Here is a 57,171-nt window from a genome sequence, read left to right as displayed (position 1 = left end):
CCAATAGTAGCTGTTTGATTAGGCCCCTCTGTCTTTAGGATCTACCAACGGCTTGCTTACTAAACGCCTGCCGCTTGCAGCGGGTCACCTCATTTTGTATTGCATACGCCCCCACCAGGCTCATCAAAAAGCAAATCGCCAAACCGTTGCATACGGCCTGCAACGACTCAGCGATGGATTGGGCTTGTGAGTCAAATGCTGTCAATCACCCGTACACGGCGCCTCACGGTCAAGCAGTCTGCCGGCGAGCAGTACGCCCAGTTCACTCAATTGGTGGATCGCCAGCGCGACGTCGCGGTGTTTGCCGTGGAGGTCTTCGGACAGGTCGAGCAGCAGGGTGCTGACGCTGGTGAAGGTTTCGTAGCTGTTGGTGATGAGGGTTTCGTTGCTGGCGTGGGGGGTGACGCTAAAGAGCGCGGTTGAATCGGTAACCATTGTTAAGTTCCTTGCTTGAGCCACGACCTCATCGCTACTAAACAATAAGGCGGTAGCTGTACGCAGGTTAGTAGACCGGTGAAACCTAACAAAACCGGCGCGCCCGAGGGCGCCCTACGCACAGCCACCATCAAGCACAGACGGGAAGTCTGATGGAGAGAGCGTGTGCACTTGTTAGGTTAAACCGTGGGCTACTAAACCCGATCGCCGAGAAATTCAGCGACCGAGCCACCTTAAATACGGCCACCCCAGCGCACAAGCCGGCGGATTCTGACGCAAGCGTAGGCAATGGAGCAAGTTGCGGCAGGGTAGCGGACGCTGTCCCCCTTCGAGCCAACAAAAATTCAGCGCCTCATCAAATCCTTCACTGCGCTGTTGTAGAGTCTCTGCACACCGAATTGACCACCCAGGGACCCCATGACATTGACCGTCGACACCTTGCTCAAACTGGCCATGGCCAACCCCGTCAACGCTGAAATCACCGCGCGCTTGCCGTCGCTCGGGGTGGAGCAGTGCATGCTCACGGCGGGCTGTCTGTTCCAGGCGGTGTGGAATCATCAGGCGAGTCGGCCGGTTGATGCGGGGGTGAAGGACTATGACGTTTTCTACTTCGACCAGGATGTGTCCTACGAGGCTGAGGATGCGGTGATCCGCAGGGCCGAGTCGTTGTTCCGGGACTTGGGGGTTAATGTGGAGGTGAAGAACCAGGCGCGGGTTCATCTCTGGTATGGGCAGCGCTTTGGCCGGCCGTATCCTCAGTTGCACTCGGCCAGGCAAGGGGTGGACCGTTATCTGGTGGCGGGTACGTGCATTGCCTTGGATATTGCCACGGGTGAGGTGTATGCGCCGTATGGCTTGGCGGATGTGGAACAGGGCGTGCTGCGCATCAACCCGCTGCATGCAGAGCCCGAGCTGTTTTTGCGCAAGGCCAGGAGTTATCAGGAACGCTGGCCTTGGCTCAGGATTGTGCCACCGGGGTCAGCCGAATAAACCGCCGAGCACGCTGCACCCGATCACTACCAGCCACGGCGGCAACTTCATCAGCATCAGTGCCGCCAAGGCGAGCACTGCCAGGGCCAGGTCGTAAACGCTGAAAATCGCGCTGGTCCACACCGGCCGGTACAACGCCGCCAGTAACAAACCCACCACCGCCGCGTTCACACCGGCCAGCGCGGCCTGGGTGCGCGGGCTGTGGCGCAGGCTGGCCCAGAAGGGCAGCGCACCGAAGATCAGCAAAAATGACGGCGCGAAGATCGCCAGCAGGCCGATCAGGCCGCCCAGCCAGCCGGTAGGGGCGTGGATCATCGAGGCGCCGAGAAAGGCCGCGAAGGTGAACAGCGGGCCGGGCACGGCTTGGGCGGCGCCGTAGCCGGCGAGGAAAATGTCGTTGCTCACCCATTGGCTGGGCACTACCTGGGCTTGCAGCAACGGCAGCACCACGTGGCCGCCTCCAAACACCAGTGAGCCGGTGCGGTAGAAGGCGTCCACCAGCGCCAGCGTGGGGTCGCTCGCCCAGTCGGCCAGCAGCGGCAAGCCCACCAGCAACAGCAGGAACAGCGCCAGCCACAGCGTTGCGGCACGGCGGCTGATGGCGATGGGCAATGCGTCGGGCTCGGCACGGGGCGAGGGCTTGAACAGCAGCAGGCCGACCACCCCAGCCACGACGATCACTGCCACCGGGCTCAAGGCAGACGATTGCAGCAGTACCCAACCGGCGGCGCTCAGCATCAATATTATCCGCACCCAGCCCCGACACAGGGTGCGCGCCATGCCCCACACGGCTTGGGCCACCACCGCCACGGCGACAACCTTGAGGCCATGCAGCGCGCCGGCGGGCAGGGCGCTGCCATAGTGAGACAGGCCCAGGGCAAACAGAATCAGCGCGATGGCCGACGGCAAGGTGAACCCGGCCCAGGCCGCCGCGGCACCCGCGTAACCTGCGCGTGACAGGCCCAACGCGATGCCGACCTGACTGCTGGCCGGGCCGGGCAGGAACTGGCACAGGGCGACCAGTTCGGCGTAGCTGTGTTCACTGAGCCAGCGCCTGCGGGTGACGAATTCCTCGCGGAAATAACCCAGGTGCGCAATCGGCCCGCCGAAGGAGGTCAGGCCCAGGCGCAGGAAGATCAGGAACACTGACCCAAGGCTGCTGCGGTGATCGGCAGGGGTAGCGGGCAAGGTGAGGCTCCCTCGTGGCGTGTGCAGAACCCGGCAAATCGATGTGGGCTGGTGGGGCACTTTATCGATTTTTCATGACGCGCAGAAGAGACGGCCTGCCTGTCATTTTTGCCGTGCACATTGAATTTATCGGCGCCGATTTGAGTCATTTAAGCTGAGTCACTTAAAGCATAGCCTTGCCTTCCAACCCTTTAACCTCAAGGACCGACCATGACCTTCTTCATCTTCCTGCTCGCCTGCGCCGCCGCCGCCAGTACCGGTGTGATTTTCAAACCCGGCGCCTGGTACGAATCCCTGGTCAAGCCCAGCTTCACCCCGCCCAACTGGTTGTTCCCGGTGGCGTGGACGATTATCTACCTGCTGCTGGCCTGGGCCGGTTACCGCTTGAGCCTGATCCCGGGCAGCGAGATGGTGTTGGCGCTGTGGGCGGCGCAGATTGCGTTGAATACGCTGTGGACGCCGGTGTTCTTCGGCGCGCATCGCTTGCTCGCCGGGATGGTGATCATTGTGCTGCTGTGGCTGACCGTGGCGGCGATGGTGGTGCTGGCAGTGCGTCTGGACCTGATTACCGGTCTGATCCTGTTTCCGTACCTGGCCTGGCTGTGCGTAGCGGCGGCGTTGAACTTCTCGATCCTGCGGAATAACCGTTGATGGCTTACCAACACTGGCCCGCCAGCGAGACCGAACTGGCCCAGATGCGCCGCTTCAATCGCACGCTTGCGTGGTTGCCGCGCTTCAAGATCCGCAACCGCGTCACGCCGCGTGTGATCCAGGCGCTGTTGCGCACCCGGCAAAGGTTCCAGAAACCGCCTGTGGTGGAAATCCGGCTCATCGGCGCCGTGCCGGTGCGTATCCTGCGGCCCGCCGGTGCACCCAAGGGCGTGGTGCTGGATATCCACGGCGGCGGCTGGGTGATCGGCAATGCGCAAATGAATGACGACCTCAACCTCGGCATGGTGCGCGCGTGCGACGTGGCGGTGGTGTCGGTGGACTATCGGCTGGCGGTCAACACGCCGGTGGAAGGGTTGCTGGAAGACTGCCTGGCCGCTGCGCGCTGGCTGTTGGCGGACTGCGCGGAGTTTGCCGGCCTGCCGGTGTTTTTTGTCGGCGAATCGGCCGGCGGGCACCTGGCGGCGGCGACGTTGCTGGCGTTGAAGCAATGGCCGCTGTTGCTCCAACGTGTCCATGGCGCGGTGTTGTACTACGGGGTGTATGACTTGACCGGCACGCCGAGTGTGCGCAACGCCGGGCCGCAAACGCTGTTGCTCGATGGGCCGGGAATGGTCACGGCGCTGCGCTTGCTCACGCCGGGGATCACCGATGACGAGCGTCGACAGCCGCCCTTGTCACCCTTGTACGGCGACTTCGCCGGCCTGCCGCCAGCGTTGATGTTCGTGGGCGAACTGGACCCGCTCAAGGACGACACGCTGCTGATCGCCGAGCGCTGGAGTCAGGTGGAGGCGCATCTGTTGCCGGAATCGGCCCATGGCTTCATTCATTTTCCGGTGGCGATGGCGGACAGGGTGTTGGTGTACAGCCGTGGCTGGATAACGGCGCGTCTGCACACCCCGCAACTCTCGACGCCATGCAACGCCGTCGACCCTGGCACTGAATGAGTTCAATGGGAGGTTTTTATTCGGCGGTGGTCACAGTGACAGATACATGCCTTTGCAATCGCCTAAATCTGTTGGTGGTCCAAACCCGTGATTATGCATTCCTTCTTGTCGGGCGGTGGCGAACTGGCCTCCCTGATCCAGTCCAAAGATTGGTCGGCAACCCCGTTGGGGCCGATCGAAGTCTGGCCACAGAGCCTGCGCACCACCGTCAGCCTGTGCCTGGCGTCCAATTTCCCGATCAATATCATCTGGGGCCCCGAGAACACCCAGATCTATAACGACGGCTACAAGGTGCTGTGCGGCGAGTCGCATCCACGCGCCTTGGGCGAGGGTTACCACGTGACCTGGGCCAGTGCGTGGCCGGCCATTGGCGGGCCCTTCACCGAGGCGCTGGAGGGGCAAACCAGTTTTCTGGAAAATCAGCGCATGTTCCTCACGCGCAATGGTTACCTGGAAGAGACTTTCTTCACCTTTTCCATTTCGCCCATTCGTGATGAAACCGGCGGCATCGGCGGGCTGTTTCACCCGGTGACGGAAACCACGGTGACCATCCTCGCCGAGCGGCGCACCCGTGCGTTGCGCGATCTGACCGGGCAGCTGGCGGTCGCCGATGACTTGCCCAAACTGATCGCGTTGACGGTGCAGACGCTGGCGGGGTTCAACTTCGATATTCCGTTCCTGCTGTTTTATGAGTGGGACGCCCAAGGCAAGGGTTACCGCCTGGCACAACACAGCGGTATCGCCGCCAACACCGCCGCATCACCGGCCTGGATCGATGCGGCCGACACCACGCCCTGGCCGTTGGGCGCCGCGTGCGAGCAAAAGCGCACGCTGCAGGTGGACGACATCGAGGCGCTGTTTGCCGGCGTGGCTTGCGGGCCCTACCCGGAGCCGTCCCAGACCGCCTTTGTGTTGCCGCTGGTGGTGCCGGACGACACGCAGGCCCCGTTGATTCTGGTGGCCGGCGCGTCACCACGCTTGCCGATGAACGACATTTACCGAGGACTCTACGAACTGCTGGTGGCCGCGCTCTCGGCGGCGCTGGCCACCGTGCGTGCGCGCGAGTATGAGCGCCAGCGTGCCGACGCCCTGGCGGCTATCGACCAGGCCAAGACCACCTTTTTCACCAACATCAGCCATGAATTTCGCACGCCCCTGACCTTGATGCTCGGGCCGCTGGAAGAGTCGCTGGCCCTGGGCGATACGCTGCCCGAGGATGAGCGTGAGCGGGTCAGGCTGGCTTATCGCAACGGCCAGCGCCTGCTCAAGCTGGTCAACTCGCTGCTGGAGTTTTCCCGCATCGAGGCCGGCCGCGCCCAGGCGACCTATGCGCCAGTGGACTTGCCGGCACTTACCGCTGACCTGGCCTCCAACTTCCGATCGGCCTGCGAGCGCGCCGGCCTGGCGTTGATCATCGACACCACACCCTTGCCCGAGGCGGCTTACGTCGACCGCGACATGTGGGAAAAGGTGGTGCTGAACCTGATCTCCAACGCCTTCAAATTCACCCTGGCCGGGCACATCCGCGTCAGCGTTGCGCCCACCGCCGATGGCAGCGCTGCCCAGGTGTGCGTGAGTGACACCGGCACCGGCATCGCGCCCCATGAGCTGCCGCGTTTGTTCGAGCGCTTCCACCAGATCGAAAACCCTGCGGGGCGCTCGTTTGAAGGCTCGGGTATCGGTCTGGCGCTGGTGGATGAACTGGTCAGGCTGCAAGGCGGCACGCTGGAAGTGACCAGTGAGCCAGGGGTAGGCACGACGTTCAGCATCCGGCTGCCGCTGGGCAATCGGCATGTCCCCAAGCCGCTGCACACCGAGGCATTGCAGTACGGTTCGACCACCAATGTGAGTGCCTACGTGGAGGAGGCGCTTGGCTGGTTGCCGGATGCGTCAGCGCTGGTTGACGTGGCCCAGACACACCCTGAGCCCGAGGCCGAGTCTTTCCAGGGCCACGTGTTGCTGGCGGACGATAACGCCGATATGCGCGCTTACGTCGCGCGCCTGCTGTACGCCGCCGGCCTGGACGTAGAAACCGTGACCGATGGGCAGGCCGCGTTGCAGGCGGCCCGCGAAAACCCGCCGCAACTGATCCTTACCGACGTGATGATGCCGGTCCTCGATGGCTTTGGCCTGTTGCGCGCCGTGCGTGAGGACCCGCGCTTGCAGGCGACGCCGGTGATTCTGCTGTCGGCCCGTGCGGGTGAAGAAGCCCGCGCCGAGGGCCTGGCCGCCGGCGCCGATGACTACCTGATCAAACCGTTTTCGGCGCGCGAGTTGGTCTCCCGTGTCACCTCCCATCTGGAGCGCGCCCGCAACCGCCGCGTGGCGACATTGCGCGAAAGCGAAGCGCGGCTGCGCCTGGCGATCGACGCCGGGCAGATCGGCGAGTGGGAATTGGATATCGGCACCGACAGTTCGGTGCGTGCCGAGCGGCATGACCAGATTTTCGGTTACCACGAGCGGGTGGCGCACTGGGGCATGCGGACCTTCCTGGAACATGTGCTGCCCGCAGACCGCCAAGCGGTCGAGGCGGCGTTCACGCGCGCGGTGGCCCAGGGCAGCAGTTGGGATTTCCAGTGCCGCATCCGCCGCGTCGATGACCAGCAGGTGCGCTGGATCCTGGTGCGCAGCATGCCGCAACTCGATGCCCACGGGCGCACCCTGAAAATGTTCGGTTTGGTGCAGGACATCACCGACCAGAAACGGGTCGAGCTGGGCATGCAGGCGCTCAATGAAACCCTCGAACAGCGCATCACCGAGGCCATGGAAGAGCGCAGCAAGGCCGAAGAACAACTGCGCCAGGCGCAAAAACTCGAAGCCCTGGGCCAACTCACCGGCGGCGTGGCCCACGACTTCAATAACCTGCTGACGGTGATTCGCTCTTCGCTCGACCTGCTGGAGCGTCCGGAACTGCCCGAAGCGCGGCGCAGCCGTTACCTGGCGGCGATTTCCGACACGGTCAACCGAGCGGCGCGCCTCACCGGGCAGTTACTCGCGTTCGCCCGTCGCCAGGCCTTGAAGCCGCAGGCGTTCGACGTCAGCCACAGCGTGACCTCGCTGGTGGAAATGATCGAATCGCTGTGTGGTGCCCATATCCGCGTCATCACTGAGCTTGCGCCCTACGATTGTTTCGTCTATGCCGACTCCAGCCAGTTCGATTCGGCGCTGGTCAACGTGGTGGTCAATGCCCGTGATGCGATGAAGGGCGTGGGTACCCTGACCGTCGCGGTAGCCTCCGTCGACACTCTCCCGGCCCTGCGCGGCCAGCCTGCGGTGCCGGGGGCGTTTGTGGCGATCGCGGTGAGCGACACCGGCAGCGGCATACGCCCTGAGCATCTGGAGCGCATATTCGAGCCGTTTTTCACCACCAAGAACGTCGGGCAGGGCACCGGGCTTGGCCTTAGCCAGGTGTTCGGCTTTGCCAAACAGTCGGGCGGCGAAGTGCGGGTCAGCACCGAATTCGGTCGAGGTTCGACGTTCACGTTGTACCTGCCCAAAGTCATTGCGCGACCGCGGGAACCCGAGGTGGAGCTTGAGGCGGCGCCGATGACCGAAGGCCGTGGCACCCACGTGCTGGTGGTGGAAGACAACGTCGAAGTGGGCACCTTTGCCACCCAGGCCCTGGAGGAACTGGGCTTTCAGGCGACGTGGGCGATGAATGCCGAGCAGGCCCTCAAATTGTTGTCCGATGAGGCCGACGCGTTCGACGTGGTGTTTTCCGATGTGATGATGCCCGGCATGAACGGGCTTGAGCTGGCCAAGGAAATCCAACGGCTGTGGCCCGCCTTGCCCATCGTGCTTACCAGTGGCTACAGCCATGTGCTGGCGCAACAAGGCACCCACGGTTTCGACCTGCTGCACAAGCCGTATTCCATTCATCAACTGTTGCTGATCCTGCGCAGGGCCTGTTCGACACCAGCGGGCTCAGGCTGAGCGCAAGCGTAGAATCTGCGCGCCGTCGAACGGGTCGGTCAGGTAATGCGCCTGCACACCGAAGGTGGCCTGCAGCCGTTGGGGAGTCAGTACCTCCAGCGGTTTACCCAGCGCCACCAGCCGCCCATGGTCGAGCACGGCCAGGCGATCACAGGTCAGCGCCTGGTTGAGGTCGTGCAGGGCAATCAAGGTGGTGACGGGAAGCGCCTGCACGCCTTTGAGAATCGTCAGTTGGTGCTGGATGTCCAAGTGGTTGGTCGGCTCGTCCAGCAGCAGAATCTGCGGGCGCTGCGCCAGTGCGCGGGCGATATGCACGCGTTGGCGTTCGCCGCCGGAGAGGCTGCGCCAGGCGCGATGGCTCAGGTGTGTGGCGTCGACGTCGTGCAAGGCCTGGCGCACGATGGCGGCATCCTCGCTCGACCAGGGGCTCAGTGCCGACAGCCATGGCGTGCGGCCCAGGGCGACCGCATCGAACACGCGGATGGCATCGTCGGTATCGGCCTGTTGTTCCACCACGGCCACGTGCTGCGCGATGGCGCGGCGCGACAAGTCGCCTAAACGCTTGTCGCCCAGGCGCACCTCACCGCTGGCCGGCGTACGCAACCCCGCGAGCAACTTGAGCAAGGTCGATTTGCCCGACCCGTTCGGCCCGACGATACCCAGGGTTTCACCCGCCGCAACTTCAAGGTGGATGTCGCACAGCAACTCGGCCTCGCGCACCTTGAAGCCGAGCCCACTGCAGCTCAACACACTCATCGCGCATTCCTCCGACCGATCAGGATCAGCGCAAACACCGGCGCGCCGACCAGTGCGGTGACCACCCCCACCGGAATCACCTGGCCTTTGATCAGGGTGCGCGACAGCACATCGGCGGCGATCAGGAACAACGCGCCGCCCAGGGCGCTGGCGGGCAGCAGGCGCGAGTGCCCGGTGCCCAGCATCAAGCGCATGGCATGGGGGATCACCAGCCCGACAAAACCGATGGAGCCGACAATCGACACCATCACCGCCGTCACCACCGCCGCGCAGCCCACCAGCGCGAATTGCACGCGCCGCACCGGGATGCCGAGGGCGGCCGCCGAATCTGTGCCGAAGGTAAACGCATCCAGGGCGCGACGGTGCCACAGGCACACCAGCAGCCCCACGACCGCCACCGGCACCGCCAGCCACACCGACGGCCAACGCACGCCGCTGAGGTTGCCGAGCAGCCAGAACATAATGCCCCGCGCCTGTTCGGAGCTGGCGGATTTGGTGATCAGGAACGCGGTGAGCGCATTGAACAGCTGGGAGCCTGCGATACCGGCGAGGATGATCTGCCCGGTGCCATTGGACGAGCCGCTGGCCCGCGCCAGCAGAATCACCAGGGCGAATGCGGCCATGGCGCCGACGAATGCGCCGGCCGGCAGCGAAATCAAACCGCCGCCCACCCCGATCAACGCGATCAGCACCGCACCGGTCGAGGCGCCGGCGCTGATGCCCAACAGATACGGATCGGCCAGCGGGTTGCGCAGCAACGATTGCAGGATCACCCCGCACGTTGCCAGGCCCGCACCGCAGGCGCCGGCCACCAGGGCACGGGTCAGGCGGTAGTTCCACACCACGCCTTCATCGATGGGGTCGAGTGCGTAGCCGGCCGCCCAGAGTTTGTTGGCGAGCACCTGGAGCACCACCTGCGGCGAGATGGCGGTTTCGCCGATGGCCACGCCGGCGAGCAGGGCGATCAGCAGCAGCGTGAGGGCGAGCAGGGTCCGTATCATTGCGCCAGGTCGTAGCCGTCGATGGCCGCAGCCAGTTGGTCAAGGCCGTCGAATGTGCGCAGGCTGGCCTGCAGCGCCAGGGCGTCGAGGATGATGATGCGGTTGTGTTTCACCGCGTCCATGTTGCGGGTCACGGGGTCGCTGCGCAGGAAGGCCAGCTTCTTTTCATGGTCGTCTGCGGGATAGCGGCGCCGGTCCATGCGTGCGATCACCAGGAAGGTGGGGTTGGCCTTGGCGAGGGTTTCCCAGCCGACGGCGGGCCATTCTTCATCGGACTGCACCACGTTGCGCAGGCCGAGGGTGTGCAGCATGAATTCGGGTACACCTTTATGGCCGGCCACGTAGGGGTCGCTGGCCATTTCGGCGCTGGAGAACCACACCAGCGCGCTGGCTTGCTTCAAGCCTTTGCGCTGCACAGTGGCAATGGACGTGGCCAGGCGCGCCTTGAGTTCATCGGTCAGTTGCTGGCCGCGCGCCTGCACGTCGAAGATCTCGGCCAATTGGCTGAGGCTCTTGTAGATCGTCTCGATGCGAAACGGCTGCAGCCGCGTGCCGTCGGCGCCCACCCGGTTGTCTTTGTCTTCGCAGTCGGAGGGCAGCAAGTAGGTCGGGATGTTCAGTTCCTGAAACTGCTCGCGGGTGCCCACCACGCCTTGGGGCCCGACCACCCATTCCAGCTCGGCGGCCACCAGTTGCGGGCGCTTGGCGATCACTGCTTCGAAGCTCGGTTCGTTATTGGCCAGGCGCTCGATGTGGTCGTTCTGTGCCTTGTACTGCGCCAATACATCGTTGAACCACAGCGAAGTGCCGACCACTTTGTCGCCCACGCCCAACGCATACAGCATCTCGGTGGCGGCCTGGCCGATGGTCACGCTACGCGCGGGCGCCTGCTGGAACGTGACGGGGCTGCCGCAGTTTTCCAGGGTCAGCGGGTAGTGGGTAGGCGCGGCGTGGGCCAGGGCGCAGCAACCCAGGCCGATGATCAGGGCCGTAACGCGTGGCAGCATGGGGCAATCTCCGTTTGAACCGTCGGTGAAGCAGGGCAGGTACGGTACGGAAATACACCCACGAACGCTGCCGGCCGGGCAGGGCAAGGATGGCCTTCCCGGACACCCCGCCGGTTAGTGAGTCACTGGGCCGGCAGGTCTCCTGACTGATGCGTCATCGCCCGGCTCCGGCCTTCCCGGACAACGTCCAGTGGCAGTGGGGAGCAGGCTCGGCACCTACAGTTGCGGGGGCAGTTTCGATTGACGTCGCGGGCGGCGTTTCGAATTCCCTATTAGTCCCGTGGGGGAACCGGCGGCGCTATGGTAGTTGATTCGGCCCACGAGAGGGAGGTGGAAGTGACGCCGGTTACAGGCGAATGTCCCCAGGCCCCCGGATCAGCGCTTCGATCCGCGTTCCCGTGGCGCGCTCTTCGTTGCTGAAGCCGTCGTAGTCGGCCAGGTTGCCGAAGCGGATGCCGGTCAATTGCTCGATCTGGATCACACTGCGCTGGTAGGTTCTGAGCGGGCCGAACACCAGGTCCAGTTGGCCCAGCTCGCGGCTCTGGTCGATCATATAGGCGCTGGCGGAAGGCTTGCCGTCGTCGCCGAGGTAGGCCACGACTTTCCAGAACGCCTTGGGGATTTTCACGCCCCGGTACAGGCGGTCGTCGTCGGCGAATACCGGGCCGGTAAATACGCTGGCACGGGCTTTCCAGCGCTGGGTGTTGTCGAGAATGTAGTCCTCCAGTTCCAGCCAGGTCTTCTGGTTGAAGCCGCTCATCTGCGGCGAGCAGTTGGTGAAATGGAAGGTGTCGCCGTTGGCGGTGTTCGCGTCGGCGCCCCAGTTGGGGTCTTGGCGCCGCACCAGGTGGCCACGGTCAAGGCCGTTGCCGGCGTAGAGGTCTTCGCCCACTTGGGCGTCGATGGGCAGGCGGCCGTCGTAGGCCCAGGTGTCGTTGCTGCGCACGATATCGACGTGCTTGGCGCCGTCGATGTTGACACCGACATACAGCGCCAGCCGTCGGGAACGCGACATGCTGATGGAAAAGTGCATGTAGTCCAGGCGGGGCTGGGCGTCGCTTGCCTGGGTCGGGTCCAGCGTGGGCCAGGGCACCGCGAAGCTGCCGAGAAAATCCTCGGCGTAGCCGCGCCGGTCTTGCAAGTCCTTGGCTGCGCTGACGCGTGGCGCGGCGGCCCTGGCTTCCAGCAGGGAGGGTGTGGGCGTGACCAAGGGGCGAAGGTCGGCAAGCCTTGGGCGGTAGGCCAGGTCGATTTTGACGTTACGTGCGGGCATGGAAGGCTTCCTGATGAGGATCGGATAAACACGACTGCAACATGATTTCATGACAATTTGGCCCAGGCGGCAGACTCCGGTCTATCCTGAAGTCGTTAACCGGACGTTCACCACACGCCAAAAAGGAGCCAGCTTATGTGTGTTCGCCAATCGCGCAACCCGATTTTCTGCCTGATCCCGCCGTACATGCTCGACCAGATTGCACGCCACGGCGATAAAGCCCAACGCGAGGTGGCGCTGCGTACGCGCGCCAAGGACAGCACGTTCCGCTCGTTGCGCATGGTCGCCGTACCCGCCAGAGGCCCCGCCCGCATGGCGCTGGTGGCGGGTGCCGAGAAACAGCGCTCGATCTACAGCGCCGACAACACCGACAGCCTGCCGGGCAAGCTGATCCGCAGCGAAGGGCAACCCGCCAGCGGTGATGCGGCGGTGGACGAGGCCTATGACGGCCTGGGCGCGACCTTCGACTTTTTCGACCAGGTCTTCGACCGCAATTCCATCGACGATGCCGGCATGGCGCTGGATGCCACGGTGCACTTCGGCCAGGACTACAACAATGCGTTCTGGAACTCGACCCAGATGGTCTTTGGCGATGGCGACCAGCAGCTGTTCAACCGCTTCACCGTGGCACTCGATGTGATCGGCCATGAGTTGGCCCACGGGGTCACCGAGGATGAAGCCAAACTGATGTACTTCAACCAGTCCGGTGCGTTGAACGAGTCGCTGTCCGACGTGTTCGGCTCATTGATCAAGCAGTACGCGCTGCAGCAGAAGGCCGAAGACGCCGACTGGCTGATCGGCAAGGGGCTGTTCACCAAAAAAATCAAAGGCACTGCCCTGCGCTCGATGAAGGCGCCCGGCACCGCGTTTGATGACAAGTTGCTGGGCAAGGACCCGCAGCCGGGGCACATGGATGATTTTGTGCACACCTACGACGACAACGGCGGCGTGCATATCAATTCCGGCATCCCCAACCATGCGTTCTATCAGGTTGCCACCCGCATCGGCGGCTTCGCCTGGGAACGCGCCGGGCGCATCTGGTACGACGCTTTGCGCGATGCGCGGTTGCGGCCGAACTCAGGGTTTCTGCGTTTTGCACGTATCACTTACGATGTCGCCGGGCGTCTCTACGGCGCGAGCAAGGATGAGCAGAAGGCCGTCAAGGAAGGTTGGAAAGCAGTGGGCATTAACGTCTGACAATCCGCCAGGGCGGAGAGGAACAGCCATGCGCATCTCGATCAAGGAAAACGGCGGCCCGGCGTTTTTTCCGGGCCTGGCCCAGCCGCGCAGTGTCGAGCTGGACAAGTTACCCGAGCAGGACCAGCGGGAGTTGCGGCAACTGATCGAGAAATCGGAGTTTTTCCAGTTGCCGCAAAGCACCCAACCCTCCTCCGACAACCCGGGGCAGGTGCATTACACGCTCACCGTAAGTGAAGGTGAGCGTGAACACACGGTGTGCGTATTGGCGCCGGTGAAGTCGCAGGCGCTGGACGGGTTGGTGCAGTGCGTGCGACGGCATATTCGCTGATTGCTTAAAGTCTGATACGGCCCTTCAGGGCTGCCTGGATCCAATGTGGGAGGGGGCTTGCCCTAATGCCAGTCAGTTAAGAAGTAGCAGGAGCGAGAACTAACTTGTGGCGAGGGAGCTTGCTCCCGCTGGGGCGCGAAGCGGCCCCAAACAATGGGACTGCTGCGCAGTCCAGCGGGAGCAAGCTCCCTCGCCACAGGTTCGGTGTCGCCTTAACTGACTGGCATTAGGGCTTGCCCCCTCCCACATTTGATGTGTGTTGAAGCCAGGGCTGTTTATTTACGGTCGAACCACACCGTCTGCGCATTACAGAATTCGCGCACGCCAAAGTGCGACAGTTCGCGCCCGAACCCGCTTTTCTTCACGCCACCAAAGGCCACCCGAGGGTCGGAGACGCTGAACGCGTTGACGAAGATCCCACCGGTTTCCAGTTGGTTGGCGATGTCCCGTGCCTTCGCCGAGTCGCGGGTGAAGATACTCGCGGTCAGGCCGAATTCGCTGTCGTTGGCCAGTGCCACTGCATGGTCGGCGTCGCGTGCGGTGATGATCGACGCGACGGGGCCGAACAGTTCCTGTTTGAACGAGGTCATCTGGTCGGTGACGTCAGCCAGTACGGTGGGCTCGTAATAGTTGCCGGCGCCGGCCACTTTGTTGCCGCCGAGCAACAGGGTCGCGCCTTCTTTCACGGTGGCCTGGACCTGGCCGTGCAGTTCATCGCGCAGATCGAAGCGCGCCATGGGGCCGATGTAGGTGGCAGCCGAGGTCGGGTCGCCCATCACCAGGTTGCGGCTGGCTTCGAGGAACTTGGCGGTAAAGGCGTCGACCACGCCGTCTTCGATGATCAGGCGCTTGGCGGCGGCGCAGACTTGGCCGCTGTTCTGGAATCGGCCGATCAGCGCGGCCTGTACGGCTGCGTCGAGGTCGGCGTCGTTGAGCACGATAAACGGGTCGGAGCCGCCCAGTTCCAGCACGCATTTCTTCAATGCCGCACCGGCCTGGGAGCCGATGGCGATACCGGCGCGCACGCTGCCGGTGAGGGTCACGGCGGCAATGCGTGGGTCGGCGATGGCGCTGGAGACACCCTCGGTCGTGACGTTGATGACCTCGAACAGGCCTTCAGCGAAGCCGGCCTTTTGGAACGCCTGCTGGATCAGGTAGGCGCTGCCCATCACGTTCGGCGCATGCTTGAGCACGTAGGTGTTGCCGGCCAGCATGGTCGGGATGGCGCCGCGCAGCACTTGCCACACCGGGAAGTTCCACGGCATCACGGCAAGGATCGGGCCCAGCGGGCGGTATTCGATGTGGGCGGTGCCGTTGTCGACCAGGGTTGGCTCCGGTGCGAGCATGGCGGGGCCGTGCTGCGCATACCACTCGCTGAGCTGGGCGCACTTCTCGATTTCGGCGCGGGCCTGGGCGATGGGTTTGCCCATTTCCAGGGTGATCATCTGCGCCATGGCTTCGGCCTGCTCACGCAGGGCGCTGGCCAGGGCCAGCAGCAATTCGGCGCGCTGGCCGACGGGTTGGCGGCGCCAGGTGTGGAAGGCCGCAGTGGAACGGTTGAGGGCGGCATCCAGCTGCGATTGGCTTTCGTACGCGTAGCTGGCAACGGTTTCACCGCTGGCCGGGTTGATCGACAAGGCGTGGGTCTGGTGAGAAATAGCGTTCATGGCACCGTCCTGCTGGGATGATTGGAATGGAGCCCAGCGTACGGGGCTGTATCTTTTCTGGAAACTGAATAATATTAAGCAATACGTTCACGATTGGAGAATGAATTGGATCTGGTGCAGTTGGAAATCTTCAAGGCCGTTGCCGAGCAAGGCAGCATCAGCGCCGCCGCGCAGTTGATCCATCGGGTACCGTCAAACCTGACCACCCGCATCAAGCAACTGGAGCAGGATCTGGGCGTGGAGTTGTTCATCCGCGAGAAGAGCCGCCTGCGCCTGTCACCGGCCGGGTGGAATTTCCTCGGCTATGCGCGGCGTATTCTCGATCTGGTACAAGAAGCCCGCGCAACGGTGGCGGGGGAGGAACCCCAAGGCGCGTTTGCCCTTGGCTCGCTGGAAAGCACGGCGGCGGTGCGTATTCCCGCGTTGCTGGCGGCGTATAACCAGAAACACACCAAGGTCGAGCTGGACCTGAGCACGGGACCTTCGGGCACGATGATCGAAGGCGTGCTGTCCGGGCGGCTGACGGCGGCCTTTGTCGATGGCCCGGTATTGCACTCCACCCTGGAGGGCGTCGCGGTGTTCGAGGAAGAAATGGTGGTGATCGCACCGCTGCACCATGCGCCCATTACGCGGGGGCGGGAGGTGAATGGCGAGAATATCTACACCTTCCGCTCGAACTGCTCCTACCGGCATCACTTCGAGCGTTGGTTCTCACAGGATGGCGCGATGCCGGGCAAAATCTTCGAAATCGAGTCTTACCACGGCATGCTGGCATGCGTCAGTGCCGGGGCAGGGCTGGCGTTGATGCCGCGCAGCATGCTGGAAAGCATGCCGGGGTTTGCGGCGGTGAGCGTGTGGCCGCTGGCCGACAGCTACCGCGTGCTGAACACCTGGCTGATCTGGCGCAGGGGTACGGTGTCGCAAAGTTTGAACAGCTTCGTAAAACTCTTGGAGGAACGCAATCTGGTGGCGCCATAGATCCAATGTGGGAGGGGGCTTGCCCCCGATAGCGGTGTATCAGTCAATTGAAATATTGACTGGACTGCCGCCATCGGGAGCAAGCCCCCTCCCACAGTTTGATCTTCATCAGCCGCCGAACTGGAAGGTGCCCATGGCCAGCTTGGCCATGATCGCCGTGGCGCCCAATTGCACCAGCCACAACGCCAAGCCACCGAGGAACACACCCAGCGCCACTTGCAGCACCAGGCTTTTCTGGCGCTTGGCTTGGGGCACGCGTGGGGTGAAGTGGTCCAGTTCGTCGCGGTCGGCGCGCAGGTCCAGGTCGTCGTTTCTCATAGGGCTCTCGCAGCAAAAGGGCAGTTGGTGTCCAGTCTAGTGGGTTCGCCAGCAAAAAGGGGGAAGCCATTGGCTTCCCCCTTCGTATAACGCTGGCAGATTTACAGCACCTGAACGATCGCGCTGGTCACAGCACCAATGTTGGACTGGTTCAACGCCGCCACACAGATACGCCCGGTATCCAGGGCATAGATGCCGAACTCGCTGCGCAAGCGGGTGACTTGCTCAACGCTCAGGCCGGAGTAGGAAAACATCCCGCGTTGGCGGCCAACGAAGCTGAAGTCGTGGCCAGGAGCCGCCTTGGCCAGTTCGGCCACCATCTGCTCGCGCATGCCGCGGATGCGCAGGCGCATTTCGGCAAGTTCGGCTTCCCACTGGGCGCGCAGTTCAGGGTTGTTCAGTACCGCTGCAACGATCGCCGCGCCGTGGGTCGGCGGGTTGGAATAGTTGGTACGGATCACACGCTTGACCTGAGACAGGATGCGCGCGCTTTCTTCCTTGGATTCGCTGACGATGGACAAGGCGCCCACGCGTTCGCCGTACAGGGAAAACGACTTGGAGAAAGAGCTGGACACAAAGAAGGTCAGGCCCGATTCGGCGAACAGGCGCACGGCGGCGGCGTCTTCGTGGATGCCGTCGCCAAAGCCCTGGTAGGCCATGTCGAGGAACGGCACCAGGTTGCGGGCCTTGATCACGTCCAGCACGTTCTGCCAGTCGGCCGGGCTCAGGTCGACGCCGGTGGGGTTGTGGCAGCAGGCATGCAGCACCACGATGGACTGCGGCGGCAGAGCGTTTAGGTCGTCGAGCAAGCCGGCACGGTTGACGTCGTGGGTGGCAGCGTCGTAATAGCGGTAGTTCTGCACCGGGAAACCGGCGGTTTCGAACAGCGCGCGGTGGTTTTCCCAGCTCGGGTCGCTGATGGCGACGACGGCGTCGGGCAGCAGCTGCTTGAGGAAGTCAGCGCCGATTTTCAACGCGCCGGTACCGCCGACGGCTTGCACAGTGACCACGCGGCCAGCGTTGAGCAGGGGCGACTCGGCGCCGAACAGCAGGGTTTGCACGGCCTTGTCGTAGGCGGCGATCCCGTCGATCGGCAAGTAGCCACGGGCAGCGTGTTGCGCCACACGAATGGCTTCCGCTTCGGCAACGGCACGCAAGAGTGGAATCTTCCCCTCCTCGTCGCAGTAAACGCCCACGCCAAGGTTGACCTTGGTGGTTCGTGTATCAGCGTTGAATGCTTCGTTGAGGCCCAGGATTGGATCGCGTGGTGCCATTTCGACAGCGGAGAACAGGCTCATTTTTGCGGCAGCTCTATGGGGGAAGGGAGGGACGTGTCGCGCTCCAGCCGGATGCACTAGAGCGGTGCACAAACGGGGAGCTAGTATAGAGGCCATCACTGCTGAGGGCGACAGCCGAAATGGCTTTTCGGCCAAGTTTTTCGGTTTATTTGCCGACCGTTAGTCTTATTGCAATATTGATCCCGGACGAAGGTAGGGCGATTACCTTGAAACCCGTCACATTCGTCACCACTACTACGGCTATCATGGTTTTTTCCTGCAGCCTGCGATGACTATTCGCGGGTTGCTGAGCTATTTCGTCCCTGGCGGTATTGAGTCTGGGGTGACCACACGAGGTACGTTATGTCGGATTTCCAGCTCGTCACCCGTTTTGAACCCGCCGGCGATCAGCCGGAAGCCATTCGCCAGATGGTCGAAGGTATCGAGGCCGGCCTGGCGCATCAGACGTTGCTCGGGGTGACCGGTTCAGGCAAGACCTTCAGCATCGCCAATGTGATCGCGCAGGTGCAGCGCCCGACCCTGGTGCTGGCACCGAACAAGACCCTCGCCGCACAGTTGTACGGTGAGTTCAAGGCGTTCTTCCCGAACAACGCGGTCGAATATTTCGTTTCCTACTACGACTACTATCAGCCGGAAGCGTATGTGCCGTCCTCCGATACGTTTATCGAGAAGGATGCGTCGATCAACGACCATATCGAGCAAATGCGGCTGTCGGCGACCAAGGCCCTGCTGGAACGCAAGGACGCGATCATCGTCACCACGGTGTCGTGCATTTACGGTCTGGGCAGCCCGGAAACCTATTTGAAAATGGTGCTGCACGTCGACCGTGGCGACAAACTCGACCAGCGCGAACTGCTGCGGCGCCTGACAAGCCTGCAGTACACCCGCAACGACATGGACTTTGCCCGCGCCACATTCCGCGTGCGCGGCGATGTGATCGATATCTACCCGGCAGAATCCGACCTGGAAGCGATCCGTATCGAGCTGTTCGACGATGAAGTTGAAAGCCTGTCGGCCTTCGACCCGTTGACCGGCGAGGTGATCCGCAAACTGCCGCGCTTCACCTTCTACCCAAAAAGCCACTACGTGACCCCGCGTGAAACCCTGATGGGCGCCATCGAGGGCATCAAGGTCGAGTTGGCCGAGCGCCTGGAATACCTGCGCGCCAACAACAAGTTGGTGGAGGCCCAGCGCCTGGAGCAGCGCACCCGCTTCGACCTGGAGATGATCCTGGAGCTGGGCTACTGCAACGGCATCGAAAACTACTCGCGCTACCTGTCGGGCCGCGAGTCCGGTGCGCCGCCGCCGACCCTTTATGATTACCTGCCGCCGGACGCCTTGCTGGTGATCGACGAGTCCCACGTCAGCGTGCCGCAAGTGGGCGCGATGTATAAGGGCGACCGCTCCCGCAAGGAAACCCTGGTGGAATACGGCTTCCGTCTGCCGTCGGCGCTGGATAACCGGCCGATGCGCTTTGACGAATGGGAAGCCATCAGCCCGCAGACCATCTTTGTCTCCGCCACGCCCGGCAACTATGAGGCCGAACATGCCGGCCGGGTGATCGAGCAGTTGGTGCGCCCGACTGGCCTGGTGGACCCGCAAATCGAAATCCGCCCGGCGCTGACCCAGGTCGACGACCTGTTGTCGGAAATCAACAAACGCGTGGCCCTGGAAGAGCGCGTGCTGGTCACCACGTTGACCAAACGCATGTCCGAAGACTTGACCGATTACCTGGCCGACCACGGCGTGCGCGTGCGCTACCTGCACTCGGACATCGACACCGTGGAGCGTGTGGAAATCATTCGTGACCTGCGCCTGGGTACCTTTGATGTGCTGGTGGGCATCAACCTGCTGCGCGAAGGCCTGGACATGCCGGAGGTGTCGCTGGTGGCGATCCTGGACGCGGACAAGGAAGGTTTCCTGCGCTCCGAGCGCTCGCTGATCCAGACCATCGGCCGTGCGGCGCGTAACCTCAATGGCCGGGCGATCCTGTATGCGGACCGCATCACCGGGTCGATGGAGCGGGCGATCGGCGAGACCGATCGCCGGCGTGAGAAGCAGATCGCGTTCAACCTGGAGCATGGCATCACGCCCAAAGGCGTGTTCAAGGATGTCGCCGACATCATGGAAGGCGCCACCGTGCCCGGCTCGCGCAGCAAGAAGCGCAAGGGCATGGCCAAGGCCGCCGAAGAGAGCGCCAAGTACGAGAACGAACTGCGCTCGCCGAGTGAGATCACCAAGCGGATTCGCCAACTGGAAGAGAAGATGTACCAGTTGGCGCGGGATCTTGAGTTCGAGGCCGCGGCGCAGACGCGGGATGAGATTGGCAAGTTGCGGGAGCGCTTGCTGGCGGTTTGATTGGCGGTGACTTCACTGGCCTCATCGGGGGCAAGCCCCCTCCCACATTTAACGGTGTTCACAAATCGAGATGTGGGAGATGGCACACTTTTAATTTGTGAACGCAGTCAATTGTGGGAGGGGGCTTGCCCCCGATGGCCGCGCCTCGGTTTTCCAGAAATCACCCAGGCTGTTACCATTCGCCCCTTGTTTCAATTTTCAGTTATATCGCCCATTCGAGACCTGCCATGACCACCGTCCGCACGCGCATTGCGCCATCGCCTACTGGGGATCCCCACGTCGGCACTGCTTACATCGCCTTGTTCAACTACTGCTTTGCCAAGCAGCACGGCGGTGAATTCATCCTGCGGATCGAAGACACCGATCAACTGCGCTCCACCCGCGAGTCGGAGCAGCAGATTTTCGATGCGCTGCGCTGGCTGGGTATCACTTGGGCCGAAGGCCCGGACGTCGGCGGCCCTCACGGCCCGTATCGCCAGAGCGAGCGCAGCGACATCTATAAAAAGTACACCCAGCAGCTGGTGGACATGGGCCATGCGTTCCCCTGCTTCTGCACCGCCGAAGAACTCGACCAGATGCGCGCCGAGCAACAGGCCCGTGGCGAGACGCCGCGCTACGACGGCCGCGCATTGCTGCTATCGAAAGAAGAAGTGGCCGCGCGCCTGGCCGCCGGCGAGCCCCATGTGATCCGCATGAAAGTGCCGAGCGAAGGCGTATGCGTGGTGCCTGACATGCTGCGCGGTGACGTCGAAATCCCGTGGGATCGCATGGACATGCAGGTGCTGATGAAGACCGACGGCCTGCCGACGTACTTCCTCGCCAACGTGGTCGACGATCACCTGATGGGCATCACCCACGTGCTGCGCGGCGAAGAATGGCTGCCGTCGGCGCCGAAGCTGATCCTGCTTTACGAATACTTCGGCTGGGAACAGCCGCAGTTGTGCTACATGCCGCTGCTGCGTAACCCCGACAAGAGCAAGCTGTCCAAGCGCAAGAACCCTACGTCGGTGACCTTCTACGAGCGCATGGGCTTCATGCCCGAGGCGATGCTCAACTATCTGGGGCGCATGGGCTGGTCCATGCCGGATGAGCGCGAGAAGTTCTCGCTGCAGGAAATGGTCGATAATTTCGACCTGTCCCGCGTCTCCCTGGGCGGGCCGATTTTCGATATCGAGAAGCTGTCGTGGCTCAACGGCCAGTGGCTGCGTGACCTGCCGGTGGAAGAGTTCGCCAGCCGTGTGCAGCAATGGGCGCTCAACCCCGAGTACATGATGAAGATCGCGCCGCTGGTGCAGGGCAGGGTGGAGACGTTCAGCCAGGTCGCGCCGTTGGCCAGCTTCTTCTTCGCCGGTGGCGTGAACCCGGACGTCAAGCTGTTCGAATCGAAAAAGCTCTCGGGTGACCAGGTACGCCAGCTGATGCAGTTGATCCTGTGGAAGCTCGAAAGTCTGCGCCAATGGGAGAAGGACGCGATCACGGCGACGATCCAGGCGGTGGTCGACTCCCTGGAACTGAAATTGCGCGATGCCATGCCGCTGATGTTTGCCGCGATTACCGGGCAGGCCAGTTCGGTGTCGGTGCTCGACGCGATGGAAATCCTCGGCCCGGACCTTACGCGTTTCCGTCTGCGCCAAGCCCTTGATTTGCTTGGTGGTGTTTCAAAGAAAGAAAACAAAGAGTGGGAAAAACTGCTGGGCGCTATCGCTTAAGCAGGCGGCTGCAGGGACGAAACCCCGGTTTTCCGGGGTTTCGTCGGTAAGTGATTGTTATCCCGGCAAAAAATTTTGAAAATTGTTGAAAATAAATTTGACACGTTTCGAAACCGCCATTAAGATTCGCCCCGTCCTCACCGATGAGGGGCTATAGCTCAGCTGGGAGAGCGCTTGCATGGCATGCAAGAGGTCAACGGTTCGATCCCGTTTAGCTCCACCAATTTACAGGTTCAAGGTCTGGCCACACCGTCCTTGAATCGATCGGCACTCAGCGCCGATCAGTTGTACAGAAGGTTTTGTCCCCTTCGTCTAGTGGCCTAGGACACCGCCCTTTCACGGCGGTAACAGGGGTTCGAGTCCCCTAGGGGACGCCAGTTTCAACAAGCAGTTCGAAAGGTCTGCTGCGCCGCCAGGCGAAAAATCGGGGCTATAGCTCAGCTGGGAGAGCGCTTGCATGGCATGCAAGAGGTCAACGGTTCGATCCCGTTTAGCTCCACCAATTTACAGGTTCAAGGTTGCGGCCACACCGTCCTTGAATCGATCGGTCCAAGCACCGATCACTGTACAGAAGGTTTGTGTCCCCTTCGTCTAGTGGCCTAGGACACCGCCCTTTCACGGCGGTAACAGGGGTTCGAGTCCCCTAGGGGACGCCACGATTACCCGCTTTGCGGGATTTTTAAGGGTCATTCAATTATTGAATGGCCCTTTTGTTTGTCTGGCGTTTGGCCAACTCTCTCCTTACTTCCTTTTTGCGTTCTGACCAGTGGTCACGCTTCTCGCTTGCGCAATATTATTATGGTAATAATATTCAACCCATGACAGACGGAGGCTTTGATGAGCGACAAGAAAGCGCAAACTCGCGAACGCATATTGCAGGCTGCCAGCGCGGCATTGGTCCAGCGTGGCCCGGCTGAGCCGAGCGTCGGCGAAGTCATGGGGGCGGCGGGGCTGACGGTCGGTGGTTTTTACGCGCACTTTGAAAGCAAGGACGCGCTGATGCTGGAGGCGTTCACTCAGCTATTGGCCAAGCGGCGCGCGGCGATCGAAGATATCGACTCAACACTCACCGGCGAAGAGCGCCGAAGCCTGGTGGCGGCGTTTTACTTGTCGCGCAAACACCGCGATTCCACCGCCCAGGCGTGCCCGCTGCCGGCGACCGTCGGCGAGATGGGTCGTTTGCCGGACGAATTCCGCCAGGCCTTGAGCGAACACTGCGAGCTGATGGCAGCCCAACTGGCGGCCAGCCCGGAAGACACCGACAAGGCGCTGGCCGACATGGCGCTGATGATCGGCGGCCTGACACTGGCGCGGGCCCTCGGCCCCGGCGAGCTATCCGATCGTGTGCTGCGCGCCGCCAAGTCGGCGGTACGCTGAAGAGGGTTCACCGCATGGGCGACTTGACCTGGGTTCGTGGCTTCAACGGCACTGTCGGCCGACTGGCACCGCAAATGGCGGCCAACAGGATGCGTCGCACCTTCATGACGCCCCGTGAGCTGCCGCCGCGCGCGTGGGAGCTGCCGTTGCTGGCGCAAGCGGAGCGCATCACCTTGCGTTTCGGCCTGTCGGCGCTGCGCTGGGGGCAGGGGCCGGCGGTGTTGCTGATGCACGGTTGGGAAGGGCGGCCTACGCAGTTCGCCAGCCTGATTACGGCACTGGTAGAGAACGGCTATTCGGTGATTGCGCTGGACGGTCCGGCCCATGGGCATTCGCCGGGGCGCGAAGCAAACGTGCTGTTGTTCGCCCGTGCCATGCTCGAGGCGGCGGCTGAGCTGCCTGCGCTGCATGCGGTGGTCGGCCACTCGATGGGCGGCGCCAGCGCGATGCTGGCGGTGCAACTGGGGCTGCGCACGCAGGCGTTAGTGAGTATCGCTGCGCCGTCGCGGTTCCTCGATGCGCTGCGCGGTTTCACGCGAATGGTGGGTTTGCCGCCGCGTGCGCGTTCGGCGTTTATCCACGCGGTGGAGCTGTCTTTCGGCATGCCGCTCAAGCACTTGGATGTCGCCCATTACCACATGAACCTTCCCGGCCTGATCGTGCATGCCGAAGACGATACATTCGTCCCGGTCAAGGCCTCTCAAGCCATTCACGAGGCCTGGTTCGACAGCCGCCTGCTGCGCCTGGAGCAGGGCGGGCATCAGAAGGTCCTGGCCGACCCGCGCGTGATCGAAGGCGTACTTGCCCTATTGGCAAGCTGCCATTTACAGGCGCGCCAAACCGCCTGATACACTGCGCCCGCCGACATCAATCGACTGGAGCAAGGCATGGGCTGGGATTTGGCAACGCCGTTTATCATCGATCTGCAGGTTGCCCCTGAGGACATCGACGGCCTGGGGCACGCCAATAACGCGGTGTACGTGTCCTGGCTGGAGCGTTGCGCCTGGCGCCATTCCCAGCGCCTGGGGCTGGACCTCACCGAGTATCGGCGCCTGGACCGTGCCATGGCCGTGGTGCGTCATGAGATCGACTACCTGGCGGCCGGCTACGAAGGCGATGAACTGCAACTGGCCACGTGGATCGTCGATTGGGACCAGCGTCTGAAGATGACGCGGCGTTTCCAGCTGGTACGCCCGCGTGATGGGACCACCTTGCTGCGCGCGCAAACCACCTTCGTATGCATCGAGCTGTCCAGCGGCAGGCCCAAGCGCATGCCCGTCGAGTTTATCGAGGGCTATGGGTCTGCGCTGACAGGGGGTTAACGGTTGTTGGGGGAAACCCAGTAAACTGCGCCACGATTTTTGTTGAGTGTTTTCCATGCAAATTGCTTTGGCGCCCATGGAGGGGTTGGTCGACAACATCCTGCGGGACGTGCTGACCCGCGTGGGCGGTATCGACTGGTGCGTGACCGAATTCATCCGCGTCAACGACCGCTTGCTCACCCCTGCCTATTTCCACAAGCTCGCCCCGGAACTGCTGCACGGCGCCCAGACTGCGGCGGGCGTGCCGCTGCGCGTGCAATTGCTCGGGTCTGACCCGGTATGCCTGGCGGAAAACGCCGCCCTGGCCTGCGAGTTGGGGTCGCAGGTGATCGACCTCAACTTCGGCTGCCCGGCCAAGACCGTCAACAAGTCCCGAGGCGGTGCAGTGCTGCTCAAGGAGCCGGAGCTGCTCAACCGGATCGTCGAGCATGTGCGCCGTGCGGTGCCGGCCCATATCCCGGTCACCGCCAAAATGCGCCTGGGCTTCGACAGCCCGGATGGCGCGCTGGTCTGCGCCACGGCGCTGGCCGAAGGCGGCGCCGCGCATATCGTGGTGCATGCACGTACTAAAACCGATGGCTACAAGCCGCCGGCCCATTGGGAGTGGATCCCGCGGGTGCAGGAGGTGGTCAAGGTGCCGGTGTTTGCCAATGGTGACATCTGGAGCGTCGAAGATTGGCAGCGTTGCCGCGAAGTCAGCGGCGCCGAAGACATCATGCTGGGCCGTGGCCTGGTGGCGCGTCCTGACCTGGCGCGGCAGATCGCGGCGGCACGCGCAGGGCAAGAGGTGGTGGAAATGACCTGGGCCGAAATGCAGCCGATGCTCCAGGAGTTCTGGACCCAATCGGTGGCGCAATTGACTGAGCGCCAGGCGCCCGGCCGCTTGAAGCAATGGCTGGCGATGTTGACGCGCAATTATCCCGAAGCGGTGGAGCTGTTTACGGCGATGCGCCGCGAGACCGACCTGGAGCAGGTCAGTCGCCTGTTGGGGATGCCTCATCCACTGGCTGCCTGACGCCAGTCAACGACCACTGCTTATATCCATCTAAAGAAGGCGCCACTGCAGGCGCCTTTTTTTGTCGGCGAATTAACACAAACCACCGACGGGTAGATGCGCGAAATGTTATCGATGAGTGACTTGCCTACCGAGTATTAGCGCGTGTGACCACACTTGAACCTCAAATAAGCCATGAATCAAGGCTTGGCGGAAATTGTCCATGAGGCAAAGTCTGATAATGCGCTTTGGTTTCCTTATATGAACTGCGAATTTCGGAACTCGATAGCCTAACTCCCCACGAATGGGGGGACTGCGAAACAGCGCTGTGGTTATTCAGTCTTAAAACTATCACTCCCTCTGGCCATTAATCGGTCAGGTTGTATGGAATAAAGGAACTCGCGAATGTCTATGTCGATTCACACTCCGCCTTTGGTAAGGGGCGATACATCTGGCCTTGATCAGCCAGCAGTTTCGAACAATAAGCTTATTGTAAAGCCGAACGCTCAGACCCCTGGCGCAACGGTGCTTCAGACGTCATTGCGTCTTGACGATACTCAAGGTTTGCGCAATACGGCGCTGACCCCCGAGACTGCTTTGCGGCAACTGTTTGATATGCTGGAAGGCATCTTCAGGACCATGCGCGACATATTTTCAGGCAAGACTGCGATTAAGCCCGATCCGGACAAACAACCGGTTGCGCCGGACACCAAGGAGCTCGTCAAGCCGGATGCAGGCAAGTTGCCGGTGCTGCCGGATGCCCGCAAGGAGCTGGTCAAACCGGATGCAGGCAAGTTGCCGGTGCTGCCGGATGCCCCCAAGGAGTTGGTCAAGCCGGACGCAGGCAAGTTGCCGGTGGTGCCGGATGCCCGCAAGGAGCTGGTCAAGCCGGATGCAGGCAAGTTGCCGGTGCTGCCGGATGCCCCCAAGGAGTTGGTCAAGCCGGACGCAGGCAAGTTGCCGGTGCTACCGGATGCCCGCAAGGAGTTGGTCAAGCCGGACGCAGGCACGCTGCCGGTGGTGCCGGATAGCCGCAAGGAGCTGGTAAAACCGGACGCCGCCACGGTGCAAGTGCTGCCGCAACCTGCTGATGTTTCGGTCATCGTGCCCGACGGAAATAAGCCGCGCCCCTCGCCATTTCCGCCAACGGTGCCCAAGCCCGAGATAAGCGTAAACAATGACCCCAAGACAAACGTTCAGGTGAATGTGGTCCTTAATCATTGCCATTGCCCGGATGGAAAGGTGTCGCCGGACCGACTGCCGACACCGAGGGTTTCCACGGATACGCGGCCTCAGCCACCCATACTGCCAGACGCCCAGCCCCAGCCCGCGGTGCTTCCGGGCAATATCCCGAGGCCGAACGTGCCGATGGATATCAAGCCTCAACCCCAAGTGTTGCCGGATACAAAACCGACGCCTTTGCCCGACACTCCCGCCCCGGATCTGACCAGTCCAGGTCCTGTCGACGCTGGCAGGCATGGACGCTTTAATCATCGGCTAAGTTCCAGGTTCTAACGATAGCTGTCGCGTTTCAATCTTTTATAAGTGCAGGCATCTTTTCGAAAGTTAGTTTCGAGGAGATGCCTGTGTGGAGAACTCTATGTCACTCTTTCCAATTAATAATATTGCGCGGGTCATTGATGTAAGGTCGTCCCTGTCAATCGATGCACTCACTGCAAGTAATGAAACTACGATCAGACCCAATGTTGGTCGCGAATCGGTCAGGATAATGTCTGGCATGGCCTATGTTGATAAATCGCAAAGTTTTCCAAGTGCCGGGAATGACTCGCCATCGATCAGTGCAATCGTGGCTATATTTGCTTCACTCTTTTCTCAGCTGCTCGCTCTCGTAGCTGATAAAAAAGACAAGCATGTTCCTGACACTAATCCTTTACCTCCGCAGGTAACACCTCAACCGGTATTACCCAGGCCTGATGCCGCAGCGAACATTCCGGGTTTGTCGAACAAGCGCGGTGGTGCGAAGCCGGACAATATCTGGAGTGGCTTCCGCCAGGGCCCGGATGGCAATTGTGTAACAGTGTCGGCTATCAAGGCTGCGATGTATCGATTCGGTCAAAGCCCCACGGATATTTTCAAGGAGGTGACCAGGACGAACGACGGTTATCAGGTGCTTATGCGTGATGGCTTTCGGCTCACGTTGACCGATCGCGAGCTGGCGGAGGGCGCCCGGGGCGCCAAGTTCAGCGGGCCTGACACAGGCATGCTGAAGGATGCGCAGTTCCTGTTCGCCGTCAGCGCCAAGCGTGCGCAGATGGAAAACAACGACCGTACGGCCGGTCGCAGTTTTCAGGCAGCGATCCGCAGTCTGAACGATGGAGAGGATGAGAGCGGTCCGGGAGAAGGCTTTCTGCGCCTTGGGTTAAAAAGCCACATGAAAAGAGTGTCGGTCAGTGAGCTTGCACGCGGGCAGATAGGCATGTGCAACCGGACCGGGCATTCGGTGGCGGTCATCAATGGCCGCGAGGAGATGTGGGGTAAACAGGGGCGAGTCCCGACGCATGGTCATGCCGTCGCACTGATGTGACCATGATGCACCTGGGCAGGGATAACCCAGGCTGCATTTGTTTCAATGCTGGGTTTCAAAGACATCTATTTCAACAACTGCCTGAACCCCTCTATCGGCAATGGCCGACTATGCAAATACCCTTGGTACAAATGGCAGCCGAGCTTTTGCAGGAACGCCAGTTGCTCTGTAGTTTCCACGCCTTCGGCAATCACCTCCAGATTCAAGCTGCGGGCCATGGCGACAATGGCGCGGATGATTTCAGCGTCATTGGGATCGTGCGTCGCGTCGCGCACGAACGACTGGTCGATTTTCAACGCGTCCACCGGCAGGCGCTTGAGGTAGGTCAGGGATGAGTAGCCCGTACCAAAGTCATCCATCGCAAAGCTGATGCCGAGTTTTTTCAAGCGACGCATTTTCAACACCGTATCGTCCAGGTTCTGGATCACGATGCCTTCAGTGATTTCCAGCTTCAGCAAGCTGTAGGGCAGTTGGTGCTGTGTGAGGCTGCGTTCGACCCGTTCCACAAAGTCGTTCTGGCGAAACTGCCGGGGGCTGATATTCACGCACAGGCTGAAATTCAGCGGGTCCACCAGGCCGTCGGCAATCAACTGCGCAAATGCGCTGCATGCTTCGTCGAGGATCCAGGTGCCGACCTCCAGGATCAAGCCGCTGTCCTCCAGCACCTTGATAAATTCGGCTGGCGACTGCGCACCCAGTTGGGGATGCTGCCAGCGCACCAGGGCCTCGGCGCCGACAATCTTGTTGCCGCGCGCATCCACCTGAGGCTGGTAATGCACACTGAATTCGCCGCGTGACAAGGCCAGGCGCAGGTCGGTTTCCATGCGCAGACGCTCGCTGGCGGTTTTCTGCATGCTGTTGTGGAACATCTGAATGGTGTTGCGCCCGGAATCCTTGGCGCGGTACAGGGCGATGTCGGCGCGCTTGAGCAAATCGGCGGGCGTGGTGCCATGGTCGGGGATCAACGCCACGCCGATGCTTGGCGTTACTTGCAGGCGGTGGCCGTCGAGGAACATCGGCTCGGAGAGCAATTCGCGCAGGGTATCGGCCAGTTCCTGCACCTGGCCGCTCACTTGCGTGCGTGAGCCCTCCAAGCCGCTGAGCAGCACGACGAACTCATCACCGCCCAGGCGCGCCACCGTATCTTCCATGCGCACACTGGCTTCCAGGCGTGCGGTGACGATTTTCAGTACGGTGTCGCCCACCGGGTGACCGAGGGAGTCATTGATATGCTTGAAGTGGTCGAGGTCGAGAAACAGCAAGGCGCCGCGCAGGTTGTGGCGCTTGAGCAGGGCGATCTGCTGGCTCAGGCGGTCCATCAGCAGCGCACGGTTGGGCAGGTTGGTCAGTGGGTCGTGATAGGCCAGGTGGCGGATCTGTGCCTGGGCGTTTTTCAGCAGGCTCACGTCACGCGCGGTCAGTAGCAGGCACGGCGTTTCATTCAAGGTGATCGGTTCGACCGACACCTCCACCGCCAGCACGTCGCCCAGTTTGTTGTGCCATAGCATTTCCAGATGATGGATGCGCCCCTTGATCTGCAGCTCGGCCAACAGCGCGGTACGCTGGTTTTCATCGGCCCAGATGCCAATCTGGTACAGGGTGAGGCCGATGGCTTCTTCGGCGCGATAGCCAGTCAGGCGACAAAACCCGTCATTGACCTCCACATATCGTCCCGTGTCGCGCTCGGTGATCGATATGGCGTCGGGGCTGGAATGAAAGGCCTTGGCGAACTTCTCCTCACTGGCCTTGAGCGCCGCCTCCGAGCGTTGCTGCTGGGTGATGTCGCGCAGGGTGGTGACGATGCACGGCTGCTCATTGACCTTGACCAGGCGGCTGGAAATCACGCATGTCAGGCTCTGGCCGTTCTTGGCATGCACCACGATGGCCACATTGCTCAATGACTGCTCGCGAATCACCCGCTCGATGCGTTGCAGGCGCTTGCTCGACTCATCCCACAAGCCGATCTGCTCGGCGCTTTTGTCGAACACTTCGGCGGCGGTCCAGCCAAAGGTCTGGGTGAACGCCGGGTTGATCTCGATAAACGCGCCGCTATCCAGGCAGGTGACGCAGATTGGATCGGGGCTGGCCTGGAACAGGCTGGCGAATTTCTCCTCGGAAGCGCTCAGGCGTTGTTCGCGCTCCACCTGATCGGTGATATCGAGCAAGGTCCCGGCCATGCGCAGGGGCTTGCCGGATTCATCGCGATACAGGCGTGCGCGGCTTTCCAGATAGCGCGAGCTGCCGTCCTCGACCGGCACGCGATAGGTCAGCTGGTAATTGTCGCCCGGGCCTTCACGCAGGTTGCGGTACGCATGGCGCATGCCCTCGCGGTCCGCATCGGACATGCCTTCAAAAAATGCATCGAAGGATTCGTGGAAGGGTTCGCACGGCAGGCCGTGGAGTTGGGCGGCGCGGGCCGAGCCGTAGAGCATGCCGGTGGGAATGTGCCAGTCCCAGGTGCCCAGCTGTGCCGAGTCCAGCGCCAGATCCAGGCGTTCCTGACTGTCTTTCAGCGCTTGCTCGGCGTTTTTGCGCTCGGTGGTGTCGAGGAAAGTGCTGATCAGATAGGCCTCGCCGTCCAGTTCGACCTTTTGCGCGCTGAGCGTGCCATCGTGGATCTGGCCGTTGCTGGCGCAGAACTGCACTTCCATGGTGATGGATTCACCTTTGCGCTGGGTGGCCTTGACCAGGTGTGCACGCTGCTCCGGGTGACGCCACAGGCCCAGCTCCAGAGTGGTGCGGCCGATGGCTTGAGCCACCGGCCAGCCGAACAGCATCTCGAAATGCTGGTTGGCCTCGCTGATCAGGCCGTCGGCCTGACGCGTCAGCAGCACCATGTTCGGGCACAGGTGGAAGAGCGTGGCGAAGCGCTTTTCAGAGTGGCTGAGCGCCTGTTCCCGCTCGCGCTGGTGAGTGATCTCGCGGATCACCCCGATCATCCGGCGCCTGCCGTTTTTGTCCGGCACCAGGCTGCCATTGATTTCCAGCCAGTGCAGGCTGCCATCGGGCCACTGGATGCGGTGATGCATGGCCTGTTCGACCGGTTCGCCGGCCAGCACCGCGTGAAACGCCCGTACCACGCGGGCACGGTCTTCCGGAGCCAGCAGGTCGAGGTAATTGAGGTCGTTGGGCAGGGGCTGGCGCGGGTCGTAGCCAAACAATGCCTGAGTGCCTCGCGACCAGCTGATCTTGCCCGTTTCGATTTCCCAGCACCACGCGCCCAGCCGCGCGGCATTGAGTGCCGACAGCAGTTGCGGGGCGCTGTCCCAGCGTTGTTCCGCCTCTTGAGGGTCCAGGGCGTAGATGCGGGGTAGCGGTGGCACAGAATCGACGGGGTTAGGCATTATTCAAAGGGCCTTGGCTCGATGGAAGACAGCGCGGTTTACCTGAAACCCGAGGCCGCACAATGTCATGCCGGTATCCCTGGCAGATCGACCTGTGCATCCAATAGGCTCATGAACGCCCGCGCAGCGTTCGACAGCGTCCTTTCGGTGTGCACGATATAGCCTAGCTGGCGACTGAGCTGTATGCCCGGCAAAGCGATACTCGCCACTTGATCATCGAGCATGGTGCGTGGCAACACGCTCCAGGCCAGGCCGATGGACACCATCATTTTGATCGTCTCCAGATAGTTGGTGCTCATGGCGATGTTCGGCGTCAGCCCCTGGGCCTCGAATAGACGGCTGACAATATGGTGGGTAAAGGTGTTCCCTCCGGGAAACACCGCAGGATGCCCGGCGATATCGGCCAGGCTGACGGAGCCGTTGCTGATCAGGCTGTGTTCGGGGGCCACCACGAAATCCAGCGGGTCGTCCCATACTGGCGTCGCGCGCACCAGGTTATGCGGCTCGGGCGCCAGGGTGATCACTGCCACTTCGGCGCGACCGTGGAGGATTTCTTCGTAGGCCACTTCTGAATCGAGGAATTGAATATCCAGCGCCACGTTCGGGTACTGCCGAGTGAAGGTACGCAGGACCGGCGGTAGGCGATGCAGGCCGATATGGTGGCTGGTCGCCAGCGTGAGGCGCCCGCTGACTTCTCCAGTGAGGTTGGTCAGGGCGCGGCGGGTGTCGTCCAGCACATTCAGGATCTGATAAGCACGCGGCAGCAAAGCTCGCCCGGCTTCGGTCAGGCCCACTTCACGGCCCAGGCGATCGAACAGGCGCACCTTCAATTGTTGCTCCAGGCCGGCGATGCGTTTGCTGATGGCCGGTTGGGTCAGGTACAGGCGCTCACCGGCGCCGGAGAAGCTGCCGGTCTCGGCGATAGCGATAAAGGCGTTGAGGTTGGCCAGGTCCATGGTGGTATTCCAGTTGGTAATCCAAAGCATGAAAAATATGAATTTGAGTTATTTAATCTAGCGCCATACCATCAGCCTCACAAGCCAAAGGGTTATAGAAAAGCCCGGCGCATAGAAACACCGCTGATGAGGACCGACTGATGGCCGGCAAAACGCTTTACGACAAGCTTTGGGATTCCCATGAAGTGAAACGGCGCGATGATGGGTCGTCGCTGATCTACATCGACCGTCACATCATCCATGAAGTGACCTCGCCCCAAGCGTTCGAAGGCCTGCGGCTGGCCGGGCGCAAGCCATGGCGCGTCGACTCCATCATCGCCACGCCGGACCACAACGTGCCGACCACCCCGGAGCGCAAGGGCGGGATCGACGCCATTGTCGATACTGTGTCGCGCTTGCAGGTGCAGACCCTCGACGACTATTGCGACGAATATGGCATCACCGAATTCAAGATGAATGACGTGCGCCAAGGTATCGTCCACGTGATCGGCCCGGAGCAGGGCGCGACCTTGCCGGGCATGACCGTGGTGTGCGGTGACTCGCACACATCGACCCACGGTGCGTTCGGCGCATTGGCCCATGGCATCGGCACATCCGAGGTGGAACATGTGTTCGCCACCCAGTGCCTGGTCGCCAAGAAAATGAAGAACATGCTGGTACGCGTCGAAGGCCAGTTGCCGTTCGGCGTGACGGCCAAGGACATCGTGCTGGCGGTGATCGGCAAGATCGGCACCGCCGGCGGTAACGGGCATGCCATCGAGTTCGCCGGCAGCGCCATTCGTGACCTGTCCATCGAAGGCCGCATGACCATCTGCAACATGTCCATCGAAGCCGGTGCCCGCGTGGGCATGGTGGCGGCGGACGAAAAAACCATCGAATACGTCAAGGGCCGCCCCTTCGCGCCGAAAGGCGCTGATTGGGACGCAGCGGTGCAAGCCTGGAAAGACCTGGTGTCCGACGCCGATGCGGTGTTCGACACCGTTGTCGAGCTCGACGCAACCCAGATCAAACCGCAAGTCAGCTGGGGCACATCACCGGAAATGGTGCTGGCCGTCGACCAGAACGTGCCGGACCCGGCCCAGGAAACCGACTTGGTCAAGCGCGGCTCCATCGAGCGCGCCCTCAAGTACATGGGCCTGAAGGCCAACCAGGCGATTACCGATATCCAGCTGGATCGCGTGTTCATCGGCTCCTGCACCAACTCGCGGATCGAAGACCTGCGCGCTGCCGCCGTGATCGCCAAGGGCCGCAAAGTGGCCTCGACCATCAAGCAAGCCATCGTGGTGCCAGGCTCGGGGCTGGTCAAAGCCCAGGCCGAAGCCGAGGGCCTGGACAAGATCTTCCTCGAAGCCGGCTTCGAATGGCGTGAGCCGGGCTGCTCCATGTGCCTGGCGATGAACCCGGACCGGTTGGAATCCGGCGAGCATTGCGCATCGACCTCCAACCGTAACTTCGAAGGGCGTCAGGGCGCCGGTGGCCGTACTCACCTGGTCAGCCCGGCCATGGCTGCCGCCGCTGCCGTCAACGGTCGTTTCATCGACGTTCGCGAATTGATCTAAAGGAAATCCCGATGAGAGCTTTTACCCAGCATACCGGTCTGGTAGCGCCGTTGGACCGTGCCAACGTGGACACCGACCAGATCATCCCCAAGCAGTTTTTGAAGTCGATCAAGCGCACCGGGTTTGGCCCCAACCTGTTCGACGAATGGCGCTACCTGGACGTGGGTTACGCCTACCAGGACAACTCCAAGCGCCCGCTGAACAAGGATTTCGTGCTCAACGCCGAGCGTTACCAGGGCGCCAGCGTGTTGCTGGCCCGGGAAAACTTCGGTTGCGGCTCCAGCCGTGAACACGCGCCGTGGGCCCTGGAAGAATATGGCTTTCGCAGCATCATCGCGCCGAGCTACGCCGACATCTTCTTCAACAACAGCTTCAAGAACGGCTTGCTGCCGATCATCTTGAGCGACGCCGAAGTGGATGAGTTGTTCCAGCAGGTGGAAGCCAATGTGGGCTACCAACTGACTGTGGACCTGGCCGCGCAGACCGTAACTCGTCCGGACGGCAAGGTGTATCACTTCGAGGTGGATGCCTTCCGCAAGCACTGCCTGATCAATGGCCTGGATGATATCGGCCTGACTTTGCAGGACGGCGACGCGATTGCAGCGTTTGAAGCAAAGCATCGGGCTAGCCAGCCCTGGTTGTTTCGCGATTGATGTAGGCAGGACCGCCGCCATCGGGAGCAAGCCCCCTCCCACACTTTGAATTGTGAATACCTTCAAATGTGGGAGGGGGCTTGCCCCCGATGAGGCCAGTGTCAACACCACAAAACCCAAGGAAAGCCCCCATGACCAGCACCGCCCACACCCAAGTCGTGCAAAAACAATTCGGCGAGCAAGCCTCGGCCTACCTGAGCAGTGCCGTGCACGCCCAGGGCACCGAATTCGCGCTGCTCCAGGCCGAACTGGCCGGGCAGGGCGCGGCGCGACTGCTGGACCTGGGCTGCGGTGCCGGGCATGTGAGTTTCCAGGTTGCACCGCTGGTCAAGGAAGTGGTGGCCTACGACCTGTCCCAGCAGATGCTTGATGTGGTCGCCGCCGCTGCGCAAGATCGCGGTTTGACCAATATCAGCACGGTTAACGGCGCGGCTGAACGCCTGCCGTTTGCCGATGGCGAATTCGACTTCGTGTTCAGCCGCTACTCCGCCCACCACTGGAGCGACCTCGGCCTGGCCCTGCGCGAAGTGCGTCGGGTGCTCAAACCCGGTGGCGTGGCGGCGTTCGTGGATGTGTTGTCACCGGGCAGCCCGTTGCTGGACACTTACCTGCAAACCGTCGAAGTGCTGCGCGACACCAGCCATGTGCGCGATTATTCTGCCGCCGAGTGGATGCGCCAGCTCAGCGAAGCCGGTTTGCATGTACGCAACAGCAGCCTCCAACGCCTGCGCCTGGAATACACCTCGTGGGTCGAGCGCATGCGCACCCCGCCGGCCTTGCGCGCGGCGATCCTGGAGTTGCAACAGGCGATGGGCCAGGAAGTGCGCGATTATTACGAAATTCAAGCCGACGGCACCTTCAGCACCGACGTGCTGGTGGTGTGGGCCGAACGCTGATTGATTTTTTCCGACCTGCCCACGGGCAGGTCGCTCGATGAAATGAGGAACCCATGAGCAAGCAGATTCTGATTCTCCCTGGCGACGGTATCGGTCCGGAAATCATGGCCGAAGCGGTCAAGGTCCTGGAGCTCGCCAACAGCAAGTACAGCCTGGGCTTCGAGCTGAGCCACGACGTGATCGGCGGCGCGGCCATCGACAAGCACGGCGTGCCCCTGGCCGACGAGACCCTGGAGCGCGCCCGCGCCGCCGACGCCGTGCTGCTGGGCGCCGTGGGTGGGCCGAAGTGGGACAAGATCGAGCGTGATATCCGCCCTGAGCGCGGCCTGTTGAAAATCCGCGCGCAACTGGGCCTGTTCGGCAACCTGCGTCCGGCGATTCTTTACCCGCAGTTGGCCGAGGCGTCGAGCCTCAAGCCGGAAGTGGTCGCCGGCCTGGACATCCTGATCGTGCGTGAGCTGACCGGCGGTATCTATTTCGGCTCGCCACGCGGTGTGCGCGAACTTGCGAACGGCGAGCGCCAGGCCTATGACACCCTGCCGTACAGCGAGAGCGAAATTCGCCGTATCGCCCGCGTCGGTTTCGACATGGCCCGCGTGCGCGGCAAGAAGGTCTGCTCGGTGGACAAGGCCAACGTATTGGCCTCCAGTCAACTGTGGCGGGAAATCGTTGAAGAAGTCGCCAAGGACTACCCGGACGTTGAACTGAGCCACATGTACGTCGACAACGCCGCCATGCAACTGGTACGTGCGCCGAAGCAGTTCGACGTGATCGTCACCGACAACCTGTTCGGCGACATCCTCTCTGACCAAGCCTCGATGCTCACCGGTTCCATCGGCATGCTGCCGTCGGCGTCCCTGGATACCAACAACAAAGGCATGTATGAGCCTTGCCACGGCTCGGCGCCGGACATTGCCGGCCAAGGTATCGCCAACCCGCTGGCGACCATTTTGTCGGTGTCGATGATGCTGCGTTACAGCTTCAACCTGGTTGACGCGGCCGACGCGATCGAGAAAGCCGTGAGCCTGGTGCTCGACCAGGGTTTGCGCACCGGCGACATCTGGTCGCAGGGCTGCACCCGGGTCGGCACGCAAGAAATGGGCGACGCTGTAGTCGCCGCGCTGCGGAATCTGTAATCTCTCGGGCCCGCTTGCAGTTATCGCTGCAAGGCGGCCCACTTTTTAACAAGGTGTAGTTGCGATGAAACGTGTAGGTCTGATCGGTTGGCGCGGTATGGTCGGTTCCGTGCTCATGCAGCGGATGCTGGAAGAGCAGGATTTCGATCTTATCGAGCCGGTGTTTTTCACCACTTCGAACGTAGGTGGCCAAGGGCCGTCCGTGGGCAAGGATATTGCCCCGCTCAAAGACGCCTATAGCATTGAAGAGCTGAAGACCCTCGATGTGATCCTGACGTGCCAGGGCGGCGACTACACCAGCGAAGTCTTCCCCAAGCTGCGCGAAGCCGGCTGGCAGGGTTACTGGATCGACGCCGCGTCGAGCCTGCGCATGCAGGACGATGCAGTGATCATCCTCGACCCGGTCAACCGCAAGGTCATCGACCAGCAACTGGATGCCGGTACTCGGAACTACGTCGGCGGCAATTGCACCGTCAGCCTGATGCTGATGGGCCTGGGTGGCTTGTTCGAAGCCGGCCTGGTCGAGTGGATGAGCGCCATGACCTACCAGGCGGCCTCCGGCGCCGGTGCACAGAACATGCGCGAGCTGATCAAGCAGATGGGCGCAACCCACGCAGCGGTGGCTGATCAATTGGCCGACCCGGCCAGTGCGATCCTCGATATCGACCGCCGCGTGGCCGAAGCCATGCGCAGCGACGCCTATCCGACCGAAAACTTCGGCGTGCCGTTGGCCGGTAGCCTGATCCCGTGGATCGACAAGGAGCTGCCGAACGGCCAGAGCCGCGAAGAGTGGAAGGCCCAGGCCGAGACCAACAAGATCCTCGGGCGCTTCAAGAACCCGATCCCGGTGGACGGCATCTGCGTACGCATCGGCGCCATGCGCTGCCATAGCCAGGCGTTGACCATCAAGCTGAACAAAGATGTGCCGATTGCCGATATTGAAGGGCTGATCAGCCAGCACAACCCCTGGGTCAAGCTGGTGCCGAACAACCGTGAGATCAGCATGCAGGAGCTGAGCCCAACCAAGGTCACCGGCACCCTGAATGTGCCGGTAGGCCGCCTGCGCAAGCTGAACATGGGCAGCCAGTTCCTCGGTGCGTTCACCGTGGGCGACCAACTGCTGTGGGGCGCGGCTGAGCCGTTGCGTCGCATGCTGCGGATTCTGCTGGAGCGTTGATCGCTTGCAGGCTTTGAAGAGCCCCGCGTTCTGGTGACAGGCGCGGGGTTTTTTTATTGTTCTTTCGGACGCTATCGGGGGCAAGTCGAATCGTCGCACCGCCCCTCCCACATGTTGACTTGTGAACACATTCAAGTGTGGGAGGGGGCTTGCTCCCGATGGGGCCCTCAGCCACACCCCAAACCCAGGCTAATTGCCTCACCCCCAACCACCCGGTAAAGTGCCGCTCCCCCCGCAATGCCCGAGGCAGCCCCATGACCCAGACCTTTGAAATCGCCGTGATCGGCGCCACCGGTACCGTTGGCGAAACCCTGGTGCAGATTCTCGAAGAGCTGGACTTCCCGGTGGGCACCCTGTATTTGCTGGCTGGCAACAACTCCGCCGGTGCATCGGTACCGTTCCGGGGCAAGAACGTGCGGGTCAAGGAAGTCGATGAATTCGACTTCAGCAAGGCGCAGTTGGCCTTTTTCGCGGCCGGCCCGGCGGTGACCCTGAGCTTCGCCCCACGTGCCATCGCCGCCGGTTGCTCGGTGATCGACCTGTCTGGCGCATTGCCTGCCGAACAGGCACCGCCCGTGGTGCCGGAAGCCAACGCTCATGTGCTCAAGGGCTTGAAAAAACCCTTTCAAATCGCCAGCCCGAGCCCGTCCGCCACCAACCTGGCGGTGCTGCTGGCGCCGTTGCGCGGTCTGCTGGATATCCAGCGCGTGAGCGTCACCGCTAACCTGGCCGTGTCGGCCCTGGGCCGCGAGGCCGTCAGCGAGTTGGCCCGCCAGACGGCCGAGCTGTTGAATGTACGCCCGTTGGAGCCGACCTTCTTTGATCGGCAGGTGGCCTTCAACCTGTTGGCACAAGTCGGCACGCCAGACGCCCAAGGTCACACAGCCCTGGAGAAACGTCTCGTACATGAACTGCGGGCCGTGCTGGAAACTCCGTTGCTGAAGATTTCCGCAACCTGCGTTCAAGCCCCGGTGTTTTTTGGCGATAGCCTGACTGTGTCGCTGCAGTTGGGGGCGCCGGCCGATTTGGTTGAGGTGAACCGTGTACTCGATGCGGCGCCGGGTATCGAACTGGTCGAGGCGGGCGACTACCCAACGGCAGTAGGCGATGCGGTGGGTCAGGACGTTGTTTATGTAGGGCGAGTCCGTGCAGGTGTGGATGACCCGGAGGAACTAAATGTGTGGCTGACGTCAGATAACGTACGCAAAGGCGCTGCGCTCAATGCCGTGCAGCTGGCGCGGTTGTTGATAAAAGACCTTGCGTAAAAGATACTTGGCGCCAATTTGTAGATTGATTCTCACCAAGCGCTATGCTTGGCCAAAAGCGGAACACAAGCGCGTCGGTGACCTATCGGCTCGCCATGCCTTATGGCAGCGGTTACCAACCTTCTCGAAAGCCGGGGAGTGTTCAGACAAAGGATGAGGCTATGGTTCAAGTTCGCAAACTGGTGTTAGCAATAGCGGCCGCCTCGGCGCTGTCCTCCGGTATGGCGCAGGCGCTGCAACTCGGGGAGATGACCCTCAAGTCGAAGTTGAACCAGCCGCTGTCGGTGGAAATCGAGTTGCTCGACGTCGGCGGCCTTACGGCTTCCGAGATCACCCCGAGCCTGGCCTCGTCCCAGGCGTTCGTCGATGCCGGTGTCGATCGCCAGGCCTTTCTCGACGACCTCACCTTTACCCCGGTGGTCAATCCCAACGGCCGCAGCGTGGTGCGTGTCACCTCCAGCAAACCGTTGCCCGATTCCTATGTGCGCTTCCTGTTGCAGGTGCAGTGGCCGAACGGCCGACTCATGCGTGACTACAGCGTGCTGCTCGATCCCGCCAAATTCGACCAATCCACACCGGCTGCCAGTGCGCCAGCGCCGCGCTTGAGTGCGCCGGCCAGTACCGCGACCGCCGTCAGCAAGCCAGCGCAACATACCACCACTGCTCGCGATACTTTGTGGGAAATTGCCGAGAAAAACCGCAATGGTGGCTCTGTGCAGCAGACGATGCTGGCCATTCAGGCGCTCAACCCGAATGCGTTTATCGACGGCAACATCAACCGCCTGAAAACCGGCCAGGTCCTGCGCCTGCCGGACACCGTGCAAAGCACCGCGCTGGGGCAACCGCAAGCGATCGCCGAAGTGACGGCGCAGAACGCTGCCTGGCGTCAGGGCCGCCGCACCGCCGCCCAGCAAGTGGCGGGTAAGGCCCAGCTGGATGCTACCAAGCGCACCGAGACTGGCAATGCACCGTCGAGCACCAGCGCCAAGGACAACTTGAGCCTGGTGTCGGCCGAGTCCGCCAAAAAAGGTGCAGCAGGCAAGGCCGGTGATAGCCGCGCGTTGAGCGACAAGCTGGCGATGACCCAAGAGCAACTGGACACCACCCGTCGCGACAATGAAGAGCTCAAAAGCCGTGCGGCAGATCTGCAAAGCCAGTTGGACAAGCTGCAAAAGCTGATTCAACTGAAGAATGATCAGTTGGCCCGTCTGCAGGCCGAGAAGGGTGATGCGGCTGTGCCCGCAGCGGCGGCAGCGGCGGCAGCGCCTGCGCAGTTGGCCGGTGAACCGGCACCAGCCCCTGCAGCCCCGGTAGCGACACCTGCTCCCGAGCCGACCAAGCCGGTTGCCGCGCCTGCAACCACCGAAGGCAAATTCAATGAGCTTCTGACCAACCCTGTGGTGCTCGGTGTGCTCGGTGGCGCGGCCGTGATTCTGGCGTTGTTGCTCCTGCTGCTGTGGGTGCGCCATCGCAACGCCCGTCTTGAAGAAGAAAAGCACCTGCGCATGGCGCGCGCGCTGGCTGAAGAGCCGGAGTTCACGTCGAATATCGATCGCGACCTGCCACCCGACAGTTTCGAAGGCCTGGAAGTGCCGCCGCCGAGCGTCACGCGGGCACCTGCGCCTGCACCCGCTCCGGTGGTTGAGCCTGCTGTGCCCACCGTCGCCTCCGTGCTGGCGCCGTTGGCGGCTGCCGTCGCCCCGACTTCCAGCGACGCGCTCTCCCAAGCCCAGTCCCATATCGACCGGGGCCACCTGAACCAGGCGGCGGATGTGCTTGAGCAAGCGATCAAGCAGGAGCCCAAGCGCAGTGACCTGCGTTTGAAGCTGATGGAAGTCTACGGCCTGCAGAATGACAAGAACGGGTTTGTCAGCCAGGAGCGTCAGCTGGTGGCCACGGGTGAAAACCACGCCCAGGTCGAGCAGCTCAAGGGTCGCTTCCCGGCCATGGCGGTGTTGGCAGCAGGTGTGAGCGCCGCAGTGGCTGCCGCCGCCCTGGACGCCCAGTACGTCAAGAACCTGCTGGAAGACAAGCCGGCTGCGCCGCAGCCAGAGCCTTTGGATACCGATTTTGACCTGAGCCTGGACGACTTGGAGGCGGCATCGCCGGCGGAGGTCAAGGACGATCAGTCATTCGAGGCGCTTCTTGAGCAGCAGACCGCAGCCAACGCCAGCGCAGATGACCTGTCGGACTTCGACCTGGATCTGCAATTGGATGCGCCGGCGTCCGCGCAGTCCGATGACGACTTCCTGTCCGGGCTCGAAGAACAGATGAAGGACGTACCGGCCGCCGAGCCGCCGACCTTGACCCCGGCAGCACTGGACGACTTCGACTTGCCGGAAGATTTCGACCTCTCCCTGGCGGACGAGCCCGAATCGACGGCCAAGCCCGATGCCTTCGCTTCGGAACTGGACGACGTCAACGCCGAGTTGGACCGTCTGTCCCAGAGCCTGGAGCATCCTTCCATCGAGCCGTCCTTCACGGCTGAAGATGCGGCGCTCGGTGACGACGAGCCCGAGTTCGATTTCCTGTCGGGCTCCGATGAAGTCGCCACCAAGCTGGACCTGGCCCAGGCTTATATCGACATGGGCGATGCCGATGGCGCCAAGGACATCCTTTCCGAAGTGCTGACCGAGGGCAACGAGACCCAGCGCGGCGAGGCCAAGGAAATGCTCGGCCGAATCTGACGGCTGATATGCGCCCAATGGGGAAAGGGCTTGCTCCCTGCCACCATTGGCGCGGCGTCCCCCCCAACAAAAGCGCCCGTCGCGCAGCCGGCGCCTTTATAATCCCCGTCTTCGCGCAACTCATCAGGCTCTCAGTTCTTGGCAAATATAGATAACGCGGCCGCCGAAATGGCGGCCGCAGGCTTTCACCGCATCGCCCTCGGCGTGGAATACAAAGGCTCGCGCTATCGCGGCTGGCAGCGCCAGGCCTCCGGCGTGCTGACGGTGCAGGAAACCCTGGAAAACGCTCTGTCGAAAGTCGCTGACTCGCCGGTATCGCTGATGTGTGCCGGGCGTACCGACGCCGGCGTGCATGCCTGCGGCCAGGTGGTGCACTTCGACACCCAGGCCGAACGCTCGATGAAGGCGTGGGTGATGGGCGCCAATATCAATCTGCCCCATGACGTCAGCGTCACCTGGGCCAAGGTGATGCCGGCGCATTTTCATGCGCGCTTCAAAGCCATCGCCCGACGCTACCGCTATGTGATCTACAACGATCAGATCCGCCCGGCGCACTTGAACCAGGAAATCACCTGGAACCACCGCCCGCTGGATGCCGTACGCATGGCCGAGGCTGCGCAGCATCTGGTGGGTGTGCATGATTTCAGCGCGTTCCGTGCCGGCCAATGCCAGGCCAAGTCGCCGATCAAGGAAGTCCACCATCTGCGCGTGACCCGGCATGGCAAGATGATTGTGCTGGATATCCGTGCCGGGGCGTTCCTGCATCATATGGTGCGCAACATTGCAGGCGTACTGATGACCATCGGCACGGGCGAGCGTCCAGTGGAATGGGCCAGGGAAGTGCTGCAAAGCCGCATCCGCCGTACCGGTGGGGTTACGGCGCATCCGTTCGGCCTGTATCTGGTGGATGTGGAGTACCGCGACGAGTTCGAGCTACCGGAGCGTTTTATCGGGCCACACTTCCTCACAGGTTTCAGTGAACTTGGCGGCTGACGCCTGGAAAAGCTTTTGTTACCATCCGGGACTTTCTCGGTTCAGTCCCTGAGGTTTCTACGATATGTCAGCCGTTCGCAGCAAGATTTGCGGGATTACCCGCATCGAAGACGCGTTGGCGGCGGTCGAGGCGGGGGCGGATGCCATTGGCCTGGTGTTTTATGCCAAGAGCCCGCGGGCGGTGAATGTGTTGCAGGCGCGGGCCATCATCGCCGCGCTGCCACCGTTCGTGACCACCGTGGGTTTGTTCGTTAACGCCAGCCGTTGTGAACTCAATGAAACCCTGGATGCCGTGCCACTGGACATGCTGCAGTTTCATGGCGATGAAACCCCGGACGAATGCGAAAGTTATCAGCGCCCCTATATCAAGGCGTTGCGCGTCAAGGCCGGCGATGACATCGCCGCCGCCTGTGCCGCCTATGCAGGCGCGCGCGGGATTCTGCTGGACACCTACGTCGAAGGCGTTCCCGGCGGTACCGGAGAAGCCTTCGACTGGTCGCTGATCCCGGCGGGCTTGAGCAAGCCGGTCATCCTCGCAGGTGGGCTCAACTCGTTGAATGTCGGCGCGGCCATCGAGCAGGTCCGGCCGTATGCGGTGGATGTCAGTGGCGGGGTGGAGCAGGGCAAGGGCATCAAGGATCACCACAAGATTCGCGCATTCCTGCGGGCCGTGCGCAACAGCAGCGGTGCGATGTGACGGCTGGCAGTCTGCCGCCGTCCATAACTACCACTGTGTAAAACAGCACCGGCGCCGCCTGCGGGAGGCCCGGAAACGAAGTGGCAACCCTGCGCTGGCAGGTTGTCTGGAAGGCTGAGGATGCAGGCGGGAAATGGCTGGTCGAACCTCTGACCCCGTCCCGCCGGCCTCATCGCCACATATGAATTTAGCTCAAGGGCATACGCGGGGCTGTGTTCAAGCCACCGGTACTGGAGAAAGAAAGCATGAGCAACTGGTTAGTAGACAAACTGATCCCTTCGATCATGCGTTCCGAGGTGAAGAAAAGCTCGGTTCCTGAAGGTCTGTGGCACAAGTGCCCATCCTGCGACGCGGTGCTGTACCGCCCGGAGCTGGAAAAGACCTTGGACGTTTGCCCCAAGTGCAACCACCACATGCGTATTGGCGCACGCGCCCGTATCGACATCTTCCTCGACGCCGACGGCCGCAACGAGCTGGGCGCTGACCTGGAGCCGGTCGACCGTCTCAAGTTCCGCGACAGCAAGAAGTACAAGGACCGTCTGGTCGGTGCGCAGAAGCAGACCGGCGAGAAAGACGCGCTGATCTCCGTCAGCGGCAAGCTGCTGGGCATGCCGGTGGTGGTTTCGGCGTTCGAGTTCTCCTTCATGGGCGGCTCCATGGGGGCCATCGTCGGCGAGCGCTTCGTACGCGCCGCCAACTATGCCCTGGAAAACCGCTGCCCGATGATCTGCTTCGCCGCCTCCGGTGGCGCGCGTATGCAGGAAGCGCTGATTTCCCTGATGCAAATGGCCAAGACCTCGGCGGTATTGGCGCGTCTGCGCGAAGAAGGCATTCCGTTCATCTCGGTACTGACCGACCCGGTCTACGGCGGTGTTTCCGCCAGCCTGGCGATGCTCGGCGATGTGATCGTCGGTGAGCCAAAAGCCCTGATCGGCTTTGCCGGCCCACGCGTCATCGAGCAGACCGTGCGTGAAAAACTGCCGGAAGGTTTCCAGCGCAGTGAGTTCCTGCTGGAACACGGCGCCATCGACCTGATCATCCCGCGCGGTGAGCTGCGCCCACGCCTGGGTAACCTGCTGGCGCAAATGATGGGCCTGCCGACGCCTGTCTACGTAGCGCCCAAGGTCGAGCCGATCGTCGTGCCGCCGGTGCCAGCAAACCTATGACCCAACGTACCCTCGGCGAATGGCTCGCCTACCTTGAGCAGTTGCATCCGTCCGCCATCGACATGGGCCTGGAGCGCTCGCAACAGGTAGCGGCCCGCCTTGGGTTGGGGCGGCCGGCACCGCGTGTGATCACGGTCACCGGCACCAACGGCAAAGGCTCCACCTGTGCCTTTGTCGCGGCGCTGCTGCAGGCCCAAGGGCTGAACGTCGGCGTCTACAGCTCGCCGCACCTGCTGCGTTACAACGAGCGCGTGCAGCTCAATGGCCGCGAAGCGAGCGACGAGCAGCTCTGCGAAGCCTTCGCCGCCCTCGATGCAGGGCGTGGCGAGATTTCCCTGACCTATTTCGAGATGGGCACCCTGGCGGCGTTGTGGCTGTTCGAGCGTGCGCAACTCGATGTCGTCGTCTTGGAAGTGGGCCTTGGCGGGCGTCTGGACACGGTCAACGTGGTGGATGCGGACATGGCGCTGGTCACCAGCATCGGCGTTGACCATGTCGATTACCTGGGTGACACCCGTGAATCCGTAGCATACGAAAAGGCCGGGATCTTTCGCCAGGGCAAGCCTGCCTTGTGCGGCGATCTCGACCCTCCGCAACCCTTGCTGGACAAGGTGCGTGAGCTCGACTGCCCGTTCTTCCTACGCGGGCGCGACTTCAATCTGGAGATCGGCGATCAACATTGGCAATGGTCCGGGCGCGATACGCGGGGCCAGCCGGTAGTGTTACGCGATTTGCCGCTGCTGAACCTGCCGATGGAGAATGCCGCGCTGGCGCTGCAAGCCTATCTGTTACTGGATCTGCCGTGGAATGCCGGGCAAATAGCCGCAACCCTGTTGGCAACGCGCATAGTAGGGCGCCTGGATCGACGTGCCGTGGAGTGGCAGGGCAAGCGCCTGAACCTGCTGCTGGATGTGGGCCATAACCCTCACGCCGCTGAGTATCTGGCGCAGCGCTTGGCGCGCACGCCGCCGTCCGGCCGCCGCCTGGCGGTGTTTGGCCTGCTGGCCGACAAGGATCTCGACGGCGTGCTTGCGCCGTTGCTGAGCGGGGTTCGGTCCTGGGCCGTTGCGCCGCTGGATACGCCACGTAGCCGTCCGGCAGTTGAGCTGGAAACTGCCTTGCAGAACCTTGGTGCGTCGGTGACGTCGTATGCAAGCATCACCGCGGCCCTCGAGGCGCAGTGTGCGGTAGCGACGGTCGAGGACGAGATTCTGTTGTTCGGATCATTTTATTGTGTTGCCGAGGCGCTCGAATGGCTGGCCCGGCGCTCCACGGAGGAAGCTGCACATGGCATTACTGGATAGCGCATACAAGCAGCGAATGGTCGGAGCCCTGGTGTTGGTGGCATTGGCGGTGATTTTCTTGCCGATGCTGTTTTCCCGTCAGGACGAGCAGCGCCAGGTGGTCGTCGAGGCTCCGGCTGCGCCCCAGGCACCGGTGGTGCCTCAGGTCCAGGTTGAACCGGTGGTGGTGCCTGAGCCGCAGGCGCTGCCTGAAGAAGAGCCGGTGCCGAGCGATGAAGAGGTCGCCGCGCAACAGGCGCCGTCCATGCCAGTGCAGCCAAGCGTGCCGGTGGTCAAGCCGACACCCGCTCCGGCTGTTGCCGCCAAGCCGGCGACGCCAGCGCCTGCGCCCAAACCTGTAGCGCCACAGCCTGCCGCGCCGGGCAAGCCGGACGTGGGTCAGAGCCGTATCGACCCGAATGGCTTGCCGATCAGTTGGTCGATCCAAGTGGCCAGCCTGGGCAACCGCGAAGGCGCCGACGCTTTGCAAAAAAAGCTGCGCGCTCAGGGTTACAACGCCTACATCCGTAGCGCCGACGGCAAGAACCGCGTGTTTATCGGGCCGCTGATCGAGCGCGCCGAAGCCGACCGCCTGCGGGATCTACTGGACCGTCAGCAGAACCTGAAAGGTTTCGTAACCCGCTTCCAGCCTGAGCGCGGCTGATTCCGAAACTTGAAAATGCAGTCGAGTGTGGGAGGGGGCTTGCCCCCGATAGCGGTGGGTCAGCCAATATATCTATTGACTGTTACACCGCTATCGGGAGCAAGCCCCCTCCCACATTGGTCTTCGGCGGTTTTGAAGTAGCGTTCGCACCGCCCAATCTATTGATTTGCAAGGCACCCGCAATCACCGCTTACCGATAGCCCGGCGCTCTGCTAAAATGCGCCGCCTTATCCGTACGTAGGCTGCACTGTGCCATTTACCTGGGTTGATTGGGCGATCGTTGCAATCGTCGCCATCTCCGCTTTGATCAGTCTGAGCCGCGGCTTCGTAAAAGAAGCACTGTCGTTGCTGACCTGGATCATCGCAGGAGTCGTAGCCTGGATGTTCGGTGGTTCACTGTCGGTCTATCTGGCCGGGTACATAGAGACACCCTCGGCTCGCGTCATCGCGGGCTGCGCCATCATGTTCATCGCCACGCTGCTGGTGGGGGCAATGGTCAATTATCTTATTGGCGAGTTGATACGTGTCACCGGCCTTTCCGGGACCGATCGATTTCTCGGCATGGCCTTCGGCGCCGCGCGTGGCGCGTTGCTGGTGGTCGTGGCGGTCGGGCTGTTGAGCCTGGGGCCGGTACAGCAGGATTCGTGGTGGCAGGAGTCGGTGCTCGTGCCAAAATTTCTATTGGTTGCAGACTGGTCCAAGAACCTCATATTGGGGTGGAGCAGTCAGTGGCTGGCCAGCGGAATCAGCGTACCCGCTGATCTTCCGTTCAAGGAACACCTCTTGCCGGCCAAAACGCCTCAGTAAGAGTGTTCAGTCAAGATCCATTAAGTAGGGGTTGCGTCGCATGTGTGGCATCGTCGGTATCGTCGGTAAGTCGAACGTCAATCAGGCGCTGTATGACGCGCTAACCGTCCTCCAGCACCGCGGCCAGGACGCTGCCGGTATTGTGACCAGCCACGACGGCCGGTTATTCCTGCGCAAGGACAATGGCCTGGTGCGCGACGTGTTCCATCAGCGTCACATGCAGCGCCTGGTCGGTCACATGGGCATTGGCCATGTGCGTTACCCAACCGCCGGTAGCTCGACGTCGGCCGAAGCTCAGCCGTTCTACGTCAACTCGCCTTACGGCATTACCCTGGCGCACAACGGCAACCTGACCAACGTTGAGCAACTGGCCAAGGAGATCTACGAATCTGACCTGCGCCACGTCAACACCAGTTCCGACTCGGAAGTGCTGCTCAACGTGTTCGCCCATGAGCTGGCCCAGCGCGGCAAGCTGCAGCCGACCGAAGAAGACGTGTTTGCCGCCGTGATCGACGTGCATAACCGTTGCGTGGGCGGCTATGCCGTCGTGGCGATGATCACCGGTTATGGCATCGTCGGGTTCCGTGACCCGCACGGCATCCGCCCGATCGTGTTCGGCCAGCGTCACACCGACGAAGGCGTCGAGTACATGATCGCCTCCGAAAGCGTGTCCCTGGATGTACTGGGCTTCACCCTGATTCGCGACCTGGCGCCGGGCGAAGCGGTGTACATCACCGAAGACGGCAAGTTGCACACCCGTCAGTGCGCCGTTGCGCCGAAACTTACCCCCTGCATCTTCGAACACGTCTACCTGGCGCGTCCGGATTCGATCATCGACGGTGTTTCGGTGTACAAGGCGCGCCTGCGCATGGGTGAGAAGCTGGCCGAGAAGATCCTGCGCGAGCGTCCCGAGCACGACATCGACGTGGTCATCCCGATCCCGGACACCAGCCGTACCGCCGCGCTGGAGCTGGCCAACCACCTGGGCGTCAAGTTCCGCGAAGGCTTCGTCAAGAACCGCTACATCGGCCGTACCTTTATCATGCCCGGCCAGGCGGCGCGCAAGAAGTCGGTGCGCCAGAAGCTCAACGCCATCGAGCTGGAATTTCGTGGCAAGAACGTGATGCTGGTGGATGACTCGATCGTGCGCGGCACCACGTGCAAGCAGATCATCCAGATGGCCCGTGAAGCCGGTGCGAAGAACGTGTATTTCTGTTCTGCCGCGCCTGCCGTGCGTTACCCGAACGTGTACGGTATCGATATGCCGAGCGCCCACGAACTGATCGCCCACAATCGTTCGACCCAGGACGTGGCCGACCTGATCGGTGCCGATTGGCTGATCTACCAGGACCTGCCTGACTTGATCGAAGCGGTCGGCGGCGGCAAGATCAAGATCGACCAGTTCGACTGCGCCGTGTTCGACGGCAAGTACGTGACCGGTGACGTCGATGAGGCCTACCTGAACAAGATCGAGCAGGCGCGCAACGACTCGTCGAAGATCAAGACCCAGGCGGTCAGCGCGATCATCGATCTGTACAACAACTGAGTGAACACCGGCCCTGAGGGGCCGGTTTTGTATCTTAAAGAATTCGAGTAAGGAGTCGCAGCATGAGTCAGGAATGGGATGCCGGTCGGTTGGACAGCGACCTCGATGGCGTAGCTTTCGATACCCTGGCTGTGCGCGCCGGCCAGCACCGCACCCCGGAAGGGGAGCACGGTGATCCGATGTTCTTCACCTCCAGTTATGTGTTCCGCACGGCGGCCGATGCTGCTGCGCGCTTTGCCGGTGAAGTGCCGGGCAACGTCTACTCGCGCTATACCAACCCGACCGTGCGTGCGTTCGAAGAGCGTATCGCCGCCCTGGAGGGTGCTGAGCAAGCGGTGGCCACGGCGACCGGCATGGCGGCGATCCTGGCAGTGGTAATGAGCCTGTGCAGCGCTGGCGACCACGTGCTGGTATCGCGCAGCGTGTTCGGTTCGACCATCAGCCTGTTCGAGAAGTATTTCAAGCGCTTCGGTATCGAAGTGGACTACGTGCCCCTGGCGGATCTGTCCGGTTGGGAGGCAGCGATCAAGTCCAATACCAAGCTGCTGTTCGTCGAGTCGCCGTCCAACCCGCTGGCTGAACTGGTGGATATCGCCGCGCTGGCCGAAGTAGCGCACGCCAAGGGCGCGATGCTGGTTGTCGACAACTGCTTCTGCACCCCGGCGCTGCAACAGCCGTTGAAGTTGGGCGCGGACATCGTGGTGCATTCGGCCACCAAGTTCATCGACGGCCAGGGCCGTTGCATGGGCGGTGTGGTGGCCGGTCGCAGCGAGCAGATGAAGGAAGTGGTGGGCTTCCTGCGCACCGCCGGGCCGACCCTGAGCCCGTTCAACGCGTGGATTTTCCTCAAAGGCCTGGAAACCCTCAGCCTGCGCATGAAGGCCCATTGCGCCAATGCCCAGACGCTGGCCGAGTGGCTGGAGCAGCAGGACGGGATCGAGAAAGTGCATTACGCCGGCCTCAAGAGCCACCCGCAGCACGCATTGGCGCAGCGCCAGCAGCGCGGGTTCGGCGCGGTAGTGAGTTTCGAAGTGAAGGGTGGCAAAGAAGGCGCCTGGCGCTTTATCGATGCCACGCGCCTGATCTCGATCACCGCCAACCTGGGTGACAGCAAAACCACCATCACGCACCCGAGCACCACCTCCCATGGGCGCCTGGCGCCGCAGGAGCGTGAAGCGGCAGGCATCCGTGACAGCCTGATTCGCATCGCGGTCGGGCTGGAGGATGTGGCTGACTTGCAGGCCGACCTGGCCCGCGGGCTGGCGGCCTTGTGATCGAGTGGTCCATGGAGGCCGCGACGGCCAGTAACGGGCGCGTGGCGCTGGTGACCGGCGCAGCGCGGGGCATTGGCCTGGGGATCGCGGCGTGGCTGATCAGCGAAGGCTGGCAGGTGGTGTTGACCGACCTGGACCGCGAGCGCGGCTCCAAGGTGTCCAAGGTGCTGGGCGAGAATGCCTGGTTTATCAGCATGGACGTGGCCGACGAGAAGCAAGTGGCCCAAGGTGTCGCTGAGGTATTGGGGCAATTTGGGCGCCTGGATGCGTTGGTGTGCAATGCGGCGGTGGCCGATCCGCGCAATATCACCCTGGAAAGCCTCGACCTGGCGTACTGGAACCGCGTACTGGCGGTGAACCTCAGTGGGCCGATGCTGCTGGCCAAGCACTGCGCGCCGTACCTGCGCGCCCACGGTGGCGCTATCGTCAACCTGGCCTCGACACGGGCGCGCCAATCGGAGCCGGACACCGAAGCGTATGCGGCGAGCAAGGGTGGCCTGCTGGCGCTGACTCACGCGTTGGCGATGAGCCTGGGCCCGGAAGTGCGCGTCAATGCGGTCAGCCCTGGCTGGATCGATGCGCGTGATCCCGCTGCGCGGCGTGCCGAGCCGCTCACCGATGCCGATCACGCTCAGCATCCGGCGGGCCGGGTAGGCACGGTGGAAGACGTAGCCGCCATGGTAGCGTGGTTACTGTCGCGCCAGGCCGGCTTTGTCACCGGGCAGGAGTTCGTGGTGGACGGTGGCATGAGCAAGAAGATGATTTACAGCGAGTAGGGCGGTCTTGGAGCATTTTTGTCTTTTTCAGAAAAACTTCAAGCGGGCTATTGACTTAGGTCCGCTACCTGCGTAAATTTCGCGGCCTCAACGAAGCAAAGGGTGATTAGCTCAGCTGGGAGAGCATCTGCCTTACAAGCAGAGGGTCGGCGGTTCGATCCCGTCATCACCCACCACTTCTTGAGAGTTTTGCCCTTGTGGCAAGACGCAACGTTAAAGGTTGCACCGACGCGCAGCGGTAGTTCAGTCGGTTAGAATACCGGCCTGTCACGCCGGGGGTCGCGGGTTCGAGTCCCGTCCGCTGCGCCATATTTTCCAGGTTCGATGTGTCGGGCTTGAGATTGAACAGCGAAAGTTGATCAGTCAGATGTTTAAAGGTGATTGAGGGGTTTAGCCTCAGTCAGCCAAGCGATACGCAGCGGTAGTTCAGTCGGTTAGAATACCGGCCTGTCACGCCGGGGGTCGCGGGTTCGAGTCCCGTCCGCTGCGCCATATCTGCCTCAAGGCCCACTGAACGCCTTGAAGCACAAAGAAAGCCATTGGCTGACTTTGATCCGATAGCAAAGACCCTGGTCGAAAGACCGGGGTTTTTTGTGTCTGCGATTTGGCTTTCCAGGCAAGGAGCCGGCGAACCGGCTCCCCGTTATGCGTCAAAAGCCCAGCTTGTCCCGCAGCCCGTAATACCACGCGCCCATTGCGGCAAATGGCGTGCGCAGGAGCTGGCCGCCCGGGAACGGGTAGTGGGGCAGGTCGGCAAACGCGTCAAAGCGTTCAGCCTGGCCTCTCAGGGCTTCGGCCAATACCTTGCCCGCCAGGTGTGTGTAGGTCACGCCATGGCCGCTGCAGCCCTGTGAGTAATAAATGTTGTCGCCGAGGCGGCCAACCTGAGGCAAGCGCGACAGGGTCAGCAGGAAATTGCCGGTCCATGCGTAGTCGATCTTTACGTCCTTGAGCTGCGGGAAAGCCTTGAGCATTTTCGGCCGAATGATCGCTTCGATATTCGCCGGGTCGCGCGCGCCATACACCACGCCACCGCCGAAGATCAGGCGCTTGTCGCTGGTGAGGCGGTAATAATCGAGCAGGTAGTTACAGTCTTCGACACAGTAGTCCTGCGGCAGCAACGTCCTGGCCAATTCATCGCCCAAGGGTGTGGTGGTGATCACTTGGGTGCCGCACGGCATCGATTTCGCCGCCAGCTCCGGCACCAGGTTACCCAGATAGGCATTCCCCGCGACGATGATGAACTTGGCCCTGACTTTACCTTCGGCGGTATGTACCACCGGATTGGCGCCGCGTTCGATGCGCACCGCTGCCGATTGCTCATAGATCGTGCCGCCCAGGGATTCAACGGCTGCCGCCTCGCCCAAGGCCAGGTTGAGCGGGTGGATATGCCCGCCGCTCATGTCCAGCAGGCCGCCTACATAGTTGTCACAAGCCACTACTTCGCGAATCCGGCGCTCGTCCAGCAGCTCCAGCTGCGTATGGCCGTAGCGCTCCCACAGGCGCTTCTGCGATTCCAGGTGGCCCATGTGCTTGTTGTTGAGGGCGGCGAACACACCGCCGTCCTTCAAGTCGCACTGGATCTGATACTTGGCCACGCGCTCACGAATGATCCTGCCACCCTCGAATGCCATCTCGCCGAGCAACTGCGCCTGCTTGGGCCCGACGCTGCGTTCGATGACATCGATGTCGCGGCTGTAGCTATTGACAATCTGCCCGCCATTGCGACCGGACGCACCAAAACCTACCTTGGCGGCTTCCAGCACCGTCACGCGAAAGCCGTTCTCGAGCAGAAACAGCGCGCTGGACAGGCCGGTGTAACCGGCGCCGATCACACAGACATCGGTTTCGATCTCACCTTGCAGCACCGGGCGCGGCGGAACCGCGTTCGCGGAGGCGGCGTAATAGGACTGGGGGTAGGGGGTGTTCGCCATCCTGGAACCTCTGTTTTATATTTTTTACGAGTGCGGCGATCCTACCTGAGTTGAAAATTGCCTGCCAGCCACCCGTAAATCGCGGGCGTGCCGCCCGCGAATAAAAAATTCGCATATTCATAGGCTTAGCTGCAAAAAAGATGTTGACACCCCTACGGAATTCCGTAGAATGCCGCCTCACAGCAGGCACGTAGCTCAGTTGGTTAGAGCACCACCTTGACATGGTGGGGGTCGTTGGTTCGAGTCCAATCGCGCCTACCAAACAAAATCCGCTCTGCTGGGCGGTCTAGAAGGGCTCACCGAAAGGTGAGCCCTTTTTTGTTGCTCGGAATTCAGGCAATACCTTGCCAAAGTGACACCTCGCGGCCCACTTGAGGACTACGCGTCTCGATCAACAGAAAAGCGTAGCCACCGACAGCAGGCAAATAATCTGGACCACCATCTGGCAACGTATTTCGCCAATTGCTGTCGCCATACTGCTCATGTGACCGGCATACATAGCTGGAGCCCTCATTGTCGGCAATCGCACCGTGGATGATCCGCAGGACCATCATGGCTGAGTATAGGGCCAATCCCGAATCCCTCCAGTTGCCGGGGCCAGCGCTGCCAATATCGACAAAATTTATTGGTCTGCAGCAACAGTTTTTCTTGTTGGACACCTCCCACCTCAAGGCAGCAAAGTTGCCGCCACTGCTCGACCTTCCGGGTCAACAATAAAAAAACCGAGCCGACTGCACGCCACTTTCATGCTGTGAGCCCTTTGCTCACATCCTGCTGTAATGGCGCCGCAGCGCGCACTAAAGGACCTCTCCGCCATGCAAACTGTTGTGAACTTATGGCCGTTGATCGGCGTACTTGTCATCGTGGTCGGCTTTGTATTGCGCTTCAATCCGTTGCTGGTGGTGACCGCCGCCGCTATCGCTACCGGGCTCGCCGCCCATTTCCCGCTGGAAAAAATTCTCGCAACCATGGGTGATGGCTTCCTTCAAACCCGTGCGCTGCAATTGATCCTGTTATTACCGTTGGCGGTGATTGGCCTGTTGGAGCGTCATGGCCTGCGCCTGCATGCGCAGAACTGGATCGCCCGCTTCGAGCGCGCGACGGTCGGGCGTTTGCTGATCATCTATCTGTTCGTACGTGAAACGACCGCGGCCATGGGGCTGACCAGCCTGGGCGGGCATCCGCAGATGGTACGGCCATTGCTGGCGCCGATGGCCGAAGGGGCGGCGGAAAAACGCTATGGCAAGCTGCCGGACAAACTGCGTCACAAGGTATTGGCCATGTGCGCCGCCACCGACAACGTGGGGCTGTTTTTTGGTGAGGACATCTTCGTCGCCTTTGGTGCGATCGCCTTGATGCACACCTTTCTGCTCGGCTCGGGGATTGATGTAGATCCGCTGCATATTGCGGTGTGGGGCATCCCCACGGCGATCTGTGCCTTTATCATTCACGCCATTCGCCTGCATCGGTTCGATCGCAGGTTGACCCGTGAGATGACCGCCGCCGCCCCGTCGGTGGAGGCCGCGCAATGATTATTTCCATTCAATACCTGTACTGGCTGGCCGGGGTGCTGTTGCTGATCACCGCCGGCATGATCGTGCTGGATCGCACCCACCCCAAGCGTTGGTCCAGCGCGCTGTTCTGGCTGCTGTTTGCCATTCCGTTCCTGGTGGGGGAGCGGCTGCCCTCGGTGGTCATCGGTGTCGGCGTTGTGGTGATGGCGTTGATTGCGGGCCTGGGCGGCGTTGGCCGTGGCCAGCACGCCGAATTGCACGTCAAGGCTTCGCGTGCCAGTGCCGGTCGCCTGGGTCACAAGCTGTTTATCCCCGCGCTGGCGATTCCGCTGACCACGGTGATTGGCTCGGTATTGCTCAAGCACACCGAAATTGGCGGTGTACCGCTACTCGATCCGAAGAACACTACTTTCGTCTCGCTCGGCATCGGCTGCCTGATCGCCCTGGGACTGGCCTGCTGGTTGACCCGCGATACGCCGGTGCAAGCCTTGCGCGAATCGCGTCGCCTGACCGAAGCCCTTGGCTGGGCCATGGTGCTGCCACAGATGCTGGCAATGCTCGGGCTGTTGTTCAATGAAGCCGGGGTGGGCACGGCGGTCGCCCACGTCACCACCACGTACATCAACCTGGACTTCAAGTTGGTGGCGGTCATGGTGTATGTGCTGGGCATGGCCTTGTTTACCGTGATCATGGGCAACGGCTTTGCAGCCTTTCCGGTGATGACCGGTGGCGTCGGCGTGCCGGTACTGGTGGGGATCTACGGCGGCAACCCGGCGGTAGTGGCGGCGATCGGCATGTTTTCCGGCTACTGCGGTACGCTGATGACGCCGATGGCGGCCAACTTCAATATCGTACCGGCCGCGCTGCTTGAGCTGCCAGACAAGAACGCGGTGATCAAGGCCCAATTGCCCACCGCCTTGATGATGCTGGTGGTCAATATTGTGCTGCTTTATCTGTTGATGTGAGGCCAGGATGAATACCTTATTGCTGACAGGCTTCGAGCCTTTCGATCACGACGACGTCAACCCATCCTGGGAAGCGGTGCGCCAGCTGGAGGGCGTGCAACTGAGCGATGACGTGCGGATCGTCGCACGCCGGTTGCCATGTGCCTTTGCCACTGCTGCCGAAACCTTGATGGCGTTGATCGACGAATTACATCCGGTGATGGTCATCGCCACAGGCTTGGGCCCTGGGCGCAGTGACATTTCGATCGAGCGGGTCGCAATCAATGTCAATGACGCACGCATCCCGGACAACCTGGGCGCCCAGCCGATTGATACGGCGGTGGTAGAGGGGGGGCCGGCCGCTTACTTCTCGACATTGCCGATCAAGGGCATGGTCAGGGCGGTGCGGGAAGCGGGTATTGCTGCCTCGGTTTCGCAGACGGCGGGCACGTTCGTGTGTAATCAGGTGTTTTATCGATTGCAGCATGCGCTGGCGGGTTCAGCGGTGCGCAGTGGGTTTATCCATGTGCCGGGCCTGCCTGGGTCGGGTGAGCCGTCGATGGCGCTGCCGATGTTGGTGGAAGGCTTGCGCCTGGCGGTCGCGGCGGCCTGGCAGACTCAGGTGGATATTGTGGAAACAGGCGGGCGGGTGAGCTGATGCCGTGCTCGGTGGCATAACCTCGACTACAGTTGATCAGGTATCCCCCTGGAAAAACTACATCATGATCAAGTGCCCGAAGTGTGTGTCCGTAGTGTTGTCGCTCGCATTGTTTGCAGGCAGCAGTATTGCCTTGGCTGATCCCGGCAATGGCAAAGGCCAGGGCAATAACAAAGGGAATAACCAGGCGGGGCAGGGCCACGGCAAGCCTGGTGGCAAAGGTTCGGCGGGTAATCACGGCCCCAGCGTTGATCGGGGCAGTGTGCTGAGCCTGGTGGGCGGTAACCGCGATTACTGGAGCCCTGGGCCTGCGTTGCCTCCGGGTATTCAGAAAAATCTGGCGCGCGGCAAGCCGCTGCCGCCCGGTATCGCCAAGAAACTCGATGGTCGCCTGGCGGGGCGCCTGCCTCACTACGACGGGTATGAATGGCAGCAAGCCGGCACTGACTTGATTCTGGTAACCATCGCCACCGGTATCATCTACGAAGTGCTCAACGGGGCTTTTGATTGACCGGGCGGCGCCTCACGCTTCCCGGGCGGGGAAAAACAACTCGAACCGCGTCACGCCGTCTTCGCTGCTGACGCCATACCGCCCGTTGTGCAATTGCATGATGGTTGCCACGATCGACAGCCCCAGCCCATTGGACTGAGAGGACCGCTCGCGGGATTCATCCACCCGATAAAACCGTTCGAACAACCGCGGTAGGTGCTCGGCGGGAATGGTTTCACCGTGGTTACTGACCCTCAGGTTGACGCCCTCGTCATTTGCAATGGCCTGGATACGCAGCTCCGAGCCCGGCGAGCCATACTTGATGGCGTTGGCGCACAGGTTGGCCAGGGCGCGCCGCAGCAGCATCGGCTCCGCCCAGATCACGCCTTCGCCCTCGACCACAATGTGCATGCCCGCGTCAGCGGCCAAGCCTTCGAAATAATCCGCGATGCGTTCCAC

General features: G+C 61.9%; 49 protein-coding genes, 8 tRNA genes and 1 riboswitch (1 of these 58 only partly in view). Of the genes, 43 read left to right on the top strand and 14 right to left on the bottom strand.

What is annotated here, in order from left to right; genetic code table 11:
* Positions 1–201: 201 nt before the first annotated feature.
* Positions 202–435, bottom strand: a complete 234-nt coding sequence (locus C4J86_RS17280) for a DUF6124 family protein (RefSeq protein ID WP_124371283.1) — start codon at positions 433–435, stop codon at positions 202–204.
* Between the two features lie 417 nt (positions 436–852).
* Here C4J86_RS17280 and C4J86_RS17275 point away from each other — a divergent pair, with 417 nt between their 5' ends.
* The gene (locus C4J86_RS17275; RefSeq protein WP_124371282.1) at positions 853–1,425 is read left to right on the top strand and encodes a nucleotidyltransferase family protein; all 573 of its coding nucleotides are present in this window, start codon (positions 853–855) and stop codon (positions 1,423–1,425) included.
* Here the strand turns inward: C4J86_RS17275 and chrA are convergent.
* Positions 1,414–2,613, bottom strand: coding sequence for a chromate efflux transporter (gene chrA / locus C4J86_RS17270; protein ID WP_124371281.1), 1,200 nt, complete (start codon positions 2,611–2,613; stop codon positions 1,414–1,416). The genes C4J86_RS17275 and chrA overlap by 12 nt on opposite strands.
* 210 nt (positions 2,614–2,823) lie before the next feature.
* Between chrA and C4J86_RS17265 the strand changes: the two genes are divergently transcribed.
* The 3 genes from C4J86_RS17265 (at position 2,824) to C4J86_RS17255 (ending at position 8,162) form a co-directional block, all read left to right on the top strand.
* Positions 2,824–3,264, top strand: a complete 441-nt coding sequence (locus C4J86_RS17265) for a TspO/MBR family protein (protein WP_124363626.1) — start codon at positions 2,824–2,826, stop codon at positions 3,262–3,264.
* The gene (locus C4J86_RS17260; protein WP_124371280.1) at positions 3,264–4,229 is read left to right on the top strand and encodes an alpha/beta hydrolase; all 966 of its coding nucleotides are present in this window, start codon (positions 3,264–3,266) and stop codon (positions 4,227–4,229) included. The genes C4J86_RS17265 and C4J86_RS17260 overlap by 1 nt, the downstream gene beginning before the upstream one ends.
* A gap of 93 nt (positions 4,230–4,322) precedes the next feature.
* Positions 4,323–8,162: an ATP-binding protein gene (locus tag C4J86_RS17255; protein ID WP_256681739.1), complete on the top strand. Its 3,840-nt coding sequence runs from the start codon at positions 4,323–4,325 to the stop codon at positions 8,160–8,162.
* Here C4J86_RS17255 and C4J86_RS17250 read toward each other — a convergent pair.
* The 4 genes from C4J86_RS17250 to C4J86_RS17235 all read right to left on the bottom strand — a co-directional run bounded on the left by C4J86_RS17250 (position 8,154) and on the right by C4J86_RS17235 (position 12,199).
* On the bottom strand, positions 8,154–8,918 hold the full coding sequence (locus C4J86_RS17250; RefSeq protein WP_124371278.1) for an ABC transporter ATP-binding protein: 765 nt from the start codon (positions 8,916–8,918) through the stop codon (positions 8,154–8,156). The two genes, C4J86_RS17255 and C4J86_RS17250, sit on opposite strands and share 9 nt — an antisense overlap.
* Positions 8,915–9,919 carry an iron ABC transporter permease gene (locus C4J86_RS17245; RefSeq protein ID WP_124371277.1) on the bottom strand — a complete coding sequence of 335 codons (1,005 nt, stop codon included), beginning with the start codon at positions 9,917–9,919 and terminating at the stop codon, positions 8,915–8,917. Before C4J86_RS17245 ends, C4J86_RS17250 begins: the two co-directional genes overlap by 4 nt.
* On the bottom strand, positions 9,916–10,926 hold the full coding sequence (locus C4J86_RS17240) for an ABC transporter substrate-binding protein (RefSeq protein ID WP_124371276.1): 1,011 nt from the start codon (positions 10,924–10,926) through the stop codon (positions 9,916–9,918). The genes C4J86_RS17245 and C4J86_RS17240 overlap by 4 nt, the downstream gene beginning before the upstream one ends.
* Before the next feature lie 114 nt (positions 10,927–11,040).
* Positions 11,041–11,235, bottom strand: a riboswitch (cobalamin riboswitch).
* A 37-nt stretch (positions 11,236–11,272) separates the two neighbouring features.
* Positions 11,273–12,199, bottom strand: coding sequence for a DNA/RNA non-specific endonuclease (locus C4J86_RS17235; protein WP_124371275.1), 927 nt, complete (start codon positions 12,197–12,199; stop codon positions 11,273–11,275).
* Positions 12,200–12,334: 135 nt separating this feature from the next.
* Here C4J86_RS17235 and C4J86_RS17230 point away from each other — a divergent pair, with 135 nt between their 5' ends.
* Both C4J86_RS17230 and C4J86_RS17225 read left to right on the top strand, forming a co-directional pair.
* Complete coding sequence (locus tag C4J86_RS17230) at positions 12,335–13,396, top strand: M4 family metallopeptidase (protein WP_124371274.1); 1,062 nt, start codon at positions 12,335–12,337, stop codon at positions 13,394–13,396.
* A 28-nt stretch (positions 13,397–13,424) separates the two neighbouring features.
* Positions 13,425–13,727, top strand: coding sequence for a protealysin inhibitor emfourin (locus C4J86_RS17225; RefSeq protein ID WP_124371273.1), 303 nt, complete (start codon positions 13,425–13,427; stop codon positions 13,725–13,727).
* A 275-nt stretch (positions 13,728–14,002) separates the two neighbouring features.
* On the opposite strand, the gene C4J86_RS17220 is transcribed toward C4J86_RS17225, so the two are convergent.
* On the bottom strand, positions 14,003–15,394 hold the full coding sequence (locus C4J86_RS17220; RefSeq protein WP_124371272.1) for an aldehyde dehydrogenase family protein: 1,392 nt from the start codon (positions 15,392–15,394) through the stop codon (positions 14,003–14,005).
* 105 nt (positions 15,395–15,499) lie between these two features.
* Here C4J86_RS17220 and C4J86_RS17215 point away from each other — a divergent pair, with 105 nt between their 5' ends.
* Positions 15,500–16,372: a LysR family transcriptional regulator gene (locus C4J86_RS17215; RefSeq protein ID WP_124371271.1), complete on the top strand. Its 873-nt coding sequence runs from the start codon at positions 15,500–15,502 to the stop codon at positions 16,370–16,372.
* Positions 16,373–16,480: 108 nt separating this feature from the next.
* On the opposite strand, the gene C4J86_RS17210 is transcribed toward C4J86_RS17215, so the two are convergent.
* Together C4J86_RS17210 and C4J86_RS17205 are read right to left on the bottom strand one after the other, a co-directional pair.
* A complete protein-coding gene (locus C4J86_RS17210) occupies positions 16,481–16,690 on the bottom strand; it encodes a hypothetical protein (RefSeq protein ID WP_124371270.1) in 210 nt (69 codons plus the stop codon).
* A gap of 101 nt (positions 16,691–16,791) precedes the next feature.
* Entirely contained in the window at positions 16,792–17,988 is a 1,197-nt protein-coding gene (locus C4J86_RS17205) for an amino acid aminotransferase (protein WP_124371269.1), read from the bottom strand.
* A 342-nt stretch (positions 17,989–18,330) separates the two neighbouring features.
* Between C4J86_RS17205 and uvrB the strand changes: the two genes are divergently transcribed.
* The 12 genes from uvrB (at position 18,331) to C4J86_RS17145 (ending at position 28,293) form a co-directional block, all read left to right on the top strand.
* Complete coding sequence (gene uvrB / locus C4J86_RS17200; protein WP_124371268.1) at positions 18,331–20,346, top strand: excinuclease ABC subunit UvrB; 2,016 nt, start codon at positions 18,331–18,333, stop codon at positions 20,344–20,346.
* A gap of 227 nt (positions 20,347–20,573) precedes the next feature.
* Positions 20,574–22,055, top strand: a complete 1,482-nt coding sequence (gene gltX / locus C4J86_RS17195; RefSeq protein ID WP_124371267.1) for a glutamate--tRNA ligase — start codon at positions 20,574–20,576, stop codon at positions 22,053–22,055.
* 147 nt (positions 22,056–22,202) lie between these two features.
* Positions 22,203–22,278 (top strand) — tRNA-Ala (locus C4J86_RS17190).
* Positions 22,279–22,356: 78 nt separating this feature from the next.
* Positions 22,357–22,432 (top strand) — tRNA-Glu (locus C4J86_RS17185).
* A gap of 49 nt (positions 22,433–22,481) precedes the next feature.
* Positions 22,482–22,557: transfer RNA gene (locus C4J86_RS17180), tRNA-Ala, on the top strand.
* A 78-nt stretch (positions 22,558–22,635) separates the two neighbouring features.
* Positions 22,636–22,711: transfer RNA gene (locus C4J86_RS17175), tRNA-Glu, on the top strand.
* Positions 22,712–22,892: 181 nt separating this feature from the next.
* Entirely contained in the window at positions 22,893–23,432 is a 540-nt protein-coding gene (locus C4J86_RS17170; protein ID WP_124367685.1) for a TetR/AcrR family transcriptional regulator, read from the top strand.
* Positions 23,433–23,446: 14 nt separating this feature from the next.
* Positions 23,447–24,280 (top strand): alpha/beta hydrolase, encoded by an 834-nt coding sequence (locus C4J86_RS17165; RefSeq protein ID WP_124371266.1) that lies wholly within the window; start codon positions 23,447–23,449, stop codon positions 24,278–24,280.
* A 39-nt stretch (positions 24,281–24,319) separates the two neighbouring features.
* Complete coding sequence (locus C4J86_RS17160) at positions 24,320–24,754, top strand: thioesterase family protein (protein ID WP_124371265.1); 435 nt, start codon at positions 24,320–24,322, stop codon at positions 24,752–24,754.
* Positions 24,755–24,809: 55 nt separating this feature from the next.
* Positions 24,810–25,769, top strand: a complete 960-nt coding sequence (locus tag C4J86_RS17155) for a tRNA-dihydrouridine synthase (protein ID WP_124371264.1) — start codon at positions 24,810–24,812, stop codon at positions 25,767–25,769.
* Positions 25,770–26,153: 384 nt separating this feature from the next.
* Positions 26,154–27,263, top strand: a complete 1,110-nt coding sequence (locus tag C4J86_RS17150) for a hypothetical protein (RefSeq protein WP_124371263.1) — start codon at positions 26,154–26,156, stop codon at positions 27,261–27,263.
* Between the two features lie 214 nt (positions 27,264–27,477).
* Positions 27,478–28,293: a hypothetical protein gene (locus tag C4J86_RS17145; RefSeq protein WP_372239270.1), complete on the top strand. Its 816-nt coding sequence runs from the start codon at positions 27,478–27,480 to the stop codon at positions 28,291–28,293.
* A gap of 65 nt (positions 28,294–28,358) precedes the next feature.
* On the opposite strand, the gene C4J86_RS17140 is transcribed toward C4J86_RS17145, so the two are convergent.
* Positions 28,359–31,637 carry an EAL domain-containing protein gene (locus C4J86_RS17140; RefSeq protein WP_124371261.1) on the bottom strand — a complete coding sequence of 1,093 codons (3,279 nt, stop codon included), beginning with the start codon at positions 31,635–31,637 and terminating at the stop codon, positions 28,359–28,361.
* A 65-nt stretch (positions 31,638–31,702) separates the two neighbouring features.
* Positions 31,703–32,593: a LysR family transcriptional regulator gene (locus tag C4J86_RS17135; protein ID WP_124371260.1), complete on the bottom strand. Its 891-nt coding sequence runs from the start codon at positions 32,591–32,593 to the stop codon at positions 31,703–31,705.
* Between the two features lie 140 nt (positions 32,594–32,733).
* On the opposite strand from C4J86_RS17135, the gene leuC reads away from it, so the two are divergent.
* From leuC to C4J86_RS17040, 19 genes are all read left to right on the top strand, one after another.
* On the top strand, positions 32,734–34,152 hold the full coding sequence (leuC, locus tag C4J86_RS17130) for a 3-isopropylmalate dehydratase large subunit (protein ID WP_124371259.1): 1,419 nt from the start codon (positions 32,734–32,736) through the stop codon (positions 34,150–34,152).
* An 11-nt stretch (positions 34,153–34,163) separates the two neighbouring features.
* On the top strand, positions 34,164–34,805 hold the full coding sequence (gene leuD, locus C4J86_RS17125) for a 3-isopropylmalate dehydratase small subunit (protein WP_124371258.1): 642 nt from the start codon (positions 34,164–34,166) through the stop codon (positions 34,803–34,805).
* A gap of 131 nt (positions 34,806–34,936) precedes the next feature.
* Positions 34,937–35,701: a class I SAM-dependent methyltransferase gene (locus C4J86_RS17120; protein ID WP_124371257.1), complete on the top strand. Its 765-nt coding sequence runs from the start codon at positions 34,937–34,939 to the stop codon at positions 35,699–35,701.
* Between the two features lie 53 nt (positions 35,702–35,754).
* Positions 35,755–36,837, top strand: a complete 1,083-nt coding sequence (leuB, locus tag C4J86_RS17115; protein ID WP_124371256.1) for a 3-isopropylmalate dehydrogenase — start codon at positions 35,755–35,757, stop codon at positions 36,835–36,837.
* A 64-nt stretch (positions 36,838–36,901) separates the two neighbouring features.
* Positions 36,902–38,014: an aspartate-semialdehyde dehydrogenase gene (gene asd, locus C4J86_RS17110; RefSeq protein ID WP_124363600.1), complete on the top strand. Its 1,113-nt coding sequence runs from the start codon at positions 36,902–36,904 to the stop codon at positions 38,012–38,014.
* 254 nt (positions 38,015–38,268) lie between these two features.
* Entirely contained in the window at positions 38,269–39,279 is a 1,011-nt protein-coding gene (locus C4J86_RS17105; RefSeq protein WP_124371255.1) for an aspartate-semialdehyde dehydrogenase, read from the top strand.
* Between the two features lie 161 nt (positions 39,280–39,440).
* Positions 39,441–41,966 carry a FimV/HubP family polar landmark protein gene (locus C4J86_RS17100; RefSeq protein ID WP_124371254.1) on the top strand — a complete coding sequence of 842 codons (2,526 nt, stop codon included), beginning with the start codon at positions 39,441–39,443 and terminating at the stop codon, positions 41,964–41,966.
* A 168-nt stretch (positions 41,967–42,134) separates the two neighbouring features.
* Positions 42,135–42,959 carry a tRNA pseudouridine(38-40) synthase TruA gene (gene truA, locus C4J86_RS17095; RefSeq protein ID WP_124372451.1) on the top strand — a complete coding sequence of 275 codons (825 nt, stop codon included), beginning with the start codon at positions 42,135–42,137 and terminating at the stop codon, positions 42,957–42,959.
* Between the two features lie 64 nt (positions 42,960–43,023).
* Positions 43,024–43,656 (top strand): phosphoribosylanthranilate isomerase, encoded by a 633-nt coding sequence (locus tag C4J86_RS17090; protein WP_124371253.1) that lies wholly within the window; start codon positions 43,024–43,026, stop codon positions 43,654–43,656.
* A 245-nt stretch (positions 43,657–43,901) separates the two neighbouring features.
* Positions 43,902–44,822 (top strand): acetyl-CoA carboxylase, carboxyltransferase subunit beta, encoded by a 921-nt coding sequence (gene accD, locus C4J86_RS17085; protein ID WP_005789754.1) that lies wholly within the window; start codon positions 43,902–43,904, stop codon positions 44,820–44,822.
* Complete coding sequence (gene folC, locus C4J86_RS17080; protein ID WP_124371252.1) at positions 44,819–46,126, top strand: bifunctional tetrahydrofolate synthase/dihydrofolate synthase; 1,308 nt, start codon at positions 44,819–44,821, stop codon at positions 46,124–46,126. The genes accD and folC overlap by 4 nt, the downstream gene beginning before the upstream one ends.
* Complete coding sequence (locus tag C4J86_RS17075; protein ID WP_124363595.1) at positions 46,110–46,769, top strand: SPOR domain-containing protein; 660 nt, start codon at positions 46,110–46,112, stop codon at positions 46,767–46,769. Before folC ends, C4J86_RS17075 begins: the two co-directional genes overlap by 17 nt.
* Positions 46,770–47,018: 249 nt before the next feature.
* Positions 47,019–47,576: a CvpA family protein gene (locus C4J86_RS17070; protein ID WP_003192538.1), complete on the top strand. Its 558-nt coding sequence runs from the start codon at positions 47,019–47,021 to the stop codon at positions 47,574–47,576.
* 40 nt (positions 47,577–47,616) lie between these two features.
* On the top strand, positions 47,617–49,122 hold the full coding sequence (purF, locus tag C4J86_RS17065) for an amidophosphoribosyltransferase (protein ID WP_124363594.1): 1,506 nt from the start codon (positions 47,617–47,619) through the stop codon (positions 49,120–49,122).
* A 62-nt stretch (positions 49,123–49,184) separates the two neighbouring features.
* Positions 49,185–50,396, top strand: a complete 1,212-nt coding sequence (locus C4J86_RS17060) for an O-succinylhomoserine sulfhydrylase (RefSeq protein WP_124371251.1) — start codon at positions 49,185–49,187, stop codon at positions 50,394–50,396.
* An 11-nt stretch (positions 50,397–50,407) separates the two neighbouring features.
* Entirely contained in the window at positions 50,408–51,172 is a 765-nt protein-coding gene (locus C4J86_RS17055; RefSeq protein ID WP_124367667.1) for an SDR family oxidoreductase, read from the top strand.
* Positions 51,173–51,272: 100 nt separating this feature from the next.
* Positions 51,273–51,348 (top strand) — tRNA-Val (locus tag C4J86_RS17050).
* Between the two features lie 56 nt (positions 51,349–51,404).
* Positions 51,405–51,481 (top strand) — tRNA-Asp (locus C4J86_RS17045).
* A 106-nt stretch (positions 51,482–51,587) separates the two neighbouring features.
* Positions 51,588–51,664, top strand: a tRNA-Asp gene (locus tag C4J86_RS17040).
* A gap of 158 nt (positions 51,665–51,822) precedes the next feature.
* On the opposite strand, the gene C4J86_RS17035 is transcribed toward C4J86_RS17040, so the two are convergent.
* Positions 51,823–53,106 (bottom strand): FAD-binding oxidoreductase, encoded by a 1,284-nt coding sequence (locus tag C4J86_RS17035; RefSeq protein WP_124371250.1) that lies wholly within the window; start codon positions 53,104–53,106, stop codon positions 51,823–51,825.
* Between the two features lie 184 nt (positions 53,107–53,290).
* Here C4J86_RS17035 and C4J86_RS17030 point away from each other — a divergent pair.
* A tRNA-Val gene (locus C4J86_RS17030) sits at positions 53,291–53,367 on the top strand.
* Positions 53,368–53,438: 71 nt separating this feature from the next.
* Here the strand turns inward: C4J86_RS17030 and C4J86_RS26885 are convergent.
* Positions 53,439–53,765, bottom strand: a complete 327-nt coding sequence (locus C4J86_RS26885) for a hypothetical protein (protein WP_164487781.1) — start codon at positions 53,763–53,765, stop codon at positions 53,439–53,441.
* Positions 53,766–53,921: 156 nt separating this feature from the next.
* Between C4J86_RS26885 and C4J86_RS17025 the strand changes: the two genes are divergently transcribed.
* The 4 genes from C4J86_RS17025 to C4J86_RS17010 all read left to right on the top strand — a co-directional run bounded on the left by C4J86_RS17025 (position 53,922) and on the right by C4J86_RS17010 (position 56,733).
* Positions 53,922–54,638, top strand: a complete 717-nt coding sequence (locus tag C4J86_RS17025; RefSeq protein WP_124367662.1) for a DUF969 domain-containing protein — start codon at positions 53,922–53,924, stop codon at positions 54,636–54,638.
* Entirely contained in the window at positions 54,635–55,585 is a 951-nt protein-coding gene (locus C4J86_RS17020; protein WP_124371249.1) for a DUF979 domain-containing protein, read from the top strand. The genes C4J86_RS17025 and C4J86_RS17020 overlap by 4 nt, the downstream gene beginning before the upstream one ends.
* 7 nt (positions 55,586–55,592) lie before the next feature.
* Positions 55,593–56,222: a pyroglutamyl-peptidase I gene (gene pcp, locus C4J86_RS17015; protein WP_124371248.1), complete on the top strand. Its 630-nt coding sequence runs from the start codon at positions 55,593–55,595 to the stop codon at positions 56,220–56,222.
* A gap of 64 nt (positions 56,223–56,286) precedes the next feature.
* Positions 56,287–56,733, top strand: coding sequence for an anti-virulence regulator CigR family protein (locus C4J86_RS17010; RefSeq protein WP_124371247.1), 447 nt, complete (start codon positions 56,287–56,289; stop codon positions 56,731–56,733).
* A 12-nt stretch (positions 56,734–56,745) separates the two neighbouring features.
* Here C4J86_RS17010 and C4J86_RS17005 read toward each other — a convergent pair whose 3' ends face one another.
* Positions 56,746–57,171, bottom strand: the 3' portion of a protein-coding gene (locus C4J86_RS17005) for a heavy metal sensor histidine kinase (protein WP_124371246.1). 975 nt of this gene lie beyond the right edge of the window; 426 of the gene's 1,401 nt are visible here — the last part of the coding sequence; the start codon falls outside the window, past its right edge; its stop codon occupies positions 56,746–56,748.

Source organism: Pseudomonas sp. R2-7-07 (genome assembly GCF_003852355.1).
Taxonomy (GTDB): domain Bacteria; phylum Pseudomonadota; class Gammaproteobacteria; order Pseudomonadales; family Pseudomonadaceae; genus Aquipseudomonas.
This window is presented reverse-complemented; position numbering and strand designations above follow the sequence as displayed.

Coding starts and splice junctions, on each gene's coding strand:
- C4J86_RS17265 (WP_124363626.1), top strand. CDS start 2,824: ATGACCTTCTTCATCTTCCTGCTCGCCTGCGCCGCCGCCGCCAGTACC.
- C4J86_RS17100 (WP_124371254.1), top strand. CDS start 39,441: ATGGTTCAAGTTCGCAAACTGGTGTTAGCAATAGCGGCCGCCTCGGCG.
- C4J86_RS17250 (WP_124371278.1), bottom strand. CDS start 8,918: ATGAGTGTGTTGAGCTGCAGTGGGCTCGGCTTCAAGGTGCGCGAGGCC.
- C4J86_RS17025 (WP_124367662.1), top strand. CDS start 53,922: ATGCAAACTGTTGTGAACTTATGGCCGTTGATCGGCGTACTTGTCATC.
- C4J86_RS17235 (WP_124371275.1), bottom strand. CDS start 12,199: ATGCCCGCACGTAACGTCAAAATCGACCTGGCCTACCGCCCAAGGCTT.
- C4J86_RS17150 (WP_124371263.1), top strand. CDS start 26,154: ATGTCTATGTCGATTCACACTCCGCCTTTGGTAAGGGGCGATACATCT.
- C4J86_RS17120 (WP_124371257.1), top strand. CDS start 34,937: ATGACCAGCACCGCCCACACCCAAGTCGTGCAAAAACAATTCGGCGAG.
- leuB (WP_124371256.1), top strand. CDS start 35,755: ATGAGCAAGCAGATTCTGATTCTCCCTGGCGACGGTATCGGTCCGGAA.
- C4J86_RS17220 (WP_124371272.1), bottom strand. CDS start 15,394: ATGAACGCTATTTCTCACCAGACCCACGCCTTGTCGATCAACCCGGCC.
- C4J86_RS17210 (WP_124371270.1), bottom strand. CDS start 16,690: ATGAGAAACGACGACCTGGACCTGCGCGCCGACCGCGACGAACTGGAC.
- C4J86_RS17225 (WP_124371273.1), top strand. CDS start 13,425: ATGCGCATCTCGATCAAGGAAAACGGCGGCCCGGCGTTTTTTCCGGGC.
- asd (WP_124363600.1), top strand. CDS start 36,902: ATGAAACGTGTAGGTCTGATCGGTTGGCGCGGTATGGTCGGTTCCGTG.
- C4J86_RS17155 (WP_124371264.1), top strand. CDS start 24,810: ATGCAAATTGCTTTGGCGCCCATGGAGGGGTTGGTCGACAACATCCTG.
- C4J86_RS17255 (WP_256681739.1), top strand. CDS start 4,323: ATGCATTCCTTCTTGTCGGGCGGTGGCGAACTGGCCTCCCTGATCCAG.
- C4J86_RS17135 (WP_124371260.1), bottom strand. CDS start 32,593: ATGGACCTGGCCAACCTCAACGCCTTTATCGCTATCGCCGAGACCGGC.
- accD (WP_005789754.1), top strand. CDS start 43,902: ATGAGCAACTGGTTAGTAGACAAACTGATCCCTTCGATCATGCGTTCC.
- C4J86_RS17240 (WP_124371276.1), bottom strand. CDS start 10,926: ATGCTGCCACGCGTTACGGCCCTGATCATCGGCCTGGGTTGCTGCGCC.
- truA (WP_124372451.1), top strand. CDS start 42,135: ATGGCGGCCGCAGGCTTTCACCGCATCGCCCTCGGCGTGGAATACAAA.
- C4J86_RS17010 (WP_124371247.1), top strand. CDS start 56,287: ATGATCAAGTGCCCGAAGTGTGTGTCCGTAGTGTTGTCGCTCGCATTG.
- folC (WP_124371252.1), top strand. CDS start 44,819: ATGACCCAACGTACCCTCGGCGAATGGCTCGCCTACCTTGAGCAGTTG.
- C4J86_RS17060 (WP_124371251.1), top strand. CDS start 49,185: ATGAGTCAGGAATGGGATGCCGGTCGGTTGGACAGCGACCTCGATGGC.
- C4J86_RS17205 (WP_124371269.1), bottom strand. CDS start 17,988: ATGAGCCTGTTCTCCGCTGTCGAAATGGCACCACGCGATCCAATCCTG.
- gltX (WP_124371267.1), top strand. CDS start 20,574: ATGACCACCGTCCGCACGCGCATTGCGCCATCGCCTACTGGGGATCCC.
- C4J86_RS17160 (WP_124371265.1), top strand. CDS start 24,320: ATGGGCTGGGATTTGGCAACGCCGTTTATCATCGATCTGCAGGTTGCC.
- C4J86_RS17260 (WP_124371280.1), top strand. CDS start 3,264: ATGGCTTACCAACACTGGCCCGCCAGCGAGACCGAACTGGCCCAGATG.
- C4J86_RS17020 (WP_124371249.1), top strand. CDS start 54,635: ATGATTATTTCCATTCAATACCTGTACTGGCTGGCCGGGGTGCTGTTG.
- C4J86_RS17075 (WP_124363595.1), top strand. CDS start 46,110: ATGGCATTACTGGATAGCGCATACAAGCAGCGAATGGTCGGAGCCCTG.
- C4J86_RS17245 (WP_124371277.1), bottom strand. CDS start 9,919: ATGATACGGACCCTGCTCGCCCTCACGCTGCTGCTGATCGCCCTGCTC.
- C4J86_RS17055 (WP_124367667.1), top strand. CDS start 50,408: ATGGAGGCCGCGACGGCCAGTAACGGGCGCGTGGCGCTGGTGACCGGC.
- C4J86_RS17165 (WP_124371266.1), top strand. CDS start 23,447: ATGGGCGACTTGACCTGGGTTCGTGGCTTCAACGGCACTGTCGGCCGA.
- purF (WP_124363594.1), top strand. CDS start 47,617: ATGTGTGGCATCGTCGGTATCGTCGGTAAGTCGAACGTCAATCAGGCG.
- C4J86_RS17090 (WP_124371253.1), top strand. CDS start 43,024: ATGTCAGCCGTTCGCAGCAAGATTTGCGGGATTACCCGCATCGAAGAC.
- leuC (WP_124371259.1), top strand. CDS start 32,734: ATGGCCGGCAAAACGCTTTACGACAAGCTTTGGGATTCCCATGAAGTG.
- leuD (WP_124371258.1), top strand. CDS start 34,164: ATGAGAGCTTTTACCCAGCATACCGGTCTGGTAGCGCCGTTGGACCGT.
- C4J86_RS17105 (WP_124371255.1), top strand. CDS start 38,269: ATGACCCAGACCTTTGAAATCGCCGTGATCGGCGCCACCGGTACCGTT.
- pcp (WP_124371248.1), top strand. CDS start 55,593: ATGAATACCTTATTGCTGACAGGCTTCGAGCCTTTCGATCACGACGAC.
- C4J86_RS17230 (WP_124371274.1), top strand. CDS start 12,335: ATGTGTGTTCGCCAATCGCGCAACCCGATTTTCTGCCTGATCCCGCCG.
- C4J86_RS17280 (WP_124371283.1), bottom strand. CDS start 435: ATGGTTACCGATTCAACCGCGCTCTTTAGCGTCACCCCCCACGCCAGC.
- C4J86_RS17275 (WP_124371282.1), top strand. CDS start 853: ATGACATTGACCGTCGACACCTTGCTCAAACTGGCCATGGCCAACCCC.
- C4J86_RS17145 (WP_372239270.1), top strand. CDS start 27,478: ATGTCTGGCATGGCCTATGTTGATAAATCGCAAAGTTTTCCAAGTGCC.
- C4J86_RS17170 (WP_124367685.1), top strand. CDS start 22,893: ATGAGCGACAAGAAAGCGCAAACTCGCGAACGCATATTGCAGGCTGCC.
- C4J86_RS17035 (WP_124371250.1), bottom strand. CDS start 53,106: ATGGCGAACACCCCCTACCCCCAGTCCTATTACGCCGCCTCCGCGAAC.
- uvrB (WP_124371268.1), top strand. CDS start 18,331: ATGTCGGATTTCCAGCTCGTCACCCGTTTTGAACCCGCCGGCGATCAG.
- C4J86_RS17140 (WP_124371261.1), bottom strand. CDS start 31,637: ATGCCTAACCCCGTCGATTCTGTGCCACCGCTACCCCGCATCTACGCC.